This window comes from Bradyrhizobium diazoefficiens (assembly GCF_016616885.1).
Lineage (GTDB): Bacteria > Pseudomonadota > Alphaproteobacteria > Rhizobiales > Xanthobacteraceae > Bradyrhizobium > Bradyrhizobium diazoefficiens_F.
In genome coordinates this window covers 7094821-7152491 of the sequence record NZ_CP067102.1, presented here as the reverse complement: position 1 = coordinate 7152491, position 57671 = coordinate 7094821, and the positions used below count along the sequence as shown (strand labels likewise).

The 57671-nt window shown below is 60.6% G+C and carries 48 protein-coding genes and 2 pseudogenes; 27 read left to right on the top strand and 23 right to left on the bottom strand.

All coding sequences use genetic code 11. The features are described from left to right. Positions 1-61 precede the first annotated feature (61 nt). The 3 genes from JJC00_RS33225 to JJC00_RS33215 all read left to right on the top strand — a co-directional run bounded on the left by JJC00_RS33225 (position 62) and on the right by JJC00_RS33215 (position 3760). On the top strand, positions 62-955 hold the full coding sequence (locus JJC00_RS33225) for a sugar phosphate isomerase/epimerase family protein (protein WP_200469984.1): 894 nt from the start codon (positions 62-64) through the stop codon (positions 953-955). 558 nt (positions 956-1513) lie between these two features. After that, the gene (locus tag JJC00_RS33220; RefSeq protein WP_200469983.1) at positions 1514-2569 is read left to right on the top strand and encodes a sugar phosphate isomerase/epimerase family protein; all 1056 of its coding nucleotides are present in this window, start codon (positions 1514-1516) and stop codon (positions 2567-2569) included. A gap of 15 nt (positions 2570-2584) precedes the next feature. Then, entirely contained in the window at positions 2585-3760 is a 1176-nt protein-coding gene (locus tag JJC00_RS33215; RefSeq protein WP_200469982.1) for a Gfo/Idh/MocA family protein, read from the top strand. A 351-nt stretch (positions 3761-4111) separates the two neighbouring features. Here JJC00_RS33215 and JJC00_RS33210 read toward each other — a convergent pair whose 3' ends face one another. Further along, positions 4112-4384 (bottom strand): carbohydrate ABC transporter permease, encoded by a 273-nt coding sequence (locus tag JJC00_RS33210; protein WP_200469981.1) that lies wholly within the window; start codon positions 4382-4384, stop codon positions 4112-4114. A gap of 150 nt (positions 4385-4534) precedes the next feature. Here JJC00_RS33210 and JJC00_RS38465 point away from each other — a divergent pair, with 150 nt between their 5' ends. Next, the gene (locus JJC00_RS38465; RefSeq protein WP_246774010.1) at positions 4535-4735 is read left to right on the top strand and encodes a hypothetical protein; all 201 of its coding nucleotides are present in this window, start codon (positions 4535-4537) and stop codon (positions 4733-4735) included. Positions 4736-5266: 531 nt separating this feature from the next. Then, a complete protein-coding gene (locus tag JJC00_RS33205; protein WP_200469980.1) occupies positions 5267-5458 on the top strand; it encodes a hypothetical protein in 192 nt (63 codons plus the stop codon). Between the two features lie 459 nt (positions 5459-5917). Here the strand turns inward: JJC00_RS33205 and JJC00_RS38460 are convergent, their stop codons facing one another. Next, positions 5918-6649, bottom strand: coding sequence for a LuxR C-terminal-related transcriptional regulator (locus tag JJC00_RS38460; protein WP_246774009.1), 732 nt, complete (start codon positions 6647-6649; stop codon positions 5918-5920). 477 nt (positions 6650-7126) lie between these two features. Here JJC00_RS38460 and JJC00_RS33195 point away from each other — a divergent pair, with 477 nt between their 5' ends. Next, on the top strand, positions 7127-8038 hold the full coding sequence (locus JJC00_RS33195) for a glycosyltransferase family 2 protein (protein ID WP_200469979.1): 912 nt from the start codon (positions 7127-7129) through the stop codon (positions 8036-8038). 67 nt (positions 8039-8105) lie between these two features. Here JJC00_RS33195 and JJC00_RS33190 read toward each other — a convergent pair whose 3' ends face one another. Further along, entirely contained in the window at positions 8106-9293 is a 1188-nt protein-coding gene (locus JJC00_RS33190) for a glycosyltransferase family 2 protein (RefSeq protein WP_200469978.1), read from the bottom strand. An 8-nt stretch (positions 9294-9301) separates the two neighbouring features. Then, positions 9302-10591: a WecB/TagA/CpsF family glycosyltransferase gene (locus JJC00_RS33185; RefSeq protein WP_200469977.1), complete on the bottom strand. Its 1290-nt coding sequence runs from the start codon at positions 10589-10591 to the stop codon at positions 9302-9304. Positions 10592-11496: 905 nt separating this feature from the next. On the opposite strand from JJC00_RS33185, the gene JJC00_RS33180 reads away from it, so the two are divergent. Next, the gene (locus JJC00_RS33180) at positions 11497-14457 is read left to right on the top strand and encodes a polysaccharide biosynthesis/export family protein (RefSeq protein WP_200469976.1); all 2961 of its coding nucleotides are present in this window, start codon (positions 11497-11499) and stop codon (positions 14455-14457) included. A gap of 122 nt (positions 14458-14579) precedes the next feature. Here JJC00_RS33180 and JJC00_RS33175 read toward each other — a convergent pair whose 3' ends face one another. Together JJC00_RS33175 and JJC00_RS33170 are read right to left on the bottom strand one after the other, a co-directional pair. Further along, positions 14580-15629, bottom strand: a complete 1050-nt coding sequence (locus JJC00_RS33175) for an acyltransferase family protein (protein WP_200469975.1) — start codon at positions 15627-15629, stop codon at positions 14580-14582. A gap of 147 nt (positions 15630-15776) precedes the next feature. Further along, complete coding sequence (locus JJC00_RS33170) at positions 15777-16982, bottom strand: glycosyltransferase (protein WP_349643522.1); 1206 nt, start codon at positions 16980-16982, stop codon at positions 15777-15779. Positions 16983-17480: 498 nt separating this feature from the next. Between JJC00_RS33170 and JJC00_RS33165 the strand changes: the two genes are divergently transcribed. Further along, positions 17481-18176 (top strand): FkbM family methyltransferase, encoded by a 696-nt coding sequence (locus JJC00_RS33165; protein WP_200469973.1) that lies wholly within the window; start codon positions 17481-17483, stop codon positions 18174-18176. 140 nt (positions 18177-18316) lie between these two features. Here JJC00_RS33165 and JJC00_RS33160 read toward each other — a convergent pair whose 3' ends face one another. The 5 genes from JJC00_RS33160 to JJC00_RS33140 form a co-directional block, all read right to left on the bottom strand. Then, positions 18317-19102 (bottom strand): class I SAM-dependent methyltransferase, encoded by a 786-nt coding sequence (locus JJC00_RS33160; RefSeq protein ID WP_200469972.1) that lies wholly within the window; start codon positions 19100-19102, stop codon positions 18317-18319. A 10-nt stretch (positions 19103-19112) separates the two neighbouring features. Further along, the gene (locus JJC00_RS33155) at positions 19113-20606 is read right to left on the bottom strand and encodes an oligosaccharide flippase family protein (RefSeq protein ID WP_200469971.1); all 1494 of its coding nucleotides are present in this window, start codon (positions 20604-20606) and stop codon (positions 19113-19115) included. Continuing rightward, the gene (locus JJC00_RS33150) at positions 20606-21709 is read right to left on the bottom strand and encodes a polysaccharide deacetylase family protein (protein WP_200469970.1); all 1104 of its coding nucleotides are present in this window, start codon (positions 21707-21709) and stop codon (positions 20606-20608) included. The genes JJC00_RS33155 and JJC00_RS33150 overlap by 1 nt, the downstream gene beginning before the upstream one ends. Before the next feature lie 181 nt (positions 21710-21890). Continuing rightward, positions 21891-23258: a hypothetical protein gene (locus JJC00_RS33145; RefSeq protein ID WP_200469969.1), complete on the bottom strand. Its 1368-nt coding sequence runs from the start codon at positions 23256-23258 to the stop codon at positions 21891-21893. Between the two features lie 366 nt (positions 23259-23624). Next, positions 23625-24497: a hypothetical protein gene (locus JJC00_RS33140; RefSeq protein WP_200469968.1), complete on the bottom strand. Its 873-nt coding sequence runs from the start codon at positions 24495-24497 to the stop codon at positions 23625-23627. Positions 24498-25175: 678 nt separating this feature from the next. Between JJC00_RS33140 and JJC00_RS33135 the strand changes: the two genes are divergently transcribed. The 3 genes from JJC00_RS33135 to JJC00_RS33125 all read left to right on the top strand — a co-directional run bounded on the left by JJC00_RS33135 (position 25176) and on the right by JJC00_RS33125 (position 28633). Then, positions 25176-26477: an O-antigen ligase family protein gene (locus tag JJC00_RS33135; RefSeq protein ID WP_200469967.1), complete on the top strand. Its 1302-nt coding sequence runs from the start codon at positions 25176-25178 to the stop codon at positions 26475-26477. Positions 26478-26551: 74 nt separating this feature from the next. Further along, positions 26552-27556, top strand: a complete 1005-nt coding sequence (locus tag JJC00_RS33130) for a DUF6492 family protein (RefSeq protein WP_200469966.1) — start codon at positions 26552-26554, stop codon at positions 27554-27556. 207 nt (positions 27557-27763) lie between these two features. Then, positions 27764-28633: a hypothetical protein gene (locus JJC00_RS33125; protein ID WP_200469965.1), complete on the top strand. Its 870-nt coding sequence runs from the start codon at positions 27764-27766 to the stop codon at positions 28631-28633. A gap of 30 nt (positions 28634-28663) precedes the next feature. On the opposite strand, the gene JJC00_RS33120 is transcribed toward JJC00_RS33125, so the two are convergent. Next, positions 28664-29593, bottom strand: a complete 930-nt coding sequence (locus JJC00_RS33120) for an FkbM family methyltransferase (protein ID WP_200469964.1) — start codon at positions 29591-29593, stop codon at positions 28664-28666. A gap of 339 nt (positions 29594-29932) precedes the next feature. Here JJC00_RS33120 and JJC00_RS33115 point away from each other — a divergent pair, with 339 nt between their 5' ends. From JJC00_RS33115 to JJC00_RS33105, 3 genes are all read left to right on the top strand, one after another. Beyond that, positions 29933-30601: a class I SAM-dependent methyltransferase gene (locus JJC00_RS33115; protein ID WP_200469963.1), complete on the top strand. Its 669-nt coding sequence runs from the start codon at positions 29933-29935 to the stop codon at positions 30599-30601. Positions 30602-30622: 21 nt separating this feature from the next. Then, entirely contained in the window at positions 30623-31939 is a 1317-nt protein-coding gene (locus JJC00_RS33110) for a glycosyltransferase family 4 protein (RefSeq protein ID WP_200469962.1), read from the top strand. Positions 31940-32165: 226 nt separating this feature from the next. Continuing rightward, positions 32166-32867 (top strand): class I SAM-dependent methyltransferase, encoded by a 702-nt coding sequence (locus tag JJC00_RS33105; RefSeq protein WP_200469961.1) that lies wholly within the window; start codon positions 32166-32168, stop codon positions 32865-32867. Between the two features lie 95 nt (positions 32868-32962). Here JJC00_RS33105 and JJC00_RS38455 read toward each other — a convergent pair whose 3' ends face one another. Then, positions 32963-34285: a BA14K family protein gene (locus tag JJC00_RS38455; RefSeq protein ID WP_246774007.1), complete on the bottom strand. Its 1323-nt coding sequence runs from the start codon at positions 34283-34285 to the stop codon at positions 32963-32965. A 372-nt stretch (positions 34286-34657) separates the two neighbouring features. Here JJC00_RS38455 and JJC00_RS33095 point away from each other — a divergent pair, with 372 nt between their 5' ends. Next, entirely contained in the window at positions 34658-36112 is a 1455-nt protein-coding gene (locus tag JJC00_RS33095) for an exopolysaccharide biosynthesis polyprenyl glycosylphosphotransferase (RefSeq protein WP_200469960.1), read from the top strand. Between the two features lie 144 nt (positions 36113-36256). Beyond that, positions 36257-36496: pseudogene (locus tag JJC00_RS33090) on the top strand (DNA ligase); the annotation flags it as partial. Between the two features lie 143 nt (positions 36497-36639). On the opposite strand, the gene JJC00_RS33085 reads toward JJC00_RS33090, so the two are convergent. Together JJC00_RS33085 and JJC00_RS33080 are read right to left on the bottom strand one after the other, a co-directional pair. After that, positions 36640-37059 (bottom strand): CBS domain-containing protein, encoded by a 420-nt coding sequence (locus tag JJC00_RS33085; RefSeq protein ID WP_200469959.1) that lies wholly within the window; start codon positions 37057-37059, stop codon positions 36640-36642. 34 nt (positions 37060-37093) lie between these two features. Continuing rightward, a complete protein-coding gene (locus tag JJC00_RS33080; protein WP_200469958.1) occupies positions 37094-37564 on the bottom strand; it encodes an aminoacyl-tRNA deacylase in 471 nt (156 codons plus the stop codon). A 211-nt stretch (positions 37565-37775) separates the two neighbouring features. Between JJC00_RS33080 and JJC00_RS33075 the strand changes: the two genes are divergently transcribed. The 3 genes from JJC00_RS33075 (at position 37776) to JJC00_RS33065 (ending at position 39418) form a co-directional block, all read left to right on the top strand. Beyond that, on the top strand, positions 37776-38465 hold the full coding sequence (locus JJC00_RS33075) for a hypothetical protein (protein WP_200469957.1): 690 nt from the start codon (positions 37776-37778) through the stop codon (positions 38463-38465). A gap of 72 nt (positions 38466-38537) precedes the next feature. Continuing rightward, a complete protein-coding gene (locus JJC00_RS33070) occupies positions 38538-39071 on the top strand; it encodes a 2'-5' RNA ligase family protein (RefSeq protein WP_200469956.1) in 534 nt (177 codons plus the stop codon). 137 nt (positions 39072-39208) lie between these two features. Further along, on the top strand, positions 39209-39418 hold the full coding sequence (locus JJC00_RS33065) for a hypothetical protein (RefSeq protein WP_200469955.1): 210 nt from the start codon (positions 39209-39211) through the stop codon (positions 39416-39418). Between the two features lie 68 nt (positions 39419-39486). Here JJC00_RS33065 and JJC00_RS33060 read toward each other — a convergent pair whose 3' ends face one another. Together JJC00_RS33060 and JJC00_RS33055 are read right to left on the bottom strand one after the other, a co-directional pair. Then, positions 39487-39993: a YkgB family protein gene (locus JJC00_RS33060; protein WP_200469954.1), complete on the bottom strand. Its 507-nt coding sequence runs from the start codon at positions 39991-39993 to the stop codon at positions 39487-39489. 55 nt (positions 39994-40048) lie between these two features. Further along, complete coding sequence (locus JJC00_RS33055) at positions 40049-40585, bottom strand: carboxymuconolactone decarboxylase family protein (protein WP_200469953.1); 537 nt, start codon at positions 40583-40585, stop codon at positions 40049-40051. Between the two features lie 132 nt (positions 40586-40717). Here JJC00_RS33055 and JJC00_RS33050 point away from each other — a divergent pair, with 132 nt between their 5' ends. The 3 genes from JJC00_RS33050 to JJC00_RS33040 all read left to right on the top strand — a co-directional run bounded on the left by JJC00_RS33050 (position 40718) and on the right by JJC00_RS33040 (position 44870). Continuing rightward, positions 40718-41677 carry an AraC family transcriptional regulator gene (locus JJC00_RS33050; RefSeq protein ID WP_200469952.1) on the top strand — a complete coding sequence of 320 codons (960 nt, stop codon included), beginning with the start codon at positions 40718-40720 and terminating at the stop codon, positions 41675-41677. A 772-nt stretch (positions 41678-42449) separates the two neighbouring features. Then, the gene (locus tag JJC00_RS33045; protein ID WP_200469951.1) at positions 42450-43940 is read left to right on the top strand and encodes an amidohydrolase family protein; all 1491 of its coding nucleotides are present in this window, start codon (positions 42450-42452) and stop codon (positions 43938-43940) included. Positions 43941-43943: 3 nt separating this feature from the next. After that, positions 43944-44870 carry a CobW family GTP-binding protein gene (locus JJC00_RS33040; protein WP_200469950.1) on the top strand — a complete coding sequence of 309 codons (927 nt, stop codon included), beginning with the start codon at positions 43944-43946 and terminating at the stop codon, positions 44868-44870. 15 nt (positions 44871-44885) lie between these two features. On the opposite strand, the gene JJC00_RS33035 is transcribed toward JJC00_RS33040, so the two are convergent. The 4 genes from JJC00_RS33035 to JJC00_RS33020 all read right to left on the bottom strand — a co-directional run bounded on the left by JJC00_RS33035 (position 44886) and on the right by JJC00_RS33020 (position 46583). After that, positions 44886-45053, bottom strand: coding sequence for a hypothetical protein (locus JJC00_RS33035; protein WP_200469949.1), 168 nt, complete (start codon positions 45051-45053; stop codon positions 44886-44888). A 1-nt stretch (position 45054) separates the two neighbouring features. Next, a complete protein-coding gene (locus tag JJC00_RS33030; RefSeq protein ID WP_200469948.1) occupies positions 45055-45426 on the bottom strand; it encodes a hypothetical protein in 372 nt (123 codons plus the stop codon). A gap of 240 nt (positions 45427-45666) precedes the next feature. Further along, positions 45667-46071, bottom strand: a complete 405-nt coding sequence (locus JJC00_RS33025) for a hypothetical protein (protein ID WP_246774006.1) — start codon at positions 46069-46071, stop codon at positions 45667-45669. Positions 46072-46082: 11 nt separating this feature from the next. After that, positions 46083-46583: a hypothetical protein gene (locus JJC00_RS33020; protein ID WP_200469947.1), complete on the bottom strand. Its 501-nt coding sequence runs from the start codon at positions 46581-46583 to the stop codon at positions 46083-46085. 305 nt (positions 46584-46888) lie between these two features. Between JJC00_RS33020 and JJC00_RS33015 the strand changes: the two genes are divergently transcribed. The 3 genes and pseudogenes from JJC00_RS33015 (at position 46889) to JJC00_RS33005 (ending at position 54156) form a co-directional block, all read left to right on the top strand. Continuing rightward, positions 46889-48571, top strand: a complete 1683-nt coding sequence (locus JJC00_RS33015) for a methyl-accepting chemotaxis protein (RefSeq protein WP_200469946.1) — start codon at positions 46889-46891, stop codon at positions 48569-48571. Positions 48572-48766: 195 nt separating this feature from the next. Beyond that, positions 48767-52072: an acetyl-CoA carboxylase family protein gene (locus tag JJC00_RS33010; RefSeq protein WP_200469945.1), complete on the top strand. Its 3306-nt coding sequence runs from the start codon at positions 48767-48769 to the stop codon at positions 52070-52072. Between the two features lie 234 nt (positions 52073-52306). Next, a pseudogene (locus JJC00_RS33005) lies at positions 52307-54156 on the top strand (sigma-54-dependent Fis family transcriptional regulator). A 5-nt stretch (positions 54157-54161) separates the two neighbouring features. Here JJC00_RS33005 and JJC00_RS33000 read toward each other — a convergent pair. Together JJC00_RS33000 and JJC00_RS32995 are read right to left on the bottom strand one after the other, a co-directional pair. After that, the gene (locus tag JJC00_RS33000) at positions 54162-54731 is read right to left on the bottom strand and encodes a flavin reductase family protein (protein ID WP_200469944.1); all 570 of its coding nucleotides are present in this window, start codon (positions 54729-54731) and stop codon (positions 54162-54164) included. A 57-nt stretch (positions 54732-54788) separates the two neighbouring features. Continuing rightward, entirely contained in the window at positions 54789-55886 is a 1098-nt protein-coding gene (locus JJC00_RS32995) for an LLM class flavin-dependent oxidoreductase (RefSeq protein WP_200469943.1), read from the bottom strand. Between the two features lie 221 nt (positions 55887-56107). Between JJC00_RS32995 and JJC00_RS32990 the strand changes: the two genes are divergently transcribed. Continuing rightward, positions 56108-57022 (top strand): 2-dehydro-3-deoxygalactonokinase, encoded by a 915-nt coding sequence (locus tag JJC00_RS32990; RefSeq protein WP_200469942.1) that lies wholly within the window; start codon positions 56108-56110, stop codon positions 57020-57022. A 14-nt stretch (positions 57023-57036) separates the two neighbouring features. Then, a complete protein-coding gene (locus tag JJC00_RS32985; RefSeq protein WP_200469941.1) occupies positions 57037-57669 on the top strand; it encodes a 2-dehydro-3-deoxy-6-phosphogalactonate aldolase in 633 nt (210 codons plus the stop codon). Positions 57670-57671: the final 2 nt, after the last annotated feature.

Here is a 57671-nt window from a genome sequence, read left to right as displayed (position 1 = left end):
CGAAACATCAGTGCGGTCGCCTCGCCGCGGCCGCCCAAATTCCCGACAGGAGGAGATGATCATGTCGCGCATCGGAATCCACTCTTTCGTCTGGTCGGCGAGCTCGGCGCAAGCCGACCTCGAACGCACGCTGGCCAACACGAAGGAGGCCGGCTTCGATCTAATCGAGTTCTCCTATCTCGATCCCGCCAATGTCGATATCGGCAGGCTGGCCAAGCGCATTGCTGACTTTGGCCTCGGGGTGGCGATCAGCATCGGCCTGCCGCCGGACGGCGACATTTCCAGCGCGGACAGCGCGATCGCCGCGCGCGGCATTGAAATCCTGAACGGAACGATTGCGCTCACGCGCGACCTCGGTGGCCGGAAGGTCGGCGGCATCCTGTCATCCGGCCATGGATTGCAGACGACGGCGCCGACGCGTGACCAGTGGAACCGCAGTGCGGCCACGCTTGCCGAGGTCGCGGAGAGAGCTAAGGCCGCCGGTGTCACACTCAATCTGGAGATGGTGAACCGCTTCGAAAGCAATCTGCTCAACACCACGGCACAAGGGCTTGCGTTCATAGAGGACAGCGGATCCGACAACATCTTCCTCCATCTCGACACATTCCATATGAACCTGGAGGAGGCCGATATTGGACTGGCCATCCGCCGTGCCGCGAACAAGATCGGCTATGTCCATATCGGCGAGAGCCATCGCGGTTTCCTCGGCACCGGGAGCATCGATTTCGCAGCGGTCTTCGACGTGCTCACGGCAATCGGCTACAGGGACGATCTCAGTTTCGAATCTTTCTCCTCCGAGATCGTCGACGGGAACTTGTCCAGGAAGACCGCCATCTGGCGCAATCTGTGGACCGACAACATGGAGCTTGCGCATCATGCTCGTCGCTTCATTGCGCTCGGGTTGGAGACGGCGCGGCGCAAGGCAGAGCTCGTTTCAGCAGCGCAGAAACCGTGAGAGCGCTGGTGCCGCCTGAAGCTTGCCATGGCCGCTGGCGAGACGCTCGCTGTAGCGCGTCGGGAGCTGCCTTTCACAGGCGCGCCAGTTGCAGGACGCTTCACAAAGGGAGTCCGAATCTCTTTCCTCGTCAAGAAGGTGTCTCAGTAATCCCGTGAAGGACGAGGGACGTGCGGCTTGAACGGTCGCCCTCAGCAATAACAAGAAGGAGAACCCCACGGCTATGCCAACGCACATCCTTCCGACCACGGTGGTCGGCAGCTATCCGCAGCTGGAATGACCGGTGAATCGCGCCATGTTGTCGAAGGTGGTACCGCGCACCCGCCTGCACGACAGCTTTGGTTCGATCGGCACCGCTGTCCGACGTTGATGCGATGGCGTTGTGGACGGGGGAGATCTTCTGAAGCGGGACTCCCCAGATGCGATTGCCTGGTCTGGGCATTGGGGTGAAATGCCCACTCTGTCTCCCGGAACCAGCAAGGGGAGGCGAGTTTTGGTAGGGTATCGAACTCAGCGGGCGCGTGCTGCTGGCGCGTCCAAGGTAGAAGGAGGCACTCGATGAAGATGATCAAGGGACCAGCGATATTCCTTGCTCAGTTCGCCGCCGACGCGGCGCCGTTCAACTCCTTCGACTCGATCTGCGGTTGGGCAGCCTCACTTGGCTACAATGGGGTTCAGATTCCGAGCTGGGACGGGCGGCTGCTCGATCTGAAGAAGGCCTCGGAGTCGCAGACCTACGCCGACGAGGTGAAGGGTATCGCATCTCGTCACGGCCTTTCCATCACTGAGCTCTCGACCCATCTCCAAGGCCAGCTCGTCGCCGTTCATCCGGCCTATGACACGGCGTTCGACGGCTTCGCCGCACCTGAGGTCCGCGGCAATCCGAAGGCGCGCACCGAATGGGCCGTCGACCAGGTCAAGCGCGCGATCTTAGCCTCCAAGCGTCTCGGGCTTACGGTGCACGCGACCTTCTCAGGCGCACTTGCCTGGCCCTATATCTATCCATGGCCGCAGCGTCCGGCCGGCCTCGTCGAGGCCGCCTTCGACGAGCTCGCGAAGCGCTGGCGGCCGATCCTTGACTATGCAGATGAGCACGGCGTTGATCTCGCCTACGAGATCCACCCGGGCGAGGATTTGCATGACGGTGTCTCCTACGAGATGTTCCTCGATCGGGTAAATAACCATAAGCGCGCGAACCTGCTCTACGACCCATCGCACTTCGTGCTGCAGCAGCTCGACTACCTCGACTACATCGACATCTACCACGCGCGTATCAAAGCCTTCCATGTCAAGGACGCCGAGTTCAACCCGACCGGCCGCCAGGGTGTCTATGGCGGCTTCCAAAGCTGGGTCGACCGTGCCGGCCGCTTCCGCTCGCTGGGCGATGGCCAAGTCGATTTCGGCGCCATCTTCGCGAAGCTCACGCAATACGATTACGGGAGCTGGGCGGTGCTCGAATGGGAATGCGCGCTGAAGCATCCTGAGCAAGGTGCGCGGGAGGGCGCGCAGATCATCAAAGACCATATCATCCGCGTCACCGAAAAAGCGTTCGACGATTTCGCAGGTTCCGGTACGGACCAGCAGGCGAACCGCAAGATGCTGGGCATCTCCTGAGCGAAGGGGAATAATATGGCTATCGAAGCAAGCAATGAATCTGCCGGTCATCGTCGTATCCGGCTCGGCATGGTCGGCGGCGGTCAGGGCGCCTTCATCGGCGCCGTCCACCGCATTGCCGCTCGCATCGACGACCAATTCGAGCTGGTCGCCGGTGCGCTCGCGTCGGATTCGATCCGAGCCAAGGCCTCGGCGAAGGACCTCGGCATCGCCGACGACCGTGCCTATGGCTCCTTCGAGGAGATGGCGAAGGCGGAAGCCGCGCGATCTGACGGCATCGAGGCGGTCTCGATCGTGACGCCCAACCACATGCACAGCCCGGTCGCGAAGGCCTTCCTTGAAGCCGGCATACACGTGATCTGCGACAAGCCACTGACGACGACAGTCGCCGAGGCTGAGGAACTGGTGGCGCTGGTCAGGAAGACCGGCAGGGTCTTCGTGGTGACGCACAATTACACCGGCTATCCCATGGTCCGGCAGGCTCGGGCTATGGTCGCGAACGGCGACCTTGGCGAGATCCGTCTCGTTCAGGCCGAGTATCCGCAGGATTGGTTGACGGAGCGGTTGGAGACCAGCGGCCAGAAGCAGGCAGCGTGGCGCACGGACCCCGCCCGTTCCGGCGCCGGCGGGTGCATCGGCGACATCGGCACCCATGCCTACAATCTCGCTTGCTTCGTCACCGGACTCGAGCTCGACGAACTGCTCGCTCAGCTCTCGACCTTCGTCGAGGGACGGCTTCTCGACGACGACGTTCAGATCCTTCTCAGGTGGAAGGGCGGTGCCAAGGGCATGCTGTGGGCGAGTCAGGTCGCCGTCGGCAATGAGAACGGTCTGACGCTGCGTGTCTACGGCAGCAAAGGCGGCCTCGAATGGGCGCAGGAGAATCCGAACCATCTGTGGTTCACGCTCCACGGCCGGCCCAAGCAGTTCCTGACCCGCGGCGGGGCCGGCGCCTTGGTCGAGGCGGGCCGCGTCACCCGCATCCCGTCCGGCCACCCCGAGGGTTACCTTGAGGGTTTCGCAACAATCTATGCCGAGGCGGCGCGGGCCATTCGCGCAGCGGAGACCGGCAGGAAACAGGATCTGGCGGTGATCTTCCCGACCATCGAGGATGGCCTCGCCGGCGTGAAGTTCATCGATGCTGCACTGAGATCATCAGCAAGCAATGGCGCCTGGGTTCGGATCAGGTAACCGAGCGGCCCAGGAGATGCGGCAAGCCCGAAGGCGCGGATACTGTCGTGGGCACGTCAGCGCCTTCATGCGGGGTCTCCTGGCGTGATCAGGAGCGTCAGGTCGCCGCGTTCCGGAGAGCACAATGCTTTCACTGGCAAACGCTTAACGCACCGCGATTGCCACGCGGCAGCACCGCCGAAAGGCTACGCCCGGCCTCGCGCCAGCGAAACGGCTGTCGCGGCAATGACGGACCTCAACACTCCGTCGAGATCGCGCCGGGCACCGCGAGGAGAAGGAGGCGCGGCCGTGGCGGCCATGGGACCAGGGCGCGCAGGAGCCTAGTGAAACCCTCCCAGAGCAGCGCTACGGCTATTTGACCGCGCCGCCGGTGATGCCCGCGATGAAGCGATCGAGGAAGAGATTATAGGCGATCGCCACCGGGACGGCGGCGATCAAGGTGCCTGCCATGATCTCGCCCCAGAAGAACACGTCGCCGCGGATCAGATCGGTCGAGACGCCCAGCGTGATCGGCTTTTGGTCGGACGACGAGACGAAGGTCAGCGCGTAGACGAACTCCTGCAAGGTCAGGGTGAACGTAAAGATCACCACTGTCAGGATTGCCCGCACCGACAGCGGCACCATCAGCTCGTTCCAAATCCGGAACGCGGTGAAGCAAAAGTCGCGGGCGTTGCAGATTTACAACCCGCACAGCCATTCGAGATAGTAAGCTGCTCGATCTAGACGACCGAAACATATTTCATGCTTACTTCATACGAACAGCGGGGACAAAAAGTGTTTGATGTCTATCGCAATGATAAGCGCGATTTGCTCGTGCTAAACACAGGCTCAGCAATACCCGTGCTCAGCTCTAGGCATAAGTGGCGCAAGAGCAGACAAAGAGTTTTCAAAGTCAGTGATGAGATCAGGTCAGCCGTTCAGCGACAGGGCTACTACGTTCGCAGCTTGCGGATCACCAAGGAGCGGGTGATCTAGGTCGAGCAGGTCGGCGGCTTCTCCATGTGCCATCTCCACAGCATCAGCACAAACCAAACCTCCATTCTCACGCTATTCCGCGTAACAGCGGGGTAGAGAAGGAAGCAGATAAGCCAGGCGGCCATGGGCCTTGTTCGTCTCCAAGCGAACCCGGGCAGATTTCGAGGAGTGGCGGCTAGAGCAGGAATGGACAGCAAGCAAATATGCCGCGTGGGAACGCGGCGAGAAGGTGCTGGCCCCGGCGAAGCGCACCACCGCTGCGCTCCGGGAAGGACGTTCTCAGCGCCAGCAGGAGCCAAGCGGTGATAGAGAGGCAGACGGCAATCCCGGAATAAGGCAACGCGACTCGCATGGTCGATCCCCTTGCGAAGCAGCGCTCATACTCGCTCTTTCGCGGCCGTTCGTCCCACGACCTTCAAGGGCGGTCGATGGTATCCGCACTCCTTACGTCGGACTCGACTGGGCCATCCGCTTTCCGATAGGTTTACCCATGGACTGCGGCTTTCCAACTACAACTAGCGGGGGAGCGAAATGGCTGAAAAAATCGATGTCGAGGTTACCGGCAAATCGCAGTTTGAAGTCGCCTACGAGATGGCGAGATTCATTCTCACCAATATGGAAGGCCGCCAAGTGAAAAACATAAAGCGACAAGAACTCTTGCATTTGGTGGCCGACTGCATCGAAGCCTTGCGCGGCATCAAGGTCAAGGAGATCATCAGCTAAAGAGTTAACTGGCAGGACCCAGCCCCGCCTCTTGTCCGTGCGACGAGGAAGCAGAATGCATTTGCCGAGCCCGCAACAAGGCACTCGCATAAGCTGTTTGGTGAAACCCGCCACGCGTAAAGCCCAAGCCGATCAAGGGATCAGACAGCCCACTAGGCCCAGCGCGGCGCACGAGGATGGGCATATAGCCGAAGCTCATAGCTGACGTCGGTATCTTCCCAGCCATGCGCAGCAAGTTGAATATTACCTGCCGATCAAGGGCAGTTCCCGAGCGGGCGCGTGCGTGTCCCAGTTGGGACAGCACCCGGTCTCCGCGGGGGTTTACGCCATCGCCACCCGTAAAGTTTCCCAAGTGCGGCAACTAGGCGACCTGGTTAACTGGTGCGTGTCGGCGTGACCGGTGAGGATTTCATGGATTGTCCCTGTTCCGAAGAGCGAGCCGTTTCTGGGTGCGTCTGTTCACCCCGGAGCAACTTCGCGCTCGACTAACACGGAGATATCCTGCGCAATCCCATTCAAGCTCTCGAAATGTCTGTGGTTGAGCGCCCAAATCGCCGCCTGGGTACGATTACTCGCGCCTATCTTTCGAAAAATAGCCTTGACATGAGCCTTTACCGTCGGCTCGGCGATGTCAAAAAAACGAGCAACATGTTTGTTGGATTCACCTTGGACAATCCTTTCCAGGATTGCGATCTCTCGCGCCGACAGTTGCTTCAGCGCCAGCGACTCGCTCTTGGTTGCGGCAGCATTTCCGCTCGGCAATGACGTTGGTTCTTCATTCGGTTGAATGCCCGATGGCCAGAGCCGCGCATCGAAAACGATGACGCCGCCGCTCATGATCGCATGAAGCGAGCTAACGAGACTGGTTGAGGAGACCGATGAGCAAAGCGCCGCGTTTGCACCGGCATCTAGCGCGCTCACCATGCATCTACGATCGTCGTCGGCGCCAATGACCACGATGGACGAAGATGGATGTTGACCTCGGATCTCTTTCAATTTGGAGACTAGATCATGCTTATGGCCGATTCCGACGATGAACAAGGTTGGCGTATCAACGGGAATGTTCGTGAGATCTTCCAGTTCAGCTCCCCAACTTTGCGGACGGAAGCGCGTCTTCGACAGTATGAGGCGGAGGCCTTCACGGAAGAGGCCGTCGCTTTCCAGGATGAATGTCGGCACGATCGAGTCCACCAATACGATCCTTGTTCCAAATATATTGACTCGATTCCAAAGATATTGAGATACCCCGATTGTCATACCGCTTGGCCGGTCCCAAACTCGGTTCAGATAAGCCGGATGCCGCAAAATTGAATTTCTCTGTACATAAGTTGTAAATGTATTGGGCCTTAAGAAGGCGATTTGGTGATCGAAACGGGCGATAAGGTGCTTTGATTCTTAGCGGACGGAACGGATTAGCGATCCTAAACGGCTCAATGATCTAAAAGTTCAACGGCACCTCCGAATGATTTGATGACCCAAAGGAAGTAGTCCCGCGGGAGGGGCCCTTAGTCCGCCACTTGCGGCCGTCCGGGAAGCGGCGCACAATTTTACAATTTAGACGGCGGCTCGGTATGGCAGCCTCATCGCAGCCGTCGCATGATAAATGGGGATGCGCGGTGCCGTGTGGCGACGATGAGTGGGAAGCCTTTCATCTCGGTCGTAATACCCTTGTACAACAAGGCGGACTTCATTCTGAATACGCTTCGATCAGCGGCTGGTCAGATTGACGTCGAGTTTGAGATAGTCGTTGTTGACGACGGATCGACGGACGGCGGCGCCCGTTTGGTGGAAAGCTCGGGTGGGCCGCGGCTGCGTCTAATTCAGCAAGCGAATGCAGGGGTTTCGACCGCGCGGAATCGGGGGATCGCCGCAGCGGAAGGGAAATGGATCGCATTTCTTGATGCGGACGACCTGTGGTCGCACGACCACCTTGCTTGCCTTTTAAATGCAGTGAATGACAGTATGGCGATTGCAGCTTTCAGCAATCTCCAGCTTCAGAGCCGCGCTGGTGGGCCGTTGATTGACCGGAAGGTTGCAGCCCAGAAGGTTGATGATTATTTTTCATTCGCGCTCGCCAATGGCGGCTACCCGATGAGCTCGAGCTCGATCCTGGTTCTTAGGGACGAACTCCTGGCGGCGGGCCTTTTTACTGTCGGAGTATCGGCGGGCGAAGATATCGATATGTGGTGCAGGCTCGCCTGTCAGGGCCCATTCGTTTACAACGCCAAGCTCTCCGCGACGTATAACGACGCGCATTCGCCGAACAATACGGCAAGCGGCGGAGCACGCGAGGTATGGCGTCCACTCTTTGCCCAGCGGTTTCCCGACATGATAAGAGAAGGCGGAGTGCCGCCCGCTCTCGTGGCGAGCGGCACGCGTTACGCGAATTTCCTTCTCCTGGAGTATGCTCGTCAGTTGATCGACCGCGGTCAGTTTGTCGAGGCGCGCGCAGTCCTGCTCAATCAGTGCCACGTCAGCTACGATGCCAATCGTTTTGTGAAGCGCTTGCTTAGAACATGGCCGCCCGGGCAGGCGCTGTTTCAGCTAAGCCGAGGGGCGGCCAGGCGCTTGCACCGGTAAGCCGCCGACGGGAACGTATCCGCCCCAAAGTACGCGAACCCGTCGCCTGAGATGTTTGGTGGTCCGTCTAGACCCGATCGGTCCGAATCCATGGCACCTTATGTCCGCGAGCCGCGTTCAAGGCAGAGCCCATGACCGTGATGATGTGCCGCGGCAAGAGCTTGACTTCCTTCAGGCCAATAAGATCCCGTCCGCAGACACACCAAGCGGCCACGAGGGACGACGCGAAGAGCGCGCTGGCGAGGGTCGCAAAAACGAGCGGGGCCCGCGCGCCGACCGCAGCCATCCAGGCCAGGGACATCAGTAGCAGCGCCATATTGGCGCAAGCGAGCACCCCGAGAGGTGGAACAGCAAGGTCAGCTGCCAAAGCCAGCAACCCGAAATCTCGTCGCCGCCATGCCTGATGGATGAGCCGAGGCGCATGGCTGTAGATCAGCGCGAAATGCCCATGCATCCAGCGCTGTTTCTGCCGATCTCGACTGCCTTGGCTTTCGGGAAAATAGCTTGTCACAGAAGCTTCCCGAAAGAAGCGCGGCGAAAAGCCTTTCATCGCAAGTTCAAGCCCAACGAATAAATCTTCGGTCAGGTGTCCTGTCGCAAACATCCCGGGATCAATCAGTCTCCAAGGCAGCGCCATACCGGTCCCAAGCAGCTGGCAAGGTAAGCCGAGGCGTGCGTAACCATTAGGTCTGAGATCGTTCTTGATGCGCCATGCGAACTCGGCCAAGTGAGGCGGCGGAGCGTGACTATCCGGATCGGCGATCATCAGATTGAGGCACTGCACCGGCGCGTTCGAAGCGGCACAGGCTTGAGCGAGCAGCCCAACGCCGCCAGACCCGACCCGGCAGTCTGCATCGATGAAAACGACGACGTCGGGTGGCGTCGCGGCAAGGTGGCGGAGACCCGCAGCGAGAGCAAAGCCTTTTCCGCGCAAATTGGGATCATTTCGGATCACGACCTCTGCGCCCGCTCGCGTCGCGAGCGTCCTTGTTCGGTCGACGCAATTATCGGCGACGACCAAGAGGCGATCGGCCGGCGATAATTCTTCCTTAATCCGAATTAGGGTTGCTTCGATGGTCTGTTCTTCATCATGCGCCGGTAGCAACACTGCAATGGAAGGGCGAAGTGACGCTGCCGGTAGCGAGCGATCAGACAAGAGCAGCGCAGCTCCCGCCTGGGCCGCGAAAGCCATCGTCGCAAAAATCAAACCGACGGCCGCGAATTCCAAGAGTATCTGCGGGACCGAGATAAGCATGGCCAACCTTAGTGGTGGCGGAAATTGCCCCAGAGTTCCCCGTGGTTGGCGATCGTCTGCCAGAGTTTGCGGACGCCCAGGCTGTGCGTGGAAACGGACCAACGGTGTCGAATTGGTTTCGTACGCGTTCGTTCGGGAGAGAGCAAAAAGCCGCAGCCATTCAAGCGCATCATGCTCTTAACTCGTCGACTCGATGCACTAAGGAAAAAGCCGCGTTGCATTCGCCGCTGATACCCGTACGCAACCAGCACCAGGCCCAAGAAGGAGGCGTCGACAAACGTTACGCCTTCAAGGTCTAACACGAGGTTGCTCGCTCTCTGTGTCGCCGCCGCAAGACCCGAGCGCGCCGGCGCGAGATTGTCTTCCGTCCAAGCGCCGGAAAACTTCAACACCTCAGCCGTTTCGTCATGATAATGCTGCAAGCGTGGCGTTGAGGGCTGCGCCGCAGATAGCTTGTGCAACGCGCGCTTGACGAGGTATGGTACGATCTGGCCCACCAACACCGATATCAGCGTCGCGAGATCGAGAGCGTACCGCCTCCAAAGCGCTGGCTCTTCCTTGATCCGCCAGAGCCATTCGAGCCCATGACGCTGAAAGAAAACGGGTGCGCGCTTGATGCTTCCGGCGACAAAATGGATCGTCGCACCGAGGTTGCAGATCACAGGGCTTGAAAGCAGATGCTCGTTTCGCTTGAGCCACAAAAGCCCTTTGCGAGCTCCGACCGATACGACCAATAGATCGGGAGCCGCTTGATTGATGATACGGAAAATTCTAGGATCGCTCATGGATTCAACAGTGCCGAATCCGGGCGCGTAGGCGCCAGCGCAGCGGACGCCAGACGTGCCCGCGTTGAGGCGTTCGCGTACGCGTCGGCCGACTTCATCGGTTGCACCGAAGAAGAAGGCGCTGGTCCGGTCGCCCGAGCGACGCAGACGCATCAGTGCGTCAAACAGATCTGATCCGCATACGCGATGAGGGACGGAGATACCTAGCGCGCGTGCAAGCCAAACAAGCGGCATGCCATCAATCACGGAAAGATCGCTGGCGAGCACGGCGTCTCTAAAATCCGGATCCGACCGTATCATTCGCAGGAAGCTTGCGTTTGGCGTGGCGACGTTGCACCGGCGCGCCTCTTTAATCGACAGGAGGAGTCGTTGAGTTGCCTCCTCCATCGTCACCACATCGCATACTAGCCCCTGGAGACAGTAAACCGGCCGCGAAAAGTCGGGTGCAATCGGTCTTTGAGCGTCGCATCGTGGGACGTTTGAAGTCGGTCCATATTGCAGGGCAATGGTCACGACAGTCTCCTGCACATTGATTGTCGGTCAACCCCAAACCGGCGTAAATCGCCGGCGCTTCGCGCGGTCAAACCAAACCGACTAGGCCACTCCACCGAGCCGTGATTCAGCGTGATGGAGTGATGTGCAATCTAACCAGCACGGCGGCTTGAAATATCGGCTCTCACGGATGGAGGACCGACCCATCCTGACTAATCCGAGGCCGGCCGCTGACAATCGGCTTGAATAAAGCTGCCGCACGCGGCGAGAAGTAAGCCGCCGTCGTCAGCTCCGAACTCGAGGCCATCTTCGACTATGCGGCAATCCGAGCGGCCTTCGGGACTATTCGAAAGGACTATCTACTTTGGAGTGATTGTCGCGTCGCGCCGCCTGTCGTCATCGTTTCGTTCGCGACGCGTGATGAGTGCAATTCTGGCCAATCCAACACCTTTCGCTTAATATCCGTACGTCGACCGTAGTCGCTGCTGTCGTTGTCGAGAATCGACACAGCGACGCGGCGACGTTGACCGGATTCTCGCCGGAGAGCTGTTCTATGCGTACAAGCAAAGGCGCAGTCGCGCGTCTCGGTGGTGCTCGCATCGCTGCGCTCGCTTCGGGGGTGGCATTTTCGCTCTACTGACTATGGAAACTCGCGGCGGCGCGGCTGACCAGCTTGTCCCGTGTGCTGAAAACCCGCTGTAAAAAGGAGCAGATCATCCCGATTCGCAGCCGGCCGCACTTTGCGATGCGCAAAAGGGGCGCGCTGAAGCGGCTTGCTCCGCCGACGGCGAGAACCAACCTCGGCCCTCCCGTCGGACAATTGGAGACGGTTTAGGCAACTCTTCAGGAGCCGAGCAAATATTGGCAACGGATGCGCGAACATAGCATCGACACGCTTTCGCAGCATCAACGCAGGAGTTTGTTTGATGCTCGATTCGACCAAGAGTCAGCGCTCAGTCCTATTCGAACCGGCAATGCGATCCATTGCGCCGGAGCCCGGGCGTGACGGGATCGGTTTCAGAATCAATCTTGCGAAGATTCGTCAGCAGGGGCGGATGATTGTTCGTTTGATGCTTGCTGGCGCCGTCATGGTGTGGTTGGCGAGTGTTGCTTATGTCCTGCTCAGAACGACCGCGTTCAGCGCTTCTTCCGAACTGTTGATTTCGAACACCACGCTGCAACAGTCAGGCCCGGATGCGGTCGTTACGCAGCTGCTGGTCGAGAACTCGCTGGTCCAGAGCGCAATCGAAATGGCGAAGTCCAGCAGGGTGCTTGAAAGGGCCGTCGACCGGCTTGGATTGGAGGAAATAGAACTGATCTTGCCGAAATCACGTAGCATCCGCGATCTTGGGCTGTTGCAGATGTTTGCGCCGGAACGAACGAGCTCCGAAACGTCAAGAAGGCAGACGGCGCTGGCGGCCCTGAAATCCAACATCACTGTCAACCGGGTCGGCACCAGCCAAATCATTGCAGTGCGAGCTAAAGCCCTGACTGCGGAGGATGCTGCGAGGCTGACCAACGAGATCGCGGAATCGTTCGTGCAAGAGCAAAACGACACAAGTTCCGTCGTCACGACGAGCGCAGCAGTGAGGGAACGTATCAAGGTATTGGGTCCTACGGCTCGAATCATCAGCGAGGCGGTTCCCCCTGGCTCCAAAGACGGGCCGACGGCCGGGGTCATGTCCGCGTTAGCAGCCGTCCTTGGTGCCGCACTGGGTGTGAGCGTTGGGCTCGCAATCGTGCTTTTTGATCGACGTGTGCGCACTGCCGAGCAGCTAGCGATGACGTCGGCCGAGTGCTTTGGGTATTTGCCGCGAATGATGGACCGGCCCGCTTTGCGAGAGCCAAAACGATGGCCAGGTGGCGGCCGGTTCGGCGCTTGGATGCTTCAGAAGCTCTCTCCCCATGCCTATGCGCGCACCTTGCATTACGCCGATCCGGAATTGGGTTCTACCTTGCGGGGCACAGTGCTGCGGCGTGCGCGATCGGCGGTCCTCGAACGGCGCGGGGACGTCCCTCACATTGTGGGCATAACATCGTGTCGCTGCGGAGAGGGCAAGTCGACGTTCGCAGCGCACTGGGCCGGACTTATCGCTGGAGATGGCTCGCGCGTTCTTCTCGTCGATGCATCGAAGACTGCGGCGCTTTCGAACAGTCTGACGCCAAGCGAAACGCAAGGCCTTTACCAGTTGCTGCGAGGCTCAGCTGCTCCGGACGAAGTCATCCGGGCGGAAGTTCGTCCCAATCTCGACTTCTTGCCGAGCGGGCATGTGGTTGGCAACATCGACATGCAGTGGCACAATCTAGTTCACGCAATCACAGCGTCCGGCGAGTGCGGTTACGAATGGGTTATTCTCGATCTACCTGCGCTGAGCCCCGTCGCCGACGTCCGCTCTGCGGGTCAGATTGTCGACGAGTTGCTGATCGTTGTGGAATGGGGGCGCACGTCGGAAGTTCAGCTTGAGCAATCGCTGCAGTCACTGGGACCCGTTCGGGACAAGATTCTTGGCACGGTCATAAACAAGACCCCGTGGGCCACGCCTGATCCGGATGCGCGTGGTGAGCAGTGGCCGGCCCGCGACGCTTTGGAGGGCAAAGGCCGGCTATGGAAATGGTTTTGCGAAATTTCGATTGTCTCGGGTTTCGCTCTGGCCCTTGCTGTGTCGCCGGCTTTCGGAGACGAGTACAGGCTTGGCGTCTCGGATCGGCTAAAGATCAAAGTGCAGGAATGGCCGGACATCGGCGGCGAATACACTGTGACTACGGATGGCCTGGTTTCGCTGCCCCTGATCGGCGGCATCAAGGCCACTGGTCTCCAGGTCAAAGATCTGGCGCAGGAAATATCTGACCGGTTGCAGCAGCGCGGGGGCAGGATCGAACGGCCTTTCACGGCCGTCGAGATTGTTCAGTTTCGCCCGTTCTCAATCCTGGGCGACGTGCAACGACCTGGCGAATATCCGTATCGGCCAGGCCTCACCGTTGTTCAAGCGATCAGCGCCGCCGGCGGGTATTACCGCCCTGATAGTAGTGGTCTGCGCCTGTTGCGGTTAGATCGCGACGTTGCGCTCGCGAAAGGCGACATCCGCACGTTGGCCCTGAAACAGAACCGCCTGGTCGTGCGCGCGGCACGCCTGACGGCGGCGCTTGCCGGGCAGGAGAGTGTTACTATTCCGACAGAGCTTTCGAATGAACAGGTCGACGCCACCATCTCCGCGATCATTGAAAGCGAACGCGCGGCGCTCGCGCAGGAAAACGACACGGCGCGCTCGGAAGTATCGGCATTCAAAGATATCAAGTCGCTCTACCAGCGTGAGATCGATTCGCTCCGCGGACAGATCGAGGCGCTGAAGCAGGAGAAAGGCACCATCGAACATCAATTGGACGAGCTTCGTTCGCTCTCAGCGAGGGGCCTCGCCCTTGCGCCGACGCTGTTCGCCCTGGAACGGTCGCTCGCACAGATCGCAAACCAGCAGATGGCCGCCGAAACGGAAATCGTGAGAGCTGGAGAGAACATCACTTTGGCGGAGCAACGGGTTCGGGAACGCGCTCTCGAGAGAAGCCGGACGAACACGCGGGATCTGCAGCTGACGAAGGATGAGATCGCGGAGGTGCAAGTGCGGATCGAGACAGCAGACGACCTGCTGAAAGAGGCGCAATTCGGCGCGCCGGCCGAGGCGCGGGAGCGCTCGGCGGAGAAAGGCGAGCGGCCTAGCGTCACACTGCTGAGGAAGGACGGCGAGCTCATGCGAGAGATCACGGCAGACGAGACGACTATCATCGAACCGAACGATATCATCAAAGTCCCGACAATCCGCTCCAAGCCGCTCGCTTCGAACCCCTACATCAATTTGTCGCGGGCAGGGCGTTCGCAAGAAACAGAACGATGATCCTCACGACCATTCCCGGTTCGATTTTCGTATGACCTTGTGGCGCGGCCGGCCTGGCAAATCGTCGCAGAATCCGAGCGGTGCCTGCGTCCGTCGGAGGCACCACATCGGCAGACGCGACACTATTCTCCAGCGACATTTTCCAGTCGTCCAACGGACTGCAGAGCCCCCGTGCGCCTCGAACGGCCCCAACGCTTGGCGGCCTGTATCCATATCGCCTCCCAGTAGAAAGTCGAAATGTGAGCGGCAGCCAGCGTGAGAGCAAAGCCTAACGGCCGCTTGAGCAGATATCGCTGCCAGACGTTTGCGTCATTCCACCATCCGTGTGCCGCAAGCGGATGAAAGACATAGAGAGCGTAGGAAACGGCGGCGATGTAGCGAAGAGCCCGACCGCTTAGTACGGCGGTCAGTCGATTGGGCGGTTGAGCTAGCGTTGCTGCAAGCAGAAAAGCTGCCGCATAGGGTCGCAGATATTGAACCCAGCCGCTATCCGGATGAGAAGTCCCGAACCAGGCGCCGACCGCCAGCACCCAGATGACCAGCGGCGCTGCGAATGCGCGGAATCGGCGCATCGGCAACGTCGCAATACAGGCGCCCGCCAAGATTTCGTCTACGCGCAGGTGCGTCGGAACGTCAATGTAAGCACCTTCCATGACGCGGATGGCGGTGATGGCGAGACAACAAGGCCAGACGAGTACGAAAGCCTTCCGGCCACCCACCGCGAGCAGCATCACGAAGACATAGAAGTGAACCTCGACACACAAAGACCAGAGATGCTCCGTAACAGGCGTCATCTGGTCGGGTCGATAGTTGACGACGAACCCCAAATGGTAAGGCAGCGCTTGTTTGCTCAAACCGCCCAAAATAAAGACCAGCAGAATATAGAGATAGGCGAGCGGCAGTATTCGAGCCAACCGTTTTACGATGAATTCCGGGATCGGGGCCGACCGAAGCGTGCTGAGGATCAAATATCCCGAAAGGACGAAAAAGAGACTCATCCCCATCGGACCAGCGGTCGAATTCAGATGAAGAGCCTTCGGTCCCAGGGGAAGAAGATGGGTCGCCAGGACGAGGCAGATGCTGATCGCGCGAAGACCATCGAGCGCGGGATTGCGGTGATCTTCCAACTCGCTCCCACGCATGTGGCGCCCGTCTAATGCGTGCTGCTTCATCGCTGATGTTTCGCAGACATCGTCGTCTATGTCCTCGCAGCGCGGCTACAGCCCTACCAAGTGCTCAAAACAGGAGATCAAGACCTGCTCCTCAAAACCCTCTCCGTGTCGATCTTAACGAGATCCAAGAAACGAACAATGCAAGGATCAACCCATCGAATTGCGCGACGCGTGAATGGCATCACGAAGCTTGGTGGCCGTCGTTACAACATCGAAACATCGAGCCGCCGTAAGTCGGGCAGCCTGACCTATTCTTTGTCGGGTCTCAATATCGCGGGCAAGCAAGGTAATCCCATGCAATAGCGATTCCTCATCCTCTTGAGGCACGAGAAATCCGTCTACGGCTGAGGTAATCATCTGCGGCGTCGCGCCAATAATACTCGCAATAACGGGAAGGCCAGCGCTCATCGCTTCCATAACAGATACTGGCCAGGCCTCCCCTAAACCGGTGCTCGGCAAAACAAACGCGTCAGCTTGAGAAAGCAATTCAAACACGTCATTCTCGGCGAGGGTGCCAGTTAGCGAAATGTTTCCATCCAATCCGAGCTCGCGAATGCGAGAGACGATGGCATCTCTAAATGGTCCCTCACCCGCAATGGTATATCGGATATTCAAACCAAGGTCGATGGCGCGGCGAACTGCGCCGAGGGCGTACAGATGGCCCTTCGCAGGATGAAGCCGCGCAACAGTTACTAGATTTAGCGATCCTTTTTGGTAGGAGCGCTCACCGCCCAATCGCTTGAGCCGCGACGTGTCCACGCCCATACAAGTCACGAGCACGCGGTCGCTGGGGACGTTGGCTTGCTTCACAACCTGTTGCCGAAGGTGGTCACCAACGGTGCAAATGAAGGCTGCTTCTGCCATTTTCAGTTGGTGATCTGTTCCATAGACATCCAGATCACCGTGAAGTGTCAAACTAAAGGCCGGTCCTCCCGCGCGCCTTGCGAGAGCTAAAATGTGCGCCGCGTCGGCGCAGGAATGGCCATGGATATGGTCGATCCGATGTTCCCGTGCCCACATGGCTAGATCGATAGCGCAGAGCAATAAGATGTATTGCCGCGCACGATCTTTCGCGCCGGCCCTCTTCAATTGGTTCCGATAAGCAAGTGCTGGAAATAGGCCGGGACAACCTTCAAAAGCCCATCGGCGTAACGTGGATAGTCGGGGCGGAAATAGGTACCGAGTCTCGGCACGAGCTGAAGAAGCAAACTCGTGCCGACAGGCCTGCCAGGGCGGTCTTCGAGTCGATAAAAGAACGATACTTTCGCCGAGGCGCCGTAAAGCCAGAACTTCACGCCAAAAGAAAATATGTGTTTGGCTCGGAAATTCAGGGACCAGATATCCTATTTTCATCGGAGCCGCTGCACTCTACCAGATTGCGGTATTTCCTTGCTTGCTGATAGGTCTATCTGTCGAGCGCCGCGCGTTCCGAGGGAAAGGCGCGCTCGTGGCAGAAACTGTACATCAAATGCGCAGTTCACCCTTTCGCTCCGATCGTAACAAAAAGGGGACTGGCGATCCACCCGCATTCTCGAATTGAAGTTGGCGAATGAAGGGGCCCGTTTCCTCAGCGTTTTGCATTGGTGGCAATAGTTGTCGTGATGTTGGGCAGGCCTACGCCCCGCCCTTCATCCGTTCCATCTTCGCTTGCCCAAAAAGGCGGGCTTGAGGCAGTGGAAGGCCGGAATGAAAACCGGAACGACTGACTATTGCTCGATGCAAGGGTTCTCACATGGGGCCAGGCGCGTCTGTGTGCTGAATCGGCGTAGAGAAAGATGGAGAATGGGTCTACCATACGCTTGAGATCGGAGGGTAAGGGGGCTCAACGCGAGGGCGTTTTTGGAGCCGACAATGATTTCAATAGAGACTATCCACTGGCATACTCTGGCGCCGAAGTTCTTGGATTCCTCATCGCGCGTTCTCGATCTTGGCGCCAATTGCGGTCTATTTGCTCACGCTATTACCGAGCGCACCGGTTGTCGTTGCGTTGCTCTGGAGCCGTCGCCAGAGCCGTTCCGCGCTATTCCGCCATCGGATCGCATAAGAACGATACAGGCCGCCGTAGGCGGCAAATCCGGCACCACAGGATTTCATGTCGATCTCGACAACGAACTCGCAAGCGCCCTGGCGGAGGATGCGGAAGCCGATGTGCAAGTAAAAATCGTGACGCTTCCAGATCTGCTCCGGGACTTGCGATGGCCCTATATCGACCTCCTCAAGGTCGATATAGAAGGCGCAGAAATTGAGATGCTGCAAGCATGCTCCGACCAATTCTTGTCAGAACGAATCCGGCAAATCTCGATAGAGTTTCACGACTTTTGCGGAATCACGCCACCAGTGGCCGTCAGGGAGGCGATCGGACGGCTTCACTCGATCGGATTTGAAGGCATCAGAATGTCCCGGGTCGGCCACCAAGACACGTGGCTTATCAATCGAAAGATGCTGCCGATCAGCAAGGCAGAACTATTGTACCACAGGATCGTGACACGCAACTGGTTTGGGGTAAAACGTGTTGCGGCTCGCTTCTTTCAGCGACGTTTCAATTAGCCCGAATCTAAGATTGCCGACCAATCGAATATCAACAGTCGAAGTGTTCGCGTCGTGCCGGTAAGTTTTTGTGCTGCTGGGAAGGCTCCGGGTCAAATCCGACGTCACCCGGCTATCAGGCTTACGACGGATTCGCGTTTTCAGTCATCGAGGCCAACCCGATCTGGCATTCCTTTCCAGCGTTTCTGATAATGGGTCGGCAGTTTTAGACTTTCGTCGGGAGCGGTTCTTCTTGCGAGAAAAATGGCGCATTCGCCGAGAGGCGATATGCCGTTAAGCAACGAAGCCAGTGCCCAAACAGGAAACGTCAGAGCTTTCATGCAAGGAGTAGAGAAAGACCCCGCCGATCCTTTGGAGACGACACTAAACCCTAGTTCATGCATCATCATGACCATCTGCTCCCCTGTAATGGGCGAGATGTGGCGTTGCGATCGGTAATTCCTTTCGCCAAAGCCCCAAAGCTCACCCTTGAGCAAGAACTTGACCCGCCCCTGCCAAGAGGCCACGTTAGGTAACGAAATGGCGAGCCAACCATCCTCCTCCAGCAATGCATGTATTTCGGTCAGGAACATTCGTGGGCTGTCGAGGTGCTCAATGACATCGGTCGCGGTGATCAATCGAAATTTCTTGTCGAAATGATGCGAAAATGGCTGGTTTAACTCCAGGCGCTTGAAGTCGGCATCAGGAACATCAAATCGCGTCGCGTCGAGATCTGTGCCTGTGAGATCCGAAAAGCCAAGATCGTCTTTCAGCCGTAGCAGCAACGCCCCCGAATGCGTCCCAATGTCGAGGACAGCAGATCGATCCTCCGCTTTCAAATTTCGAGATATGACTGCGGCAAGAGCGGCGTGCGTCCCGGGAGCACATCCAATGATCCGACCTTTGTAGCTTTCCATGGGTGTCCTGAGTAAATGCTTCATCTGCATGCCCGGAAGCTCAACGGCCCATCGTTTTTTTGGCTGCTGTCAGGAAGCGCGGGAGCAGGCGCAACGTGACGGACGCGAGCGCCTTCTTGAGCGGCGGCTCGATATGAAGAGCCAATTCGTGCCGGATGAATATGACGCCAGCGATCCAAATAAACGCCGCGATTGCGCTCGATGCAGAAAATCGAAGCATGACGTCCACGTGGGCCTGAGCGTCAAGATAACGAAAAGCGAGAGGGGCGGGGATGGCGATGAAGGTCAGTATCAGGCTTCGGCCCCACGCCATAAAAAGCGCGCCGGGCGCCAAATCGATGACGACCTTGAGCACGAAGGAGTAGCAGGCTGCGCAGAGGGCGCTGCTCAAAACCAAACTCCAGAGCGCGGCCTCCATTCCGATCATCACGCCAACTCCGAGTGCGAGGATCGCGAAGAGAGCTCCCGCGAATTCGGAAAGGAAGAGCAATCTTTGACGTCGCTTGACGATCATGACGTCGTAATAGCCTGCAACGCTGAACGTCAATGCTTGGGCGATCGCGATAGGTACCATCATAGCGCCTGCGACGCTCCACGCCTCCCCATAGATCGTTCTCACGAGAGGTGCGGCCCAAATCGCCAGCACGGCGTAGGCCGGCCATGAAAGTCCGGTAATTGATTCAATGATGCGCAAGTAAAGTGGCGCCAAAGGTAAGCCTTCATGGTCGCGCTTGCTGAGGTTCGGAAGGAGGGGGCGCGTCATGCCGACGAAAAGACCGTTTGCAACGACCGAAACCAGGCTCTGGGCGCGCGCAAACAGAGCAGCATTCGCGAGTCCCAGGGCGCGCCCCATCATGAGCTCCGGCGCTGACATCGCCGAGCATCCGACAAGGAGCGTCGCCGACGTCCAGCCGCCGAAGGCGATCAGTCGGCCTGAACCTCTCAGAGTCGGTCGGCATTTTATCGCATCGAGTTGATAAGCCATCGTCATGACCGCCATAACGAGCGAGGATGCAAGCGAACCCCATGCCAGGGCGGCGGCTCCATGACCCACGAGGGCGAGGGTGATCGAAGTCAGGCTTTGGGCCGCGGCCGCGGCAACGCCGATAGCGAGAAGCGACCCGAAGCGCATGGCGCGCATCAGGCGAACGCTGGCAGGAAGGGCCGCGGCAAAGCAGAGGTGTCCAAAGGCGACAATCCTCAACGATATGCCGATGGTTGGATCTTGATAAAAATTCGCCAGAGGGAAACTCAAGCCGATCAATCCAATCGTGAGACAGGCGGCAATAGCGAGGCTCAAACCGAATGCAGTGCTCAAGAGTGCGTCGTCAAGCTTGGGCGCGCTGATTACGTATGATCCAATAGCCGAGTCCTTCAACGCCGCGACCACGTTGGAAGCCGCCATCGCCACCGTGTAAGAGCCGGCTTCCCGCGGCGTGAGCAGATGCGCAATGACGACGCCTGTTCCAAAGGTCAGTAGCAACGTTGCGTTCTGTTGCAAGGTCGAGATCAGCATTGCCTGGCGCAGGCGCACTAGCGGTTCTCCCGCGTTGAGTGGGCGCCGGCCCTTAGCGCGCGCCCCGCACGTCCCCGCGGCGCAGTGAAGAATGCGAGAGCCAGAATTTCGGGCCGAAGCTTGCCGGTCGGAGCTATGCCCGGCCCGTTGACGTCGACGCGGCCGACGAGTGGGCTCGCCAGAAAGCCATTTTTCAGGACGCAAAGTTCAGCATCGCTGGTGAATGCAAGCGCGTAGCCCGCGGCGAGAGAGCGATCAACGATCTCGGAGGTATACGCTCCATGCGGAAAGGACAGCGTATCAACCGAGCGCTGATGATACGACGCTACAACGTCCTCCAGTACCACGCGTGGCGAACATAGCTCACTTGTAATGTCAGATGAGAATGTCAGCGCAGTGTGGGTTTTTCCATGCGCTCCGATGGAGATTCCGTTTGCGGTGAGGTTCCGAATTTCGCTTCGGGTCAACATTTGGCGCGGCTGTTCGACCCGGTGGAGGTCGACCTTGAGCGCGGAAAACGCTGCTTCAACGCGCGCGTTCTCCAACTCGGGTCCGCGCCGCACGATCTCCCAGATTAGTTCCGAGTCTTCGACGTCGCGTGCAGTGTCGCCCATGAGGAGCGCATACAAGCTGACAAGGTCTCGTTGATGAAGCCGCCCCTCCATGAAGGCCCAAAGAAGATCCTCAGTCCAGAGCCGCTCGTTACGCCCAATAACGTCCGAAGATATGAAGACGGTGGCGGGAACCCGATGCTTTCGCAGCAAAGGCAGAGCGTATTCGCTGTTGTCGGCATAGCCGTCGTCGAACGTAATCAGCAGGCTCCTTGGCGGGAGTGGGCGTGTTCCTTCCAGCGAGGCCTTGACGTCATCAAGCTTAACCAACGCGTAATGGCGTCTAAAGAACGTCAGACACTCATCGAACACGTCGTCGGGAAGCGTCCATGAGTATAAGGCTGTCTCCCAGCGCGGATCGTCTCGCTTCAGAACGCGGTGAAACATCGCAACCGTCAATACCTGACGGTTGCGAACCTTATGGTAGAGAGATAGGGCTCCGCTTTGATAGCTCAGCTTCCGAGCTACGTCGCGCAGCAAACGGAACGCGGCCGACGATGCGGCGCACACGTGGGACTTCGCGACGGCCCTAGGACGCGATGCAAGCGACATTCCCCAGCGCGCCCTCACAACTGATCTCATCGAAGACAATCCCCGATTTATGGATATTCGACGTCTGGTGCACCGCGTCAATCATCAATCCGGAGTAGTCCGGAACTCTACCGAAAACTGCCGGCTTAACGTTATTGCACTATCGGTCGGCGCTTGGAGTCGCATTGAATGCCAGTCGGCATAGGGTGAGCGTCGCGAGCAACGGAATCAGCCAAACCACCCGGCTCTGATAGCGATCATGGAGCGGCGTAAGGGCCCCGATAGCGATAGCGTGCCCTGCGAGCATCGCCAATATGAAAGCTGCGACGTGGAGAGCTTTCCGGTCGGTCCGGAAGGATGCAATTGCGGCCCATGCCAGGACCCCAGATGAAACTACGAGCGTAGCCAAGTGCATTACGTTCAGCAACGAAAACTGCAGCTCGCCCTTCCCTTGCAGCGACGCCTGATACGCCGCCAGGCTGCTTTGGCCGAACAAGTCGCGAATGGCGTCCGTCGCCCAGACACCGGGGTCTGAAACCAAGCCATCACCAGTTTTAAGGTGCCAAAATTGGCGCGCGCCGTTGGCAAGCGCGGTCGGTATCTCTTGTCGCCAGAACTGTGCGAAAGCCTTTTTGACCACTTGCGATGCCTCTGGCTCTACTGGTTTCCACCAGCCAAGACTGTCGAGCGGACCTTCCCACAGGAAGAAGTCTGCGAGCGTGGGTTCGATGCCCGACGCTTTGTGCGCTTGCAACAGCGGAAGCTGGCTGCATAGCAACGGGTAAGCTGCAGGACATTCGTGCTCTAAGACCGCCATGGCGGGGCCATCTTCAAGCATCTTAGCAAGAAGGAGGGTTGAGGAGGCAGATGATAGGACGAGTTTGCCGCGAGCGGCATAGTTTGAGCTTACCAAGGCCGCAAGCGCTAGCGCCACACCGCTCGCGACCCAGAACGTTCGGTGGGCCGCTTGTGGACCAGGTCGCCAGCCCACGAGAAGCAGGATGCCAATCACGGGAACGACGCTGAGGGGAACAAAAAGGTTCGCATTGTGGACGGCCACGCAAACTGGGACCATGCATAAGGCGGACCATCTTTCCGCCAACGTCATCCGTCCCCAGCCGAAGACGATGAGCAAGAGCGCTAGCATTAGTACAGAGGTGAAGATATCCGGCACGATTTGCCCGGAAAACCATGGCAGGCTTGAGCCAAATACCAGCGCAATAGCTGCGATGGGCGTTACCCACGCGCTTGCGATGTTGAAGACAGCTTTCGCGACAAGCCGGATTAGGATTGCGACCAATGCAGATTGCGCAATCACAATCGGCCAAGGCGAAAGGCGCCAATGAAGCAACGCAGTGAAAATGCTGTAAAAGACAGGCCGGTCGTGAGGAACCTGCATGCGCATAGCGGAAAATAAGTAGGTGCCCGTGTCCCAAAAAATAAATGGATATCCGTTGACGATTGCGGGCACGAGGAGAGCCGCAGTGGCGGCGACAGCGCACAAGGCAGCGATCACGCGCTCGCGCATTGTTACTCGTGAAGCAGCTTCAGAGACGTTGGATTGAGCACTCATTTGCCCGCCACGGCAAAGTTTGGTGACAAAAGCCGCCCTTCTGAACTGCTGAATGGGCGGCGCCAGTGCGGACGCCGCCCGGCTGTCTTGCTGAAGCTTTGTGGTGGGAAGTCATCCGCGCGTGGGCCTTCTTGGCAGGGAGACAGGCGCCCGTGAAAATGAGGCGGCGCGACAAGAGCTGGCGACAGATCGCAGCTTGGCGGCTGACAAACGCTTCACGGCCAGATGACTTCTCGCCGACGGCCGCCAGCAATATTGCCAATTTGGCAAGACCACACACCATCGTAGTGTTCGCCTGATGGGGGAGTTTTGAAGCCCCGTCTATTTGGGGACGACCATTACGAGATGCTGGCGTATCCAATTGGCGTCGGTATATAGATTAGCGATTTGCTGCTTTGTTCCCCCAGTGATCATAGCGACTGAGGCGGTGTGGCCCGCCGCGTCGGTCACGTATCCCCCGTATTTCTGGAACGCTTTTGCGACCGCGAGTCCCTCGGGCGTGAGGCCGGCGGCCGAGAGATCGACGTCGTGGGGTAGAGCGAAACGAGCGCCCATAGGAATCGTGCCTTTATAGGCCGTGAGACTGTCAGAGTCGGGCGCCACTGCAGGGAACACATATTGATCGGTCGGCTCCTTTCCCTCCTTGAGCTGAGACCAATCTAGATCCATCGACAAGGCGTGCTCGATCGAGAGGTTATTCAGCTCCTCAGGAAGGATGAGACCTCCAAGAAGCGATGCACCCGCCGCTCGAATGCCGACCCCCGCGCCGTCTTTACCCCAACCCGTCCCGTTCTTCAGGTTTCCCTTCACAATATATGCAACGTGGTAAGTGTTTGTCTTGGCATCGTAGTGAGCGCCCCACGTCTCCCAAAAATGAACGCCGTCCAGGTCGGTGAATATCAACCATCCATCACCCCCATGCGTAATCTTACTTTCTGGCGTGGCGAGGTTAAGGGTGCCGCTATGGGAAAATCTACCCGCATTAACATCCTTGTCTCCATTATTGAACGTTTCGTAGTCCCACTTTCGGACGGGCGCATCTGCCGGAGTTTTGAATAGAAGATCTTCCTCCTGTATCCAAGTGTTCGCCAGGGCCGTATCCCTAAACTGACGGTTCTCTATCGTGCGTGGCGCAGTGTACGTGACGCGCGACGGATCTATAGGTGTGTTCCAAGGACTATCCGCAGAGAACAATCTCCCCACTCCAAACACCGGTCGAGTGTGATCGTCTGGATCGTCGGATGCGTGAGCATTCCAAATAAGAACCCCCTGGACAACCATCAAGATCGCAAGTCCCAAGGCGAGATACCTAGCGAAGTGCGAGCTCGCCGCGGGGTTATTAACCTGCGCTGGAATATTCTGCGGTGTCAGGACCTGACGGTTGCGAAGCCAGTGATAGGGAGATAGGGCTCCGGTCCGATAGCTCGGCTTCCGAACAACGTCGCGCAGCAAACCGATGGCAACCGATGAAGCGGCGCGCAGGTGGGACTTTTCGACGGAACTACAAGCGGCGCTGGGGAATGTCGCGTGCATCGCGCCCCTCACAACTGATCTGACCGAAGACAATCCCGGATTTGTCAATACGAAGACAATCCCGCATTTATCGATAGTCGACGTCTGGCGCAGTGCGTCAATCGTCTATCCGTAGTAGTCCGGAATTCTGCCGAAGAATCATTTTTGCTGCTGAAGGCCGGCTTGCCGATTGAGAGCGAACATTGGAAGGCTTAGGAGTGCCGGCATCACCGGAAGCGGGGCTCGCCGACTCTTCCGGGTCTCACGTGATTGATGATCCTGTCCAACTCAACTCCGGGCATATGACATTCCAAATTCGACATTAAAAATGTAAACTATTTCCCTGACCAGGGAGCCAGTATGCCAATAGAGGCAATGATCGTCATAGTGGCGATTCTAAGCATCCTCCTGCTCTGCGTCGTGGGCTGCCTTAGGTTATCTTATCTCGTCCTGGCGATCGTTCTCGTACGACCATCATGCGATCCGATTTTCGGCCTGGCAAGATCTGTGCTCGGCGGGGAGGCCGGACCCGGTGGTGCCGTAAACGCCCTCGTGATCGGTCTGGGCCTCTGGTACGTTATCCAAGAGCCGGTCTTGGTGGGAGCTGCTACCCTGCCGATGTGGGCGGGAGTTTTCGTGGTTGCCTCAACGTCCGCGATGCTCTCACCGGAGCAAGCGGCGGCCGCAAGAGCGGTCGGCTGGTTGGCCAGCTATTTTGCAGCTTTCTCAATCCCGTTCGCGCTGGTCCGATCGCCGGACTGGGGCTTGCGGTGCTTGACTGCGGCCATGTACTCGTCCTTCGTACCCGTCGCCTATGCATTCATCGAACTGGTATTCGGGCTCTCCGACGGGGAGGCTGGCGGTAGGCTGCAGAGCACATTTGCCCATCCCAACATTTTCGCGTTTTACCTCGTTGGCGTACTCGCTCTCGGCATGTTCATGCTGAGTTCAAATCGGATATCTCTGCCGCCGAACGTGCGACCGCTGCTGGTGTTGTACCTTCCCGTGCTGGTTCTCCTCATTGCGCTTACACAAACGCGCAGCGCATGGATTGCTTGCGCGGTTGTTGTTGCCGTTTTCGTCGGTCTTGTGGATAGGCGATATCTCGGTTTCCTTCTTCTGTGTCCTCTGATCATGCTTATACCTGGTGTCGAACAGAGATTGCTCGACGTTAGCTGGTATGACGACGACTATAGGCACTCTCTCGATTCTCTTGCTTGGCGCCAGCTACTCTGGGATAGCGCCCTGCAATGGATGGCGGTGAATCCCGCCGTTTTGGTCGGCAATGGCTTGAATTCGTTTGTGCACTACGTACCAGCGTTTTTTCCTTACGCGCGTGAGGCGAACGACGAAGCTGGTGTTGGGCCTCATAATGTCTTTCTGCAGATCTATTTTGAGATGGGCGTTGTGGGCGTTCTTGCCTTCGGTTGGCTTTTCCTTTCGCTATTCTCGAAATTGAAGGAAGGTTGTCGATCGGATCCGCGCGGTACGCTGATAATGTCTACGTTTGCAGCGTCATACCTCGTTGAGTGCTACTCGGATAACGTGATCGATTATCTCGTATATCAATGGTTCTTCTGGTTCGTCATGGGGACGGTTTGTGCCTGGAATCGGCTTCCCGACAGACGACTCCAGACGCTTCAACCTGCGTTCGTTCGATGACGCGGACTCGTTACTAGATCGTAGAGTGTCATCTGGGTGCTGTGACGGACAACCCAAGAAACTGGCGTAAAATAATGGTACCGGTGAAGAGCATCGCAATTGTCACTCCGACCTATGCGCCAGACTATGGCGTATGCGCCGATCTGCACAAGTCAGTGCTCAGGTTTGCTGACAGCTCAATCGTGCACTATCTGATTGTTCCCCCGGCCGACGTCGAACTGTTCAAAAGTCTCCGCGGCCCTCGCTGTATCGTTTTAGCCGCGAACGAGTTCCTTCTTAAGCGTATGATTTGGGTATCACCGCGGGTCAACGACGTGGTTCGGCTAATCTTGGGAGGCGGGCCGAGCGCGAACCTCGTTGCCCTAAATCCCGCCAGGCCGTATCCGCCGGTTCGTGGATGGATAATGCAGCAAATTCTCAAATTGGCGGCGGCGACCCGGTTGGACGCGGACATATTGCTTCTCGTCGACTCGGATGTGCAGTTTGTGCGGCCCGTTACTTCCGACACACTTGTTCAAAACGGTAGGTTGCGCCTGTACCGAAGGGATGGGACGGTTAGTGAGCATCTTCCGCAGCACGTCGCGTGGCATAGGATCGCGCGTGAGTGGCTTGGCTTACCTGCCCCCAAGCTACCCCTCCCTGACTATGTCAGCGCCGTCAACGTCTGGGACCGCCGCGTCGTGCTCGCTCTTCTAGAGCGAATTGAGCGGATAACGCGTCGGCGTTGGATTGATGTCCTCGGAGCCCAAAACACCTTTTCTGAACACATTTTATACGGCGTGTTTGTCGACGAGGTCCTCGGCCCGTCCGCTAATACCTTTGTGACCAGCGCGCTGTGCCACAGCTACTGGGATACAAGCCCCTTGGACGAAGCTGGCGCAGACATGTTCCTGCGCAGTTTGTCAGCTGACGATGTCGCAATCCTCATCCAATCGAAATCCGGCACCCCGCTCGAGATCCGCCGATCGGCGTTCGCCCGGTTCATGGCGGCGGCGCCCGAATGGCAAAATGAGCATGCCCTTGGAGACAATGGCAATGAACGTTCCCATGCATCGTCTGCCTATCCACCACCAGGGTAGGATCATGAAGGCACTTTTCGGCCTCATCGTTGGAATGTGGAGTTCGCTTGCTGCCGCAGACGAACGCTCGCTAGGCCCGGACGAGAGTTCTCTGCCGACAGCTATGTCCATAAGCCTTTACCCGATGATGCTCCTCTCGATCCTCAATCGCGCTCATACGTAGCCAATCTCCAGCGGCAGATAAAAAAATACTATGATCATCCTGACGTGAACATCGACGGCGGTACGCCTCCCATCTACATCGTTCCGATAGACCAGCCGACAGTCCGCGTAAAATATGTGGCCTGGGACAGGCCGGGCGAAACCGTCCGGCCTTTGCAAGCGCAGTGGGAGACCGTGCCCCTTCCAGATAATTTTCAGCCTCCGCCGCCCGGAGGCGACGCTGAGGCAGTCGTCTATCAACCATCGACGGGAAAGATGTGGGAGTTCTGGCGCATTCAGAAGACGGGCGCAAAGGCGGTAAACTCTGCCGGCAAGAGTGTGGATGAATGGGGTGCAAACTGGGGCGGACGCATGGACAATATTGCGACGAACCGCGGTTATTGGGTGACAACGCCAGACGGCTACAAGTTTGGCGCGACCGCCTCCGGCATACCTTTCCTGGCGGGCCTGATCACCATAGATGAGCTGAAGCGCGGGGCGATCGATCACGTCGTCGGATTCGCCCTCCCCGAGACGCTGGCTGAGCGCTGGTCCTACCCTGCGCAGCGCACCGATGGTAACACCCATGGCGCTGATGCGATCCCCGAAGGCGCCATCTTTCGTCTTCCCGCAAGATTGAATTTTGACGAGATGGACATGGATCCTTTTGCGCGCATGATCGCGAAAGCCGTGCAGAAGCACGGAATGATACTATGGGATATATCCGGTGTAGTCGGCTTTCGGGCGGAGAACCCTGCAAATAGGTATCCCGACGGCCATCCTTTTTGGAAAGAAGGAGGCATTTTACGTTGTCCGCCTGGGGTCGACGCATCGGATCCGAACAATCAGGTCATCTATGAGTGTTGGGCGCCGGAACGGCTGCGTGGCTTTCCCTGGGACAAGTTGCAAGCCCTCAAGACGCGCATCGCGAAGTGAGAATTCCCCGCCCAAGATCGTATCAGAGGGTCATCGCGTGTCTGCATTGATCCGTGCATGCAACTCTTTTGACATTCGTCCGTCTGGAATCCACAGAACGTCGCAATCAACTTGATTGGTGAGATGAGTGAGAGTCCAGTCATTGCGGTCCGTCGAAAGGCCGATCTGGAATCCCTTGTATTCTTGCGACGTCATTAACTGAACCAGCTCCTCTGCCGAAGAGCGGCAGCTGGCCAGGTGCGAGGAGAACACCTCCGTAATAATAAGTGGCCGACTCTTCGCTATTGTCGTAGCGAGACCCCTCAAAACGCGCGACTCAAAGCCCTCCACATCGATCTTGATAAGACGGGGCACTACAGCGGAGATGACGCTGTCCCCCCGCGTGACGTCAACATCGACCGAGTAGGTTTCGTCCGCGGAGTATGACGATGCGCCAAAGGTAGCTTCGCCGGAATTAATCTTGGGAATCGTCAAAGTCAAAATGCCGCTCGAATCTGAAAGGCCGAGGTTGAAGACTTCAATATTCCCGATCGAATTGACTTCAATCGCCCTCTTAAGAATTGAAACGCACCGGAGGTTCGGCTCGAAGCACATCACCCGCCCATTCTCGCCTACTCGTTTGGAAGCATAAAGTGCGAAGCTTCCACGATTGGCTCCGACGTCGACAACCAAGTCACCCGGATCTACAAGCGCATCCAAAACCATCTGGGCTGGCAGATCGGGCCAGCGGCCGAGGAAGTACGTCAAACGATCTGACCACCAGGATAAGTCGAGCTCGATCGCGTACCCCGTTCGCTTGTCCACCGCAGCTACGTGAGGCGCATTGACCCAAAAATGATCGCGTTCGGCATGGCCAATCAGCAGCTTGTATAGGACGCCCCAACCACGCAGTTCGCGAATTGAGTAGGGTCGGACCACGCGAGTTGCGATCGATTGAAGTGCACTCGGAAACAGCGCCATTTTCACCTCGGTCAAACTACTGCCGCGCCCCCTTCAGATGAATATGTGGGCTGTTGGCGAGTCGCATGCCGATTGTCTGGTGGGGGCAAGCCCAACGCCAACGAATCTCGTCGAAGGGAATTGAAAGAATTCGGGAGTTCAGCGAAGCCGGAGTGACGAAAGTTCATATTTGGCGCGTGCGTCAATCGCCAATCCGAACTAGTCCTTAGTTCCACTGAGAGGACGGTGTGCGGGCGCGAACTGGGTGTTACGCTCGAATGCCGGACGATTGCAGGCGGGGCACATCTGCATGCATTACGTGACGTGCAATTGTGCTGGTCCCGCGAGACGAGTGCTGCCATGCAGAAATATCAAGCCATTCAACAAATATTGCCTTCGCGGTTGCGCGAGAGTCTTCGCGATCTGGCCGACGCCGTGTTTGTAAACCAGCGCAGTTCGCGCCACATCATGCGCGCCTCGGGTCCGATCGTTGACGAGGAGTATGCGTGCGGCCGCTGGGACTATCTCAAGAACCTCGAGGAGATGTCGCGATACGCGTTAATCGGCGGATATTGCGAGTATGGCGGCGACGTTTCAAGCTTGCTCGACCTCGGATGCGGGTCTGGCGTCCTCCGTCACTGGCTGGGTCGGTTAGGAAAAATTGAATATGTCGGCGTCGACCTTTCGAAAGTCGCAATCGAGACGGCGAAGCAGGAATGGACGGACGGCTCGACGGCTTTTATAGCGATGGATGTCGCGACCTATGTGCCCGTTCGCAAATTCGATATCATCGTCTTCAACGAAGTTCTCTACTATTTCGACCGGCCGGGCGAAATCTTACGGAGGTTTGAAGGCTTTCTGGAGCAGAACGGACGATTTATTATCTCGCTGTGGGATGGACCTGAATCTCGGCTGGCCTGGCGGCGATTGCGCGGCAGCGTAAGCGTCATCGATGAAGTCCAGACGCGACACAGTTCCGGCGTTTCCTGGCGAATCCGCTTTTGTGGACCGCGCTCCCTGAATCAGTGAACTTATGTCGCGGAGGCGAGCATGCGGTCTACGGCCAGCCAATGCAGTGAGCCATCATTCGAGTCAGCAGCCATCTCATCGAATGGGCCGAAGATCGTCTACTTGGTCAACCAATACCCGGCCATCACTCACACCTTCATCAAGCGAGAGGTGAATGCGCTCGAGCGCTTAGGCGTTGATATCATCCGCGTGGCTGCACGAGCCGGCCGCGCGCTAATAGATCCAGGTGACCTCGACGAGGAAAAGCGCACAATCTATCTGCTCCGACGTCCGTTGCGCCTGTTGCAAGCGGTGGTGTCAATCCTCGCCGTGCGGCCGCTCGGGTTTGTGCAAGCTTTCATAACAACCCTGCGCATGATGCGCAGAAGTGATCGCGCGCCTCACATCCATATCTTCTACCTGATCGAGGCCTGCGGCGTCGCTGCGGTAGTGCGCAAAAACGGGGCAGTGCACATTCACGCGCACTTTGGAACGAACCCTGCCGAGCTCGCGCTGCTCGCGTCGCAGCTCTCCGGAGCGCCATACAGCTTTACGGTGCACGGTTATGATGAGTTTGATAAGCCGGAATTCATCGCCCTGCGGACCAAAATTCATGACGCGGCCTTCGTTGTTGCAGTAAGTCAATACGGGCGCTCTCAGCTCTATCGCTGGTGCGGCAGAGAGGATCTAGGCAAGATCAAGCTGATACGTTGCGGGGTGGACCAGGACTTCCAGGAGGGAGCGGGAGATGCGCCGTGTGTGGCGGCGCGTTTCCTTAGTGTTGGGCGACTATGTCGCGAAAAGGGGCAGGACATTCTTATCAGAGCGGCGGCGTTGATGGCTGCGGCCGGGCACAAATTCGAGGTCGTAGTGGTTGGCGACGGCGAGACTCGGGAGGAATTGGAGCGTCTTGTCGTCAGTCTTAAGCTATCGGCGACCGTGCGCTTGCTCGGCTGGCTGAGCAGTGCGGACGTTCGCCGGGAAATGATCGGCGCACGGGCGCTGGTGGTGGCGAGTTTGGCTGAAAATCTGCCGGTCGTCATCATGGAAGCGATGGCGTTGCGACGCGTGGTCGTCGCAACGCAAATCGCAGGTATACCGGAACTGGTGATCCCGCGCGAAACCGGCTGGCTGGCGCCTGCAAGCTCCGTCGAAGCGCTCGCAGAGGCCATGACGGAGTGTCTTCAGACTTCTCGCGAGGAACTCTGGGCGATGGGTCGGCGTGGACGCGAACGAGTGCTCGCCTTGCACGACGTTGACCGAGAGGCTGCGGCCTTGGCCAATCTGTTTCCAAAGAGTGCGTCGCGGCAGCTTCCTGCGATCGGAATAGAGCAAGATCTGCCGCCCGCGGCGCTATAGGCCATAGTTTAGCGTAGCAGTTTTATTCCCTCCGACGGAGGAGAGTCAGACAGTTATCGTGCTTGTAGCGTGAATCTTGTTCCCGTTCGCGTTGGAAGCATGCGGCTTTAGACCGACAACTCGGACGAGGGCGCGCCAATATGCCTGCGAAGGAGTTCGACCGGTCAACGCCCTGGCCCGACTGATCTAGGCAACGTGAGGCAGCCCAAGCCTTGGAGATGCCATCGTGAGTACAGCGACCGAATATTACGACAAGACAGCCGCGCAATACGATGCGCTTCGCACAAACGAGCCAGAACACACATTCGCGCTCGAGATTGGATGGCCCCTCATCGGCGACGAGGTCCATTCTGTTTTAGACGTCGGATGCGGCACCGGGCGCGGGCTGTCCTGGCTCGCTCAAGAATATCCGACACTTGAGCTGCACGGCATCGAACCGTCGGTGAGCATGATCGCAATCGCGGCCAAGAGGTTGGCCAGTGCGGATATCCGCCAGGGAATCGGCGAGCGCCTGCCTTTCCAAGACGAATCCATCGATGTCGTGACCGCCACCGGAATTATGCACCACGCCGACAATCCGGCGTTGGTCATCTCAGAGATGTTCCGCGTCGCCCGAAGAGCCGTTTTGATTAGCGACCACAACAACTATGCCTTCGGCGGCGTGATGACCCAGCGCATTCGCATCGGTCTCAAAGTCTGCGGGCTATTGAAGGCGGTCAACTACCTTCGTCAAGGCTTCAATCACCGGGGCTATTCGAAGGAGGATGGCTGGTGGTATCCCTACTCTCTTTTCGACAACTACACGGATATTGCAAAGCGCTCGTCGCGTCTTTACATTTTCCCAACGAGGCCTGCCGTTGGTTCATCGAGCAACATTCTGTTTTCGCAAGGACACTTCGCTTTGGTGGCCATGAAGACAACTAGCTGAGGCGACGGCCGCATTCTGAAAGTCCAAGGTCTCATTCAGCAGTGGAGAGCTCACCTCCGGACCGACCAGCGACTGTTCCCAACGCCGACTTGTATCTATGGGCAGGAAAGGCGTCGTCCGTCATAGCCGGTGTAGGTTCCGGACGCTGAATCGTACGTCCGATAGCGCTGGCAGCCGTAGGTAACGTCTGCGCTTGCGGCGCGCGGGCGTGGTAATGGAACTGTTGCTAGACTCATTGGCGGCTTGGCGGTCTCGGGCACCACGTCCGGCTGTTTTGCGGTCTGGGAGGACTTCACGACGGCGTAGCTGTTTGCCCACGCGGGCAAGGAGACACCAGGCTTTTCATCCAACACAAAAGGTCTCCCATCCACGGCCTGTTCCCGTTGCCGCTTGATAAATTTCTCGCCCTCTTGCTGTAGAGACTGCCGCAGTTCCACGGTCACACTCTCGGTGGTCTGTTTAGGGTGCGCCGCCTTATCGTCCGCTTTGCGCAATAGCGCTGCTTGTGTCTCGATTTCGCGGCGTGCCATCGCAAGTTCGATCGCCAGCGCGGCGTTGCGAGCGCGTTCGCCTTCGATCGCGCGGCGATATTGCGCCGTGCTTGCCGTCAGCTCTTGTCGCGCTGCGGCGGCCTCCTGCGCGAGGGCAGTCGTTCTTTCGCGCTCCTGTCCAAGCAATTGTGCTGTCTTGGTGTCTTGCGTTTCCAGCCGCAGATTGAGCCCGTCAGTCGTGTGTCGGGCCTTGGCGGCCTCGTGCGCCAAATCCTCTGGATGCTGCTCCTCCTCGAAAGATTGTGGCGCGGACGTCTCCGCGGCGTGCCCGACCTGGGCCGCCGCCGGCGCACTGGCCTGACCGGCTTCGGCCTGCCGCTGAAGCGCCAATAAGTCGGGCGTCGGCAAGTTCTGGCTCGGCAGTTCCATCTCTTGCCCGATGACCTGCCCACCTATCGCGCCGATCCTGACGATATTCTGTTGATTGATGTATCGGGACACATAGGCGGAAATCTCGGCTCGGAGGTTCAAGCCAGTGAGCGCCACCCCGACAAGAGTTGCGGCGATTGAGGGAGCCGCAAATCGCCACCGCACGCGCGGCATGCGCTTCGCTTCGGCCGGTGCGGCCTGCAGCCGTTGTGGCGCGGCCTGCCTCGAGGAGAAGGGGAAGAAAAAACTGCTGCGGCTCCGCGACGTCGACGACCCAGCCCGAGAGGGGTTGCTCGATACATCGTGACCTTGTTGAAGATCATTGTCCCCCTGCATTGGATACCAATGCGACGACGTGATCTTGATTGGCTCGCCGTTTTCACCGATCCATTGGCCCGACTCAGGCGACCAGTGAGCGACGTCACAGGTCCCAAACACGTCATCCTCGAGAATAACGACTTTTCCATCTCTTGGTGCGGTCTCAATCGTACGGCGCATACAAGGGACGCCTGTCCTGACGGTGTTATCGGGCCACTTCTTCTTCGCTTCGCAAATACGGGATTTAGGGCTTTCGGTACACACAGGAAACTTATCGGAATTTGGTCACTAGCACCGTCCATCTGCAAACGTCCGAAAGTACGTAGAAAGGAGCGTTGGAGCTAGCACGAATGAATTCTCGCTGGCCCAGCGCGTTCCGGTTATCGTGCCGCTTACAAGCATACGCTGCTCATATGCTTGTGACACCGGCTTATTGCTGACTGGAGACGGCCTTCCTTGCTTGGCGAGGCGCGGCCATTTGGCGCGCTAAGCGTACGTAGGTGCGCCTCCGATGAGTGTCGTAAAGAAAACCATGGACGCGGATGTACCGGCATGGGCGCGGGTGTACCGGAAAGCGTTCCTGCTCGCGGCCTAGAACAGCCGCATGGAGACCGCAAATGGCCGATCCACTACGATTCCGTGGAACCGCTTACGATCTTGGCCGATCTCGCAACTATCGTTTTGGCAAGCGTATTGTCCAGCCTGTCGTATGATCTTGCAGTATCGGGGGAACCCGGCGACACCAGCAAGTCTCTTGGTTCCGCAGGCCTCGTTTCGGCGCTATTTATTTCGGTAATGAAAATCCGCGGAATGTACGGCTCGCCCGAACTGCTGGTCCTGCGAAATCAAATACGCGCGGTTTGCTTGGCTTGGACAAGCGTGTTCCTTCTGCTCGCCGGCACAGTGTTTGCGCTGAAGCTCGGCAGTGAAATATCCCGCGCCACCAATGCACTCTTCGCCATGCTTGGCCTGATTTCGCTCATAGTTCAACGGAGCGTCCTGACAGCGCTAGTTGCGAAGGGGCTCGCTGGGAAACTATTCGTCGGTCGAAACATCATCTTGATTACCGACGATCAGCGCGACGGTGATACTGCCCTGAATCAAACGGTTGCTGGCCTCGGCTTCTGTGTGAAGGGGAACCTTGTCTTCCCACCTTCCACTGCGGAGCCCAGTCAAAGGGAAGAGTTCGTTGCGAAAGCGATCGAGTATGCGCGCGGCTGCGACGTCGAGGAAATTGTGGTGGGTGCCGATCCGAATCGTTGGTCGGACCTGCGCCTTCTTGTCGCCGAGTTGAGGGTTCTGCCATTTCCGGTAAGCTTCGTTCCCCTTGGGACAAGTTCGGAGCTATTCAGGCGACCTTTCCGGGAACTCGGCAACGCCGTTTGCGTCGAGGTGCAGCGCGGCCCACTGACGTCATCCGAGCAGGCTGCAAAGCGATGCATTGACGTCCTTTTCGCCGGAATGGGGTTAATCGTGCTCCTGCTCCCGCTCGTAATCGTGGCGATAGCGATTAAGCTAGACTCGCCGGGACCCGTCCTCTTCGGGCAGAAGCGTTGCGGCTTCAACGGTAGATGCTTCACAATTCGCAAATTTCGTACGATGTCGGTCCTTGAAGACGGCCCTTCGATCACTCAAGCTCAGTTTGCCGACAAGCGAGTCACACGCTTTGGGACGTGGCTGCGCAGGACAAGTATCGATGAGCTACCTCAATTGCTAAACGTGCTCGAGGGCAACATGTCTCTAGTGGGGCCGCGTCCTCATGCTGTGGTTCACGACAGCCACTTTGACAAGATAGTTCGAGGGTACGCGTTCCGACGCCGTGTGAAGCCGGGACTTACTGGATGGGCGCAAGTTAACGGATACAGGGGGCCAACTCCCACTGTGGCGTCGATTGAACGACGGGTCGAATACGATCTTTGGTATATCGACAATTGGAGTCTCAAGCTTGACCTCGCGATTCTGCTCCAGACACCCATCGAGATGTTACACGGTCACAACGCCTTGTAGTCATCGGGAACGCAAGTTCGAAGCGCATGGCCGAGGAAGGCATGGAGGAGCGCTGCGGGATCGGCTGCGGCGACAAAGCTGTGTTTCGGCATGGAATAAGGGCTCTGACTCTCTTTTGATGCAGTCTGGGGGATGTCTGGCGTTTTGGTGCTGCAGAACGAGCTGAAGGGTGGTTCGGACAAGATCGCGCTGGTGGCGTTCGACCTGCTCTACCTGAACGGAGGCGACATCAGAAACGAGCCGCTCTTCAGGAGGAAGGCGGAGCTCAAGAAGATCGTGGCCGGCACGGACGTGCAGTTCAGCGAGAGCTTCGACATCGATCCAAAAGACATGTTAGCGCACGCCTGCAAGGTCGGTCTGGAGGGCGTGGTGTCGAAGGTTCGCCGGCATCTCGTCTTGCATTTGCACCGACAGAAGGGGTCAGGCCGTAGCTTTCGAGCCGCGCGTGGTTGCATGACAGGCGCATGGCTCAGGCTCGGCTCGACGCCTGATCGAGCGGCGATCACGCGAGGCGCTCTCGCCGGATTTCAGTGGTGCGCCGAAACACTCCTCACGGTCTCGGTCAGCAAATCACCCGACGCGGAACGGCCGACGTCGCCCAGGCTGATGATGCCGACCATCCGCTTGCTCTTGTTGATCACCGGTAGCCTGCGGACCTGCAACTTCTCCATGTGATGCATCGCCTTGGCGAGGTCATCGTCCTCGCGGCAACAATGGATGCCTTCGGTCATTACATCGCGCGCCGTCGCGCGGCCGGCGTCGAAGCCATTGCTTGCGAGTCCTTTGCAGACGATGTCGCGGTCGGTCACCATCCCGATTAGTTTGTCGTCCTCGCCGATCGGAATGCAGCCGATGTCATGCCCCCGCATCAGTTTCGCAAGTTCGGTGATTGGGGTATTGGGGCTGACCCAGTCGACACCCTTGTGCATCACGTCCTTTACTTTCATGGCGAGCCTCCGTTCCAGGGTTTCAGATGCATCCTCAATCGTGCGCGCTAAAGCGTCCGTGCAGTGCGTGGGCCGTCAGGCGCGCAAATTGCGTGCGACCCATATGAAGCAGCGTCGCGTGATCGCCAGCCTCCATATAGACGTCCGGCTGCGCCTCGATGCTGTCGTCGACGATGGTATCCAGCCCGTAGCACTTGCCGACGACGGGAACTGCACCGTGCGCACAGTCGCGGAACAGTTCCCCGATCTCGGTTTCACTGGCCATATGGACGTTGTCACCGAGGATTGTCCTCAGTTCCGACGGGCGGAGGTGGTGCGATGCGGGCAGGATGGCCAGCATGTATCCGTCGTCACGCCGCAACACGATGCCCTTGGCGAGGCGATCACCCGAGATGTGGCATGCCTCAGCCGTCCGAGTGGACGTCATGCTGAGTTCGTGCGGTATCACTTCGTATTGGATGTTTTCAGCGGCTAGATATTTCTGGAGTGTTGGAGCAATGGTCATGACGCAACCTCCGGCGCAAAATGCAAGCCATCCACCGTGAGGTTGTTCCTTGCAGAGTCTCGCCGTACGATGGGCGGCTGCGTGGTTTAGACGCTCAACATAGGCCTCCCACCCGCAAGGTGCAATTCGTCATCGTCAATGAGCACATGCGAGGATCACGTCGGGATGGGATATTTCCGTCGAAATCATCTAGCAATTGGAAGGTGCGCCGATGAGCCGGAAGAATCGGGTTCCACTTGGCGATCGCGTCGCCATAGCAGCCGAAAGGGCACTTGCGTCCCGCCACGCTGTGAGCGTCAACGATATCCTCATCGGGATCGGCTGGCTTGATCCCGGAGCGGTGGAGCGCTGGCAGCGCGGGCAGGTCGATTGCCTGGAGGAAGTTGTCCAAACCAATCCGCTGCGCATCCTGGAAGCCATGCAGCTATTCCAGTCCTGGGCGGCCGAGAGAGGGCTGATCGCGAGCCCGATGGACTATGTTGATCGTACGCCGCAACGCCGTGCACTGCATTTCAGTCGAAGCAGAGACCCCAGGATCGAGGCGTCGTTTCGGACACATTGGGTGTCGCCGGAACTCTCCGAAGCGAAGCGCGAGCGCCTGGCGGAAAAGGCAAGCCGCGGCGCGGAATTGGTGGTGGTCCAGCCATTGAACGAGTGGACATGCCATCGCTGCGGCGGCACCGGTGATCTCCTGATGATGGAGCCGCCCGGGCCGGCGTGTCTGCGCTGCATTGGCCTCGATGATCTCGAATTTCTGCCCGCGGGCGATGCCCGGCTCACGCGGCGTGTGAAGGCGAACAGTGCCAAGTATGCAGTCGTCGTGCGCTTCAGCAGAACTCGCCGCCGTTACGAACGACAGGGCCTGTTGGTCGAGCCGCGGGCCCTTGCGGAGGCGCGCTGACCGAGCGTCCATTTTTCGAAGTTGCTCTCTTCCTCGATCCCGATTTGATTGTTCCACCTGTGAGGTGAGCCTATGGCATTGGCGATCAACATCCGAGCCGACAACAGTTCAGCGGACGAGATCGAGCGTCTGTGGGATCAGGTCAGCGGGTTCGAGGCCAAGGGGTCGATGCGTGCGCTTGGCTACCGTCCGCATTTTACGTTCGCGATCTACGATGGGCCCGCGATCGATGAAAAGGCTGCATGGGACGCCATGCTGGCAGCTGCGGCTGGCGAAACGCAGTTGCGCATCGAATTCAAGCGAATTCGCTGGTTCGAGGGTTCTCCGCTTGTCCTCTGGGCGGAGCCGGCGGTCGATGAGGCCCTGGCTCGCATCCATGGCGCCGTCAGCACGGCGATCGATCCTGCGCATTGTCGTCCTCATTATCGGCCCGGCGCGTGGACGCCGCATTGTACGCTAGCCACCACCATCGCCGACAACCGGCGCAACGATGCCATTGCCTTTGCACAGGCGTTCGATCGCAGCATCGAGGTGATGTTCGACGTGGTGGATTGTGTTGTGTTTCCGCCGGTGCGGGTCATCTCCGAGCGGAGATTGGCGTCGTAGTCGGTCGTCGCTTCACGAATGGCGCCATCTGATCGCCTGCCGCGACCGAGGTGATTCTCATCACAGCCGTCTCTGGAGCATGCGTGCATCCTGTCCGCAATCGCGGAATGGCCCCGCGTCGCCAACTGGAGATTGACATGAAGCGTCCTGACGAAACCGGTTTGAAAACCGCGAGCTGTCCATCGACGAACTCGACGGCGTTGCCGCAGCCGGCCTGTTTGGCTGGATCGCACGAAGTGTCTTCGGCTGCGAAATGGCTCGGCTCGGAATTCGCCAAGGCCGAGAACGCCGTGGCTTCTGCTCTCGGCAGCAGCCACGTCAACATCACCATTCACAGGCAGAACTGAGCGAACGGTCTATGCAATCTGCGACCTCCGGGCCTTGGGCCCGGAGTTCTACATGCCGATCCCAAACCTTATCGCCGGATCAGCCGAACCACATCCTGCCTCAGCAGATAGAACGACACCGCCAGCAGAACGACGTCCTTCATCAGGAAGGGGACGTTGCCTGTCATCGCCGGGAATCCTCCCGCGGCGACATCCCAGCCATCCGGCATGAACGGAATGATCGTGACCGTCGCGATGAAGGTCCCGGTCGAGCCGAGGGCGCCGAGGACGCCGAGCCGCTTGTCCCAGTAGCCGGCGAGCAGCAGGGTGCCGAACGTCCACTCCGAGGTGCCGAGGAAATAGCTGGCGCCGGCGTGGCCGAAGACGGGATAGAGCCACCAGATCAGCGGCCCGTTGCTGATGAACGGGACCAGTCTTTCGAACTCGTACGGAAACCACTTCTGATAGCCGAAGAAGAGAAGCATGATCACCATCGAGGCCCGGACGAGATGGTAGTCGAGATCTTCCGCAAGCAGGCCGGAGTTTTGCAGCGCGCGGACAAACGGATTTTGCATGTTGCTGGTCATCGCGGTCATGGTCGTGATCCTTTCATTCAAGATCTGACATTCAAAATCTGATTGGGCGGTCGCTTCACGCGACCGCGGGGAAGTCGATCTCGGTGTCGTTGATGCGGTTGAACACGTTGGTGAAGACGGTGGTCGCAAACGCCAGGCTGATCTCCACCAGTTGCTTGTCGGTGTAGCCGACAGCCTTGATGGCGGCGAACTCCTCGTTGCTGACGGTGCCGCTGGACTGCGCGAGCTTGCGGACGAAGCGGGCCAGCGCATCGCGCTTGTCATCGCCGGTCGCCCTGCGCTCGCGGATATTCTTCAACTCTTCGGGCTTGAGGCCCGCGAGCTTGCCGAGCAGGCTGTGCGCGGCGACGCAGTAGTCGCAACCGGCGACCTCGGAGATGACGAGCTTGATGGTTTCCTGGTCGCGCTTCGACAGCGAACCCGAAGCAAGCACACTGTCGGCGAGCAGGATGGCCTTGAGCGCATCCGGCCCATGGGCGCCGATCGCGGCAAAGGTGTTGGGCACGCTGCCGATCGCCTTCTTGATCTGGCCATAGACTTCAGCGGTGGCGCCGGTTGCGGTTTCGAGATGGGGAACGGAAAGACGGGACATGTTGCACTCCTTGGGTCCGGTTGGTGAACGACTGCGGAGTGACAATAGGGGTCGAAATTGATACTTTTAATGTCGATAAAACCAGATTATATGCTCAAGCGTCTCAAGGCGAGATGAGCTCGGGAGACCGCGATGGATTGGCTGAGCCGGCTGTTCGAGATGATGCCCGTGCGTGGGCGGCTCGACCTGCGCTGCGCCTATGGTGCGCCATGGCGCATCGACCAGGGGCCGGGCGAGCCGAACGAAATTCCGTACCACGCCGTGCTGGCCGGCTCGGCGATGCTGGACGATCCGGCGGGCGGGCGGCCGCTGAAGCTCGAGCCCGGCGACATCCTGCTGCTTCCCGGCAATTCTCGACACGTCATGCACGACGGCAGCGGAGCGGCGCCGCTGCCGGCGCGCAACCGCGCGTCGCTCAATTTCACGATCAGCGAAAATCCGGGCGCGGGGGAACGGCTCGATCTGTTGTGCGGACATTTCGCCATCGCGCCGCCGCACGACCGCCTGCTGCGCAGCTATTTGCCGCCGCGTCTCGTCGTCCATGCCGGCGCTGACGCCGGCGGCAGGGACAAGGCGGGGCAACTTGCCGGCCTCGTCGCCCTGATGCGTCGCGAGTCCGCAGACGATCGTCTCGGCGGCCGCGCGATGTTGAACGCGCTCTCGAGCGCGATGTTTGCGCTGGTGCTGCGGCTCGCCAGCCTCACCGACGACGCCCCGCGGGGTCTGCTTGCTTTGGCCGGTCACCCGCGCCTTGCGCCGGCGGTGGCCGCTCTGTTCAACGAGCCGGCGCGCGCATGGTCGCTGCCCGAGCTGGCGCGTCTGTGCGGCATGTCGCGCGCCACGCTCGCGCGGCAATTCCAGGAGAAGCTCGGGCGTTCGGCCGCAGATCTCCTGACCGATATCCGGATGACGCTCGCGGCGAACGAGCTGAAAAAATCGTCGCTGTCGACCGGCGCCGTGGCGGAAGCTGTCGGGTATCAATCCGAAGCGGCATTCCAGCGCGCCTTCAAGAGCCACATGGGCATCACGCCGGCGCAGTGGCGCAAAAGCCAGGAACGACGCGGGGACGTTCCCGGAAGGCCCGCAGCTTGATCCGGTCGGGCGCTCCAGCGAGCAGGCGGCGGGCGAAACACGTGAACCCGCTGTCAAGCCATCGCATCAAAAATATTCCACTTTACCGAAATTCGGATTTGTCGTATGTGTTGCCCATCCCAGCCCACCAAAGGGGCGGTCGTACGTCGTCACGAACGCGGGCTGGAATTGCGGTGGACGCGAGCGGCGCCGTCGCGGATGATTGTGGCAGGGCGGGGCAGTGGATTGAGCCGAGCCTCGTGAGCCAGATGCAAGCCGCGTTGTACGAACGGCGTTTGACCTTGTGTGGCCTTGTGGCGACACACGAAGCTCGCGTACGGCGAAACCGTGTGGTCCTGGCCGTCGTCGCTACGGCCAAGCTTTCGCGAAGGCGACACTTGCGCCAACCGGCGCAGTGGCGTGAATTTCGCGATCGCGACGGAGGCAAAAGGAATTCGTCTCCGGGGAGAGCGCGCATAAGCCGTCAAACCATCGCGCAGGGAAGGCCGAGTTTCGGTTGCCCTGTACTTCCCCTGTGCATAGCGTGTGCATCATTTTCGCATGGGGGCTTTATGGGTGCCAGCCGGCGCCCGGTCTTCCCTGCGCCCTTTCCTGGGAGAGGGTGACGAGAGAAGCATAACTCGGGCAAAACATGCCGCGAGGCTGCGACGGCACGTCCGGACCTCCCTTACATGCATCTCCCTTACATGCATGATGCGTCGGCTTCGATGGAGGTGGTCGTTGCTGCCGGAATCTGCCTTGATGCGGCCTCAGCGCCGAGGAGTGCGACGATATGAGCGGTTTGGTGATCTCTGGCGGCCGGGTTGTGGATCCCGCGAGCGGAATGGACGCCGTTGGCGATGTGGCGGTCGTGGACGGCAAGATCGCCGCCGTCGGCTCCTCGCTCGGCGGCGCCGAGCGGGTGATCGATGCGACCGGGCTCGTGGTCGCGCCCGGCTTCATCGACCTCCACGCCCACGGCCAGTCGATCCCGGCCGACCGCATGCAGGCGTTCGACGGCGTGACGACGACGCTCGACCTCGAGGCCGGCGTGCTGCCGGTCGCCTCCTGGTATGAGCGCCAGGCGAGGCGAGGCCGCGTGCTGAACTACGGCGCCGCCACCAACTGGGCCTTTGCGCGCATCGGCGCGATGACGGGCTCCAACGCGGAAAGCTCGCTGGAAGCATTCGGCAATGCCATGCGCGACCGCCGCTGGATGGATAACGTTGCGACCGACGCGGAGGTCGCCGGCATCCTCGATCGTCTCGCGCGCGGCCTGAACGAAGGCGGCATCGGCATCGGCATCTTGAATGCCTATGCGCCGGGCGCCGGCGTGCAGGAGTTGACCGCGGTGTGCCAGCTCGCCGCGAAGCAGGATGTACCGACCTTCACCCACGTCGCCTACATGTCGCGCATCGACCCCGAGAGCGCGGCGGAGGCCTATATCCGCCTGATCGGCTATGCCGGCGCCACCGGCGCCCACATGCACATCTGCCATTTCAACTCGTCGAGCAAGACCGACATCGAGCGCTGCCGCGTCTTGGTCGAGAAGGCGCAGGCGCAGGGCCTGCCCATCACGGTGGAGGCTTACCCTTACGGCACCGGCTCGACCGTGCTGGCGGCGGCGTTCTTCAGCGATCCGCAATTCGTCGAGCGCAACGGCACCGGCTACGATTCCGTGCAGCGCGTGACCGACGGCTATCGCTTCCACGACCGCGAGGAGCTGCTCAAGGCGCAGGCGGAGGAGCCGTCCTCGCTGGTGCTCTGGCACATTCTCGACACCGAGAACAATGCGCATCATCGCGATCTCCTCGACATGTCGGTGCTCTATCCCGGCGGTGCGATCGCGTCGGACGCGATGCCGTGGACGTTGCCGGATGGCACCACCTACAAGGGCGATGCCTGGCCGCTGCCTGATGACGCCACCTCGCATCCGCGCTCGGCCGGCTGCTTCACGAAATTCATTCGCGAATGGGTGCGCGAGCGCAAAACCGTGTCGCTGCTCGAAGGCGTGCGCAAATGCGCGCTGATCCCCGCAGAGATCCTGTCGCAGAGCACGCCCGCGATGCGCGTCAAGGGCCGGCTGGCGAAGGACGCCGATGCCGACATCGTGGTGTTCGACTACGAAAAACTTTCGGACCGCGCAACGTTCAGCGCGATGAACCGTCCGTCCGAAGGCGTCCGCCATCTCGTGGTCAGCGGCGCGATGCTGATCACTGACGGCGTGCTCGACGTCGCGGCGCGGCCCGGCCGGCCCGTGCGTCGTCCCGTCGTCGGAGGCTGACCCATGCCGGTCCCCATTCTCCTGGTGACGGGCTTTCTGGGGGCGGGCAAGACCACGGTCGTCAACCATCTGCTGGCAAACGCCGACGGACGCCGCATTGCCGCAATCGTCAATGATTTCGGCGCGATCAACATCGATGCGGAGCTGATCGCGGGCGCGAGCGATGGCGTGGTCAGCCTTGCCAATGGCTGCATCTGCTGCTCGCTCGAAGGCGATCTGTTGCGCACGCTCTCGACGCTGCTGCGGCGCGATCCGAAGCCGGAGTACATCGTGATCGAAACCAGCGGCGTCGCCGATCCCGCCGACATCGTCCGCAATCTGATGGACCCGGTGATCCTGCGCGAGGCGCCGCTGGAAGCCGTGCTTTGCGTGATCGACGCCGCAATGCCGCCGGCCGCTCTGGACGATGCGCTCCAGCGCTCGCAGCTGTGCGTCGCCGATATCGTGGCGTTGAGCAAGCTGGATCTAACGGATGAAGGCGCAGGCGTGCGAATGCGCGAGGCCATCCGCGCGCAGCGTGTGCCGGCCGTGGTGGTCGATGCGAAGCACGGGGCGATTCCGTCCGCGCTGCTGTTTCCTGCGAGCGATCGCGCGCCGGCGCCGCGCGAGCCGGGGCCGAAATGGCCGGCAGAAGAACGCTTCGAGACGCTGAGCTGGACCTCCGACCGGCCGCTCTCGCTGCCGCGCCTGCAGCAGGCGATTGGCAGGCTGGCGCCGAAGCTTGCGCGCGCGAAAGGCCTGTTCGAGACGGTGGAGCAGCCCGGACGGCTGATGGTGTTTCAGTTCGCCGGCGGCCGCGCGACACTCGCGCCGGGCGAACCGCCGACCGAAGGCGTGCCGCGCGCGCGGATCGTCTTCATCGCCGAGCTCGGGGTGCTATCCAAGGCAGACCTGGACGGGATCATGGGGGCGTGCGTTGCCGAGGTGTGAAGCTCGCGCGACGTCTCAATCCTCCACCGGCAGTCCATCGCCGTGCACATACCATTCCGCGCGCGAGGTCCACTGCACATGCCGGTCGGGTATTGCGCAATGGCAGTTGAGGAAGCGATCGAACGGACCTTCGACCTCGAACGCGACCTCGCCGCACAGGCAGCTTCCCCGGAATGCGGCCATCTCATTCTGCCTCCGGCTCGGCCGGCTTCTCGGCCGCCTCGTCCGCGTGAACCGCGGGAGCACCGTGTGCGCCACGCAGCCGGATCATGGTGTCGATCACGTCGACGTCGATCTTCAGCATGTCGAGATCGCGCGTCATCTCGCGGACCTCCTGGCCCTTGCGCGCCAGCTCCTCCGAGATGTCGACCGCCATCTTGCGCTCGGTCACGTTGCCCGCCGTGTTAACGAACAGCTTGGCCCGCATCCATTCCAGCCGCGCCCGCTGGGTGTCGCGCTCGAACTTCTTCTCGGCATAGCGACGCCGCGCCTCCGCATAGGCGCGGACCAACGCGGTCTCCGGCAGGCTCCACAATTGCTCGACCGACATGGTCATGCCGCTCAGGTCCTGGGTTGCAGCGGCGGAGGTCTACCCCCGCACCCTATCAGACCCTTCCGGCGGCCAATTCTCAAGAGGGGACCGGCCAGGTCGTTCAGCGCTATCCCGAACGACGACCCCGGCGGTGGTCGCGCCGGGATCGTCTGGAGGTTTCATGGAGGGCATCGAGCACTGCGTCTCCATGGCGATATCGATACCGCAAGACGGCTCTATGTGCGAGTAGAACCCGTCAAGGCGTCAGCACAGGGCCAGCGCGTTGACCGCGCGCGTTGCCGCATCGCCGTTCCCGGAGCCGACGAACTGGCCGACGATGGATTCGAGTTCGCCCGGTTGCCTGCTCCGCGCGGCCGCCAGCAGCCGCATCAGATCCGCCTCGTCTTTCGACAGGCGCCGGCACGATGGCGGCATGAAGCACAGCTCGCAAGGCCGGCCGCTGCGCAAAATCCGGACGAGCGCGGCAACGCGCGCCACCAGCAGCGGACTGTCGGCGATATCAGGCGCCTCGTCGGCGAAGCGATAGGCGGCTTCCCAGCAATCCGACGCGCCGGTCGCATAGGCCGCGCCGATGAACCGGAACAGCGACAGCGCCGTGCGGCAAAACTCATCGCAGCCTTCGATGCTTCCCGGCTTGTCCTGCATCATGAACGATCTCGTCAGTGCAATGTGAGGCTTCCGACGAACCAGCTCTTCATCACCATCGTCCGTTCAACGTTGGAAGGCCTGATGTGTCGATCCGGCAGGATGAGACCGGCCATGCGGAAGATCGTCGCAAGTCCTCTGACCGGCGCGAGCGCCCAATCCGCGCCGACTGGAGGCAGCCAGCTCTCGAACTGCTCGCGCGCGATATCGATGCGCTCCTCCTGCGCCGCTGCGATCGCGTGCAAAATTCCGTGCTCGCTCTCCGACATCTTCGGGCAAGTGGGGCAATGAACTTCGATGGCCGTATGCGCCGTGCACGCAAAGATCTCGATGATGGCCTCCAGCGACGGCACGGCGTCGCCGACGCGAAAATGGTCGTAGACCTGCTGGATGTCGGTCGCCGTCGGAACGGCGGTCCCGCTTCGCGCCTTCGCGCGGAATCCCCAGATGAAGAGCCGCTCGGCTGCGCATAGCGCGGGAAGGTCGAGTGACTTCACTGATGTCGATTGATGCATTGAGCTTCCGGCCGGTGCAAAGTATCTGCGCCGATCGTTCCGCCACAGCCGCCGGTAAGTCAACGTTGAGCGGGCCGATATCGAGGTCTTCTAGATTTGGAGACCGCGCCAATGTCGACGAATTCTAAGGTTCGCTCACACGAACCGGGCGGCGATATCGTCGCCGCTCTTGAAGACATCCGGCAGCACCGCCAGACGCCTTCGCTGCCGATGGACGCCAAATTCGGGAACCCGAATGCTTAAGGCTTTGCTAAGGCGAGCGGGTTAAAATGGCATATCAGCCCCGCCAATTCTTGTGAGCACCGATGATTTTCTCCCGCATCAGTTTCAAGCTGGTCCTCATTGTCGGCATCAGCCTTCTCGGCATGATCACGCTGGCACCGATCGCGCTGTCGACCCTGCGCAGCCAGATGATCGCCGACCGCCAGGCCAAGACACAGCACATGGTCGATGTCGGCTACGGCATTCTCGCGCATTACCAGAAGCTCGAGAGCGAGGGAAAACTCTCGCGCGAGCAGGCGCAGGCCGGCGCAATGGCCGAGATCAAGAGCCTCCGCTACGACAAGGTCGAGTATTTCTGGCTCAACGACATGACCCCCAGGATGATCATGCATCCGATCAAGCCCGAGCTGGACGGCAAGGATCTCGCCGGGATGAAGGACCCTTCCGGCAACGCGCTGTTCGTCGGCTTCGTTGACGTTGTCAGGAAACAGGGTGCGGGCTTCTACAGCTACCTCTGGCCCAAGCCCGGCTTCGAGCAGCCCGTTGCCAAGATTTCCTATGTGAAGGGCTTTGCGCCCTGGGGCTGGATCATCGGCACCGGCATCTATCTCGACGACGTCGACGCCGTCTTCCGACAGGATGCGATGACGTTCGGCCTGGTGTGCCTCGTGGTGTTCGTGCTCGTGCTCGGCGCCTCCTTCGTGATCGGCCGCAGCGTGACCCGGCCGCTCGCGAAAATCACCGGCCTGACCGAGCGCCTCGCCGCCGGCGACAGCGCGTTCGAGGTGCCTTACACCAACCGCGCCGACGAGGTCGGCGGGCTCGCCAAGGCGCTTGCCGTGTTCAAGGACAATGCATCGGCGGTCGCCCGGATGCATGCCGAGCAGCAGGAAACCAAGCAGCGGGCCGACGGTGAGAAGCGCAAGACCATGACCGATCTCGCCGGCAGGTTCGAGGCGAGCGTCCAGGCCGTGGTCCGCGACGTCTTCAACGAGGCGCGGGCGATGCAACAGGCAGCCCAGAGCATGTCGGAGACCGCCAACAAAGCGACCGATCGCGCGAGCTTCGTCGCGACCGCGTGCCAGCAAGCCTCGAGCAATGTGCAGACGGTGGCCTCCGCCGCCGGCCAGCTGTCGGCCTCGATCACCGAGATCAGCCAGCGCGTCGCGCAGGCCGCGTCGGTCGCGGACAAGGCGGCCGCCGACGGTCAGCGCACCAATGACACCGTGCAGGGTCTGGCCGCGGCCGCTCATAAGATCGGCGAGGTCATCGACCTCATCAACCAGATCGCCTCGCAGACCAATCTGCTCGCGCTCAACGCGACGATCGAAGCCGCGCGCGCCGGTGAGGCCGGCAAGGGATTTGCCGTGGTTGCGAGCGAGGTGAAATCGCTGGCGAGCCAGACTGCGAAGGCGACCGACGAGATCGGCGCGCAGATCAGCGCGATCCAGGCCGAGACCAACCAGGTGGTCGGCAACATCGAGAGCATCCGCGCCACCATCATGGAGGTCAACGAGATCTCCTCGTCGATCGCGGCCGCGGTCGAAGAGCAGGGCGCCGCGACGCAGGCCATAGCGCACAGCGTGCAGGAGGCGGCCTCCGGCACAGACCAGGTCTCGCAGAACATCTCCGGCGTCACCGATGCGACGGCGGAGACCGGCCAGGCCGCGGGCCTCGTGCTGCAATCGAGCGGACGCCTGACCGAGAAGCTGCAATCGCTGGAGAACGAGGTCAGCGCCTTCGTTGCGGGTGTGCGGGCGGCCTGATGCTGCGCTGACGACGTCTGCCGTGGTGCGGATTATTCGCCTCGTCACGGCGCGCGTTGGCAACTGATATTCCGGCCCGCGGGACCGGTCATCGCGACCGGCTTCCCCACCCTTGACGGCTGCGGCTAAAGTGAAGAAGCAGGACGATCGAACCTGCCGACCCGCGCCTGGCCGCGCGGGCATGGAGACAGCTGCATGTCGTTCAAGAAGCTCCTGATCGCCAATCGTGGTGAGATTGCCATCCGCATCGCTCGCGCGGCGGCGGACGCCGGCATTGCCACGGTCGCGATCCACCCGGCCGATGACGCGTTGTCGCTACATGTGCGTGTGGCCGATGACGCCGTCGAAATCCCCGGCCGCGGCGCGCGGGCCTATCTCGACATCGAGGCCGTGATGAAGGCGGCGAAGAGCGCCGGCTGCGATGCCGTGCATCCCGGTTATGGCTTCCTCAGTGAGAACGCGGCATTCGCGAAAGCCTGCGCGGACGCAGGCATTGTCTTTGTCGGACCCAAGCCGGCAGCACTCGAACTGTTCGGCGACAAGGTCGCGGCACGGCAACTGGCAAAGCGCTGCGGCGTGGCGATCATTGCCGGCACCAGCGGGCCGTCGTCGCTCGACGAGATCACAGCGTTCTTCACCTCGCTCGGCAGCGATGCGGCGATCGTGATCAAGGCGATGGCCGGCGGCGGCGGCCGCGGCATGCGTGTTGTCGAGAACGCCGCCGATCTCGCGGAAGCCTATGCCCGCTGCCAGTCCGAGGCCAAGGCGGCGTTCGGCTTCGATGGCGTCTATGCTGAGCGGCTGATCCGGCAAGCCCGTCATATCGAGGTGCAGATCATCGGCGATCGCCACGGCGCGATCTCTCATCTCTGGGAGCGCGAATGCACCATCCAGCGCCGGCACCAGAAGCTGATCGAGGTGGCGCCGAGCCCCTCGCTCGGCGACGGCTTGCGCGGTCGTATCATCGAGGCCGCCAGGCAGCTCGCGGCGGCGGCGTCCTACGACAACCTCGGTACCTTCGAATTCCTGGTCGACGGCACCGCCGAAGACAGCTTTGCCTTCATCGAGGCCAATCCGCGGCTCCAGGTCGAGCACACCGTGACGGAGGAGGTGCTCGGCCTCGACCTCGTCCGCGCCCAGCTTGCAATTGCTGCAGGCAGCACATTGGCCTCGCTCGGTCTGGCGCAGGGCGCAATCCCGAAGCCGCGCGGCTATGCCATGCAGCTCCGCGTCAATATGGAGACGCTGGACGAGACCGGCGCGACGCATCCGACTGGCGGCGTGCTCGCCGTGTTCGAGCCGCCGTCAGGGCCTGGCGTCCGCGTCGATAGCTTTGGCTATGCCGGCTACAAGACCAGCGCGGCCTTCGACTCGCTGCTCGCCAAGGTCATCGTGCATACGCCGGGTGAAGCTTGGCACGACGTCGTGGCAAAAGCCGCGCGCGCCTTGCGCGAGTTCCGGATTGACGGCGTCGTCACCAACATCGCCTTCCTCCAGGCGGTGCTGGCGCACCCGGATTTCAGGACCAATCGTATCGCGACCGATTTCATCGATCGCAACATCGCAAAGCTGGTCGAGGCGGCCGATGGCGCGGCCAAGCCGCTCTATTTTGCCGCAGCCGAGCGAAGCGGTGTGCACGCCGCCGAGGCCCACATCGCGCAGATCGTGCCTGAAGGCACAGTGATGGTCGCTGCGCCCCTGCAAGGCACCATCGTCACCGTTCAGGTGAAGGAAGGCGAAATCGTGCGGCCGGGCCAGCAGCTCGCCGTGATCGAGTCCATGAAGATGGAGCATCTGGTCATGGCCGAGCAGGGCGGGCGAGTGACAAAGCTCGTCGCCGGCGACGGCGTCACGCTGCTGCATGGCGAGCCGATCCTGTATCTCGAGCCGCTCGACGTTGCCGCCGACAGCGCGGCGGCTGAGGCCGATATCGACCTCGACCACGTCCGTCCCGACCTGGCCGAGCTGATCGCGCGCCAGGCCAATACGCTCGACGCAAACCGCCCGGCCTCGGTCCAGCGCCGCCGCAACACCAATCAGCGTACCGCGCGCGAGAACGTCGCCCAGCTCGTCGACGACGGCTCGTTCATGGAATATGGCAGCCTCGCCATTGCCGCCCAGCGGCGCCGGCGCAAGCTCGACGATCTCATCAGCAACACCCCGGCTGACGGCCTCGTGATGGGCGTTGCCACCGTCAACGCCGAAAAGTTCGGCGGCGAAGCCGCGCGCTGCATCATCGTAGCCTATGACTATACCGTGCTCGCGGGCACGCAGGGTCACATGAACCACAAGAAGATCGACCGCATGCTGACCTTGGCGGAAGACTGGCGCGTGCCGCTGGTGTTTTACGCCGAAGGCGGCGGCGGCCGTCCGGGCGACACCGACCGGCTCGGCATGACCGGACTCGACGGCCCATCCTTCGTGCAGTTCGCAAAACTCTCAGGCCTCGTGCCGGTGATTGGCGTCGTCTCCGGCTATTGCTTCGCCGGCAACGCGGCAATGCTCGGCTGCTGCGACGTGATCATCGCCACTAAGAATGCGTCGATCGGCATGGGCGGCCCTGCGATGATCGAGGGCGGTGGGCTCGGCGTCTATCACCCGGCCGAGGTAGGCCCTGTTACGTTTCAGTCGCCGAACGGCGTCATCGACATCGTGGTTGAGGACGAAGAGGAGGCGACATCCGTCGCGCAAAAATACCTGTCCTATTTCCAGGGCGCAGTAACGGATTGGCAGGCGGCCGACCAGCGCCTGGTTCGCCGCGCCATCCCCGAGAACCGCCTGCGTGTCTACGACATCCGCAGCGTGATCGATCTCGTCGCGGACAAGGATTCCGTGCTGGAGCTCCGTCGGGACTACGGCGTCGGCATGATCACCGCGCTGATCCGGATCGAAGGCAAACCGTTCGGCCTGATCGCCAACAACCCGCGCCATCTCGGTGGCGCAATCGATGCCGACGCCGGCGACAAGGCCGCGCGTTTCCTCCAGCTCTGCGATGCCTTCGATCTGCCGATCGTCTCGCTCTGCGACACGCCTGGTTTCATGGTCGGCCCGGAAGCCGAGAAGACCGCGATCGTGCGCCACGTCTCGCGCATGTTCGTCACCGGCGCGAGCCTCACCGTGCCGCTGTTCGGCATCGTGCTGCGCAAGGGCTATGGCCTTGGCGCGCAGTCGATGATCGGCGGCGGTTTCCACGCCTCGTTCTTCACTGCGGCGTGGCCGACCGGCGAGTTCGGCGGCATGGGTCTCGAAGGCTACGTCCGCCTCGGCTTCCGCAAGGAGATGGAGGCGATCGCCGACCCCGAGGAGCGCGAGACCTATTATCGCAACAAGGTCGCCGAGCTCTACGCCAACGGCAAGGCGGTCTCGATCGCCTCGGTGTTCGAGATCGACAACGTCATCGACCCCGCGGAAACGCGGCGGTGGATCATGGCGGGCTTGCGCTCGGTGCCGAAGCCGCCGGTGCGGACGGGGAAGAAGCGGCCCTGTATCGACACCTGGTGAGCGCGGTGCAGCAATCTTAATTGCTCACTCCCCGTCATTCCGGGGCGGCTCGAAGAGCCGAACCCCGGAATCTCGAGATTCTCTGGTGCGCAATTGCGCACCATAGTTCGATGCTTCGCATCGCCCCCGGAATGACCACGGAGGGAGGTGCGCCCCACCGTTTCTGGTTCCCGATTGACATCCCCGCCTGTGGTGCCAGACTTTGCACAATAATACAGGGTGGAGACGTCCGCGATGGCCAGCCTTTCGGCCTCGAACCATGTCGCCCGTGTCTTGTCCGTCGCCAACCATGTGGCCGACGTCGATGCGGAGTCGCGGATCGCGACATCCTGGCGGCGCTGCCTGATCAGCCACAAGCTCGATCCGGCCCGACAGGGCCCGCCGCAGACGCTCACTGAAGCCGAAGTCCGTCACGTCGCCGAACCGATGGAAGAGACCATCCGGCTGCTCACGCCCGAGCTCGACGATCTCGCGCGCGTGCTGCGCGACGCCGGCTATTGCGTCAATCTCGCTGACGCGAACGCGACCATGCTGTTCAGCCGTCTGCCCGGCGAGGCTGACGCGCGGATGTTTCTGGACTGGAAAATCTATACCGGTTCCAACTTCGCCGAGACCTTTGAGGGCACCAACGGCCTGGGTACCTGCCTCGCGGAGCAGAAGCCGATCCTGGTGCATCGCGACGAGCATTTTCGTGCGCAGTGGCACATGTTCTCCTGCGCCGTGGCGCCGCTGTTCGACCAGGCCGGACGTCTTGCCGGCGCGATCAACATTACCTCCTGCCGCGAAGACCTTGAGCGCGCCGCGCATCAGCTCGCGCTCGCGGTGACGATGGAGGCGACGCGGCGGATGGAAGGGGCGATCTTCCGCGATTATTTCCGCAACGCCTGGATCGCGACCGTGCCGGGCGATGGCGGCAGCGGCTTGCTCGCTTATGACGACGACCGCCGCATCGTCGCGCCTGTCGGTCGGCGCGTGCCTTGCTGGGTCTCACCGACGGCCTGATCGCATCCGGTATCGATCTGTCGCGCTATATCAAGCTCGACCACCCGCGCCATGCAGACGAGATCGTCGAGCTGCGCCGCGCCGATGGCCGTCCGTTGGGCCAGAGCCATGTCGCTCCGCCGCTGCGCGCAAAATCGTCCGCGCTACGCCGCGATGCGTCCGTCGATCGATTCGACGCACTGCATCGGTTAGCAGGCAATGATCCGGGCCTGGTCAAGAGCGTGAAGCGGCTGAGGAGCATCGGCGATCACAATCTGCCGGTGCTGCTGCATGGCGAGACCGGCGTCGGCAAGGACGTGTTCGCGCGCGCCATTCACACCGCGAGCAACCGGGCCCGCAACAACTACGTCGCGCTGAACTGCGCGGCGATGCCGGAAAGCCTGATCGACGCCGAGCTGTTCGGCTATGAGGCCGGCGCCTTCACCGGCGCGCGACGCGACGGCTCGAAGGGCCTGATCGTGCAGGCCGATGGCGGCACGCTGTTTTTGGATGAGATCGGCGACATGCCGATCGCGCTGCAGACGCGGCTCTTGCGCGTGCTGGAGAATCGCGAGGTCTGGCCGCTCGGTGCGCTCAAGCCGGTGCCGGTGGACATCCGCCTGATCAGCGCCACCCACCGCGATCTCGGCCGCATGGCGGAGGAGGGCGCCTTCCGCGCCGATCTCTATTTCCGCCTGCGCGGCATGGAGGTGCGGCTGCCGGCCCTGCGCCAACGCGCGGACAGGGATGACATCATCCGCCAGATCGCGCGCGAGGAAGCACCGAACTGCCGCCTCTCGCCGGAAGCCTGGGCGCTGCTCTCGGCCTATCCCTATCCCGGCAACATGCGCCAGCTCCGCCACGTGCTGCGCCTTGCCGGCTGCACGGCGGAGGATGGTGTGATCACCGATGCCGATCTCGACCTGCCGCCGTTTGGCGGGAGGACGGCGGAGACGGATCTTGAAGCGGCTGAGCGCGCCACGATCATCGAGGCTCTTCGCAAGCACGGTGGCCGAGTCACTGAGGCGGCCCGCGCGCTAAAACTCAGCCGCGCCACGCTGTATCGCAAGATCAAGCAGCTGAAGATCGAGACCGCGCAGTAGCGCCCTTACGAAAAATCCGTCCAGCTAAGATGCCGCGAATCGAGGTCGCCGACTGAAACGGTCTCGCGGATTTCGTGAGGCACGTGGAAGCTGCTGCGCAGATAGACCAGCGGCGCGGCGCCGTCGGAATGCGAGACGTAGCGCACCTCGCCGACGAAGATCGAGTGCGTCTTGGTCTCGAACTCCTGCGCCAGCACGCAATCGAAGGAGGCGACCGCGTCCATCAGTACCGGTGCGCCGGTCGCGCCGCGCGTCCACTGACCGAACGCGAAACGGTCGTCGCCATTGACGCCCTTCTGGCCGCTGAACGTGAGCGCCAGCAGCGCGTGATCCTCGTGCAAAAAATTGATCGCGAAGGCGCCTTCCTCGCGGATGCGGGCGTGGGCGCTGGCGTTGCGGTTGACGCAGACGATGAGCGAGGGCGGATTGTCCGACAGCGAGCAGGCCGATGTCACCGTCAGTCCGGTGCGCTTGCCGTGCTCGGCGCCGACCGTGACCAGCGCGACTGCACCGGCGCATTGGCGCATCGCCTGCTTGAAATGCTGCGCGTCGAAAGGATTGGCATCGACCGTCACGCGGAAATCTCCGAAATAATGGCGGGTGCGGCAGAATCGCGCCGCACCCGCCTCGGGTCAAGCTGCCTTCTTCGCGGAGCCGAGATGCTTCAGGCGCGGCATCACCTCGTTCTTGAGCAGCGAGAGCGAGTGGTGCCACGCCTCGGCCTTGTGCTTGTAGTCGAAGCCGAACACCAGCAGCACGCCGAAGCCGCCGACCTCCTCGTGGATCGCCTCGATCTTCTCGGCGACGGTCGCAGGCGAGCCGACGATCCAGTTCCGCTTGGCGCAATATTCGACGGTGACGTCGCTATCGGGCACGTCGGGCGCGTGCTTCAGATAGTCCTTGAAGCCGAAATGGCCGAGCAGCGGCAGGAAGTACTCGCTCATCATCCGGCCCATCATGTCGCCGGTCGAGAGCTTCCAGGCCTCCTCGTCGGTGTCGGCGACGAAGACCTCACGTACCAGACGCCAGTCGGCGCGGTTCGGCTTGCGCCCGGTCTTGGCGGCGCCGATCTCGACGGAATCCCAATGGCTGCCGACATAGGCTGGGTTGAGGTTGAGGCTCATCGGAATGAAGCCGCGCTCGCCGGCGAGTTTGAGCGTGTCCGAGTTCTTCGACAGCCCGGCAACGCCGATCGGCGGATGCGGGGCCTGCAGCGGCTTGATGTGGGGCTTGAGGAAGTCGAACATCGTGTCCGGCTTGGTCACCGTCCAGAACTTGCCCTTGTAGGTGAAGGCCGCGGGATCGGACCACAGCTTCAGGATGATCTCCAGCGCCTCGCGGGTCATGTCGCGGTTCTGCCCGCTCATGCCGTCGACGTTGAACATCGCCCAGTCGCTCGGCAAGCCGCTCGCCGCCACGCCGAAATTGAGCCGGCCCTCGGAGAGATGGTCCAGCATCGCGACGCGGTTGGCGAGCTCGGCCGGATGGTGATAGGGCAGCAGGAAGCCGCCCGGTCCGATGCGAATGTTCTTGGTCTGCATCAGGGCCTGCGCGATCAGCAGGTCCGGCGTGGGATTGGGTTCCCAGGGCGCGGTGTGGTGCTCGCCGACCCAAGCCTCCTGATAGCCGAGCTCGTCGAGCCAGCGCATGACCTGCAGGTCCCAGTCGTTTCCTTCCTTCAGGCCGCACTCCGGCGGGTGCGAAGGCATCGTGAAATAGCCGATCTCCATGGGTTTCCTCATCTGATGTTGACGCGTCTTGCTGCGCGTTCCCTGACGTGAACAGGAATAGCTTCAGCAAGCGGTGTGCCAGCGCGGGCAGCGCCCCAGACCCGCGAGAAAACGCTGGTTTAGGGCCGCAATAGCCGATATCCCGGGGCAGATTTGCGAAGCGCCCGTCTCATTGTCGCGAGACGGCGTCTTGGCCGTGAGACGCAAGGATACGATTCGAAATGGCCGAACCCGCTTTTGTCGCGGTGGACTGGGGCACCAGCAGCTTTCGGCTCTGGCTGGTCGATCGCACTGGCCACGTGCTGGCCGAGCGCCGCAGTGATGAGGGCATGATGGCGGCCGCCAAGACCGGCTTCCCCGGCGTGTTGCAATCGCACCTCGCCGCGGTCAGGGCGCCCGAACATGTGCCCGTTCTCGTCTGCGGCATGGCTGGCGCCAAGACCGGCTGGGTCGAGGCTGGATATGTCGACACGCCGGCGCCGCTGCCGGCCATCCTCAAGCAGGCCGCGCGCGTGGCGGGCGAGGCGCGCGACATTCGCATCCTGCCTGGCATCGCGCAGCGCGATACAAACGCGCCGGACGTGATGCGCGGCGAGGAGACGCAATTGCTCGGCGCACTCGGCCTCGATGCGGCCGGCGAGGCGCTGGTCTGCATGCCCGGCACCCACTCGAAATGGGTGCGGGTGCAGGACGGCACGGTCGCGCAGTTTTCGACGTTCATGACCGGTGAGCTCTTCAGCGTCGTGTCGCGCGAGACGATCCTGGCGCTCGCGGTTGCCGGCGCCGACGACGCCGAGGATATCGCGAGCTTCAAGGCGGCGGTGAAAGCCGGCTACGAGGCGCCGGCCTTTGCTGCAAACCTCCTGTTCGGTGCACGGTCGCGGCAGCTGCTGTTCGGCGGCACGCCGGCCGCGGCGCGTGAGACACTGTCGGGCACGTTGATCGGTGTCGAGCTCGCGGCGGGCCTTTCCGGCAGCGTGCCAAAAGCCGGCATCACGCTGATCGCTTCGGGGCGGCTGGCGATGCTCTACCGGCTCGCCTTCGACGCGCTGTCCGTGACCGTGAATCCGATCGATGCCGATGAAGCGGTGCGCCGCGGCCTGTCGATGGCCGCTGCGGCGATCTGGACGAAGTAAAAAGGATTCTTGAGATGAGCGTTCCCTTTCCGCCGATGAAGCGGCCCCTGGTGGCAATCCTGCGCGGCGTCAAGCCCGAGGAGACCGAGGCCATCGTCGGCGTGCTAATCGAGGCCGGCATGACCGCGATCGAGATCCCGCTGAACTCGCCGGACCCGTTCCGCTCGATCGGGCTTGCGGTGAAGCAGGCACCCGCCGGCGTGCTGATCGGCGCCGGCACGGTGCTGGCCACCGCAGATGTCGATCGTCTCAACGACGTCGGCGGCACGCTGATGGTCTCGCCGAATGTCGATACGCAGGTGCTCGCGCGTGCACACCAGCACGGCATGATCACGCTGCCCGGCGTATTCACGCCGACCGAGGCGCTGCTCGCGGCGCGCTCCGGCGCATCGGGCTTAAAGTTCTTTCCGGCGGGCGTGCTTGGTGCATCCGGCATTGCCGCAATTCGCGCGGTGCTCCCCGCCGGCGTGATGATCGCCGCGGTCGGCGGTGTCTCCGACCAGAATTTTGCGGAATACATCAAGGGCGGCGTCACCGCGTTCGGGCTCGGCTCCAGCCTCTACAAGCCCGGCATGACGGCGGCGGATGTTGCTGATCGCGCAAAGGTGACGATCGCTGCCTATGATCGGGCGATTGCGAAAGACTGAAG

Coding starts and splice junctions, on each gene's coding strand:
- JJC00_RS33225 (WP_200469984.1), top strand. CDS start 62: ATGTCGCGCATCGGAATCCACTCTTTCGTCTGGTCGGCGAGCTCGGCG.
- JJC00_RS33220 (WP_200469983.1), top strand. CDS start 1,514: ATGAAGATGATCAAGGGACCAGCGATATTCCTTGCTCAGTTCGCCGCC.
- JJC00_RS33215 (WP_200469982.1), top strand. CDS start 2,585: ATGGCTATCGAAGCAAGCAATGAATCTGCCGGTCATCGTCGTATCCGG.
- JJC00_RS33210 (WP_200469981.1), bottom strand. CDS start 4,384: ATGGTGCCGCTGTCGGTGCGGGCAATCCTGACAGTGGTGATCTTTACG.
- JJC00_RS33205 (WP_200469980.1), top strand. CDS start 5,267: ATGGCTGAAAAAATCGATGTCGAGGTTACCGGCAAATCGCAGTTTGAA.
- JJC00_RS33190 (WP_200469978.1), bottom strand. CDS start 9,293: ATGCTTATCTCGGTCCCGCAGATACTCTTGGAATTCGCGGCCGTCGGT.
- JJC00_RS33180 (WP_200469976.1), top strand. CDS start 11,497: ATGCTCGATTCGACCAAGAGTCAGCGCTCAGTCCTATTCGAACCGGCA.
- JJC00_RS33175 (WP_200469975.1), bottom strand. CDS start 15,629: ATGAAGCAGCACGCATTAGACGGGCGCCACATGCGTGGGAGCGAGTTG.
- JJC00_RS33170 (WP_349643522.1), bottom strand. CDS start 16,982: ATGAAAATAGGATATCTGGTCCCTGAATTTCCGAGCCAAACACATATT.
- JJC00_RS33165 (WP_200469973.1), top strand. CDS start 17,481: ATGATTTCAATAGAGACTATCCACTGGCATACTCTGGCGCCGAAGTTC.
- JJC00_RS33160 (WP_200469972.1), bottom strand. CDS start 19,102: ATGCAGATGAAGCATTTACTCAGGACACCCATGGAAAGCTACAAAGGT.
- JJC00_RS33145 (WP_200469969.1), bottom strand. CDS start 23,258: ATGCGCGAGCGCGTGATCGCTGCCTTGTGCGCTGTCGCCGCCACTGCG.
- JJC00_RS33135 (WP_200469967.1), top strand. CDS start 25,176: ATGCCAATAGAGGCAATGATCGTCATAGTGGCGATTCTAAGCATCCTC.
- JJC00_RS33130 (WP_200469966.1), top strand. CDS start 26,552: ATGGTACCGGTGAAGAGCATCGCAATTGTCACTCCGACCTATGCGCCA.
- JJC00_RS33120 (WP_200469964.1), bottom strand. CDS start 29,593: ATGGCGCTGTTTCCGAGTGCACTTCAATCGATCGCAACTCGCGTGGTC.
- JJC00_RS33115 (WP_200469963.1), top strand. CDS start 29,933: ATGCAGAAATATCAAGCCATTCAACAAATATTGCCTTCGCGGTTGCGC.
- JJC00_RS33110 (WP_200469962.1), top strand. CDS start 30,623: ATGCGGTCTACGGCCAGCCAATGCAGTGAGCCATCATTCGAGTCAGCA.
- JJC00_RS38455 (WP_246774007.1), bottom strand. CDS start 34,285: ATGCGCCGTACGATTGAGACCGCACCAAGAGATGGAAAAGTCGTTATT.
- JJC00_RS33095 (WP_200469960.1), top strand. CDS start 34,658: ATGGGCGCGGGTGTACCGGAAAGCGTTCCTGCTCGCGGCCTAGAACAG.
- JJC00_RS33085 (WP_200469959.1), bottom strand. CDS start 37,059: ATGAAAGTAAAGGACGTGATGCACAAGGGTGTCGACTGGGTCAGCCCC.
- JJC00_RS33080 (WP_200469958.1), bottom strand. CDS start 37,564: ATGACCATTGCTCCAACACTCCAGAAATATCTAGCCGCTGAAAACATC.
- JJC00_RS33075 (WP_200469957.1), top strand. CDS start 37,776: ATGAGCCGGAAGAATCGGGTTCCACTTGGCGATCGCGTCGCCATAGCA.
- JJC00_RS33070 (WP_200469956.1), top strand. CDS start 38,538: ATGGCATTGGCGATCAACATCCGAGCCGACAACAGTTCAGCGGACGAG.
- JJC00_RS33065 (WP_200469955.1), top strand. CDS start 39,209: ATGAAGCGTCCTGACGAAACCGGTTTGAAAACCGCGAGCTGTCCATCG.
- JJC00_RS33060 (WP_200469954.1), bottom strand. CDS start 39,993: ATGACCGCGATGACCAGCAACATGCAAAATCCGTTTGTCCGCGCGCTG.
- JJC00_RS33055 (WP_200469953.1), bottom strand. CDS start 40,585: ATGTCCCGTCTTTCCGTTCCCCATCTCGAAACCGCAACCGGCGCCACC.
- JJC00_RS33050 (WP_200469952.1), top strand. CDS start 40,718: ATGGATTGGCTGAGCCGGCTGTTCGAGATGATGCCCGTGCGTGGGCGG.
- JJC00_RS33045 (WP_200469951.1), top strand. CDS start 42,450: ATGAGCGGTTTGGTGATCTCTGGCGGCCGGGTTGTGGATCCCGCGAGC.
- JJC00_RS33040 (WP_200469950.1), top strand. CDS start 43,944: ATGCCGGTCCCCATTCTCCTGGTGACGGGCTTTCTGGGGGCGGGCAAG.
- JJC00_RS33035 (WP_200469949.1), bottom strand. CDS start 45,053: ATGGCCGCATTCCGGGGAAGCTGCCTGTGCGGCGAGGTCGCGTTCGAG.
- JJC00_RS33030 (WP_200469948.1), bottom strand. CDS start 45,426: ATGACCATGTCGGTCGAGCAATTGTGGAGCCTGCCGGAGACCGCGTTG.
- JJC00_RS33025 (WP_246774006.1), bottom strand. CDS start 46,071: ATGATGCAGGACAAGCCGGGAAGCATCGAAGGCTGCGATGAGTTTTGC.
- JJC00_RS33020 (WP_200469947.1), bottom strand. CDS start 46,583: ATGCATCAATCGACATCAGTGAAGTCACTCGACCTTCCCGCGCTATGC.
- JJC00_RS33015 (WP_200469946.1), top strand. CDS start 46,889: ATGATTTTCTCCCGCATCAGTTTCAAGCTGGTCCTCATTGTCGGCATC.
- JJC00_RS33010 (WP_200469945.1), top strand. CDS start 48,767: ATGTCGTTCAAGAAGCTCCTGATCGCCAATCGTGGTGAGATTGCCATC.
- JJC00_RS32995 (WP_200469943.1), bottom strand. CDS start 55,886: ATGGAGATCGGCTATTTCACGATGCCTTCGCACCCGCCGGAGTGCGGC.
- JJC00_RS32990 (WP_200469942.1), top strand. CDS start 56,108: ATGGCCGAACCCGCTTTTGTCGCGGTGGACTGGGGCACCAGCAGCTTT.
- JJC00_RS32985 (WP_200469941.1), top strand. CDS start 57,037: ATGAGCGTTCCCTTTCCGCCGATGAAGCGGCCCCTGGTGGCAATCCTG.